The sequence below is a fragment of the Streptomyces sp. Sge12 genome, from assembly GCF_002080455.1.
Taxonomy (GTDB): domain Bacteria; phylum Actinomycetota; class Actinomycetes; order Streptomycetales; family Streptomycetaceae; genus Streptomyces.
In genome coordinates this window covers 6,731,895-6,788,961 of sequence record NZ_CP020555.1, presented here as the reverse complement: position 1 = coordinate 6,788,961, position 57,067 = coordinate 6,731,895, and the positions used below count along the sequence as shown (strand labels likewise).

The window sequence follows — 57,067 nt, the reverse complement described above, 5'->3', positions numbered from 1 at the left end:
CGGCGGCCGGATCGTCCAGGGGAGCCCGGCCGGTGGCACGCTCGACGTTGATGACGGGCGGGAGCTCCGGTACGGGGAAGACCCGTCGGGTCTGCCGCCACTCGGCGGGGAAGGTCGCGGCCTCGGGGGTGATCCGGTCGTCCCAGCGGGTCACTCCCTGCGCACCGACCTGGAGCAGCTGGAACCGGGCGGGGGCCGCGGAGCCGAACAGCGGGAGCTCACCGGCGGGTCCGGCGAGCTGGGTGCGGCTGGGGGTCGCGGTGGCGGTGCGCGGACCGCCGGTCGGCCCGTGCAGCAGCAGGTGCAGCCGGGGGGCGGCCAGCCGGGCGAAGGTGTCGGTGTCCCGCAGCCCGCCGGGGCCGCCGATCGCGTCGCCGGGGCGGCGCCCGTCGGTGAGCGGGTGGCGGAGCGCGCCGATGCGCAGCCAGCCCTCCTCCTCGTACCGGCGCATGGCTTCGGCGAACCAGGCGGCCTGGTCGCGGCCGATGAAGCCGTACTGCTCCTCGGGGCGGTGGCTGTAGGCGATGGAGGAGTTGAATCCGGCGACGACCGTGCTCAGTTCGGGCACCGGGAAGAGGGTCCAGGGCTGGTCGCTGTCGAAGACGGTGTCCAGGCCCTGGTAGAGGCCGCGGAACAGCCGCGTGTAGTGGCGCCACTTGGGCCAGTACGGGGGCTGCGGCGCCACCTCGTCGGCCTCGCAGGTGTGGAAGTAGGCCTGGGAGGCGGCCTGGTTCACGTCCTGGGCGCCCGGTACCACCATGACCCGCTGGGGCGACAGGTCGAGCTGGGACCGCAGGGCGGTGAGGAAGCTGAGGGCCTGGTCGCACTCGCGCGGGCTGCCGGACGCGGTGAGGTCCCCGGTCACCACCATCAGGTCGGGGGCGGGTGCCCCCGCGTCCCGGAGCATGATGAGGTCGCCGCGGATCTGCCGGCTGAGGGCATCGGGTTCGCGACCGCGCCCGAAGTCGGGCCCGGCCAGGTGCAGCACGGTCACGGTGTCCTGGGCGCCGGCTCCGCCGGCCGCGGCGGCCTGCGGGTAGAGCGGCGCCCGGGCCGGCCGCCGGCGCCCGGACCAGCCGGGGCCGGCCAGTGCGCTCGGCCGCGGCCGGCCCGGGTTGGGCTGCTCCCGGTGGCGGGTGGCGCCCGCTGCGCCGCCCGGGAAGCCGGGGCGGCGTCCGGGGCGGGCGTGGCCGTCGACGGCCTGGCCGACCCGGTTCAGCAGCAGGGTGCGGGCGGCGTCGATGTCGGCCACGCCCACGAGGTCGACGTAGGTGATCGTGGCGAGGAGTCCCTCGATCGGGATCTCGTCCACCCGGACGGTCAGCAGCCTCCGTTCGGGGGACTCGGGCGAGGCCCGGAGCGCGGCCTGCCATTCCATCCGGCCGTAGGTGGATCGCTCGTAGTGGCGTGACAGGACGGCGATGACCGCCACGGACTCGCTGACCCCGCGGTCCATGAAGTCGATGAAGTTGGTTCCCGGCACGAAGTCCCATGCCTGCACCACCGTGCGGTACCCGGCTTCCTCGAGGGTCCAGGCGATCCAGGCGGCCCACGGTTCGTCTGCCGGGGAGTAGCTGATGAAGAAGTCGAACTCTCTTGCAGGAGCGCCGAATTGCCCGTCCGTCATCATGCGTCCATCGTAGGACGGCGTCCTCGACCGCGGGTTGTCCCGGCAAGGACGGGCGGCCGTTCCCGGGGGGGGGCCTTCGCGGGCGCGGCCGTTCTCGGGGCGGGCCTCACCCCGCCCGGGCGGGGTGTCCGGTTCCGTCGGGCCCCTCTGACGTCGGGACGTGTGGATGTGCGAACCTGTTCGCCGTGTCCCTCCTTCGGCGTCTGCACCCACTGGATTGGCTGGCCGGCGGCCTGCTCGTACTCGGTGCGCTGTGCGTCGCCACGGGCCTGCTGCCCACCGGGCCGGCCGCGGACGTGATGCAGCGCATCGGTCCGCTGGTGGTGTTCCTGGCCACCGTCATCGTCCTCGCCGAGCTGACCGGCAAGGCGGAGGTCTTCGACGTCGTCGCGACCTGGGTGGCGCGGGCGGGCCGCGGAAGATATCCCCTCCTGTTCTGCCTCTGCGTGCTGTTCGCGTCGGTCACCACCATCACGCTCAACCTGGACACGACGGCGGTCCTACTGACCCCGGTGATGCTGGCGCTGGCGGCCCGGGTCGGGATCGCCCCCGTACCGCTGGCGATGACCACGGTCTGGCTCGCGAACACGGCGAGCCTGCTGCTTCCCGTGTCGAACCTGACGAACCTGCTGGCCGCGGACCGGATCGCGCTGACCCCGTCGGAGATGGCCGCCACCATGTGGGCACCGCAGCTCGCCGCCATCGCCGTCACGATGGCCTGCCTGTGGGGCTTCTACTGGCGCCCGGGGCGCCGCGGCGAGACCCGCTACACGCCCCCGCCCCTGCCCCGCCCCGCGGACCGGGTCCTGTTCCGGGTGTGCGCGGTGGCGTGCGCCGGGTTCCTGCTGGCGATCCTGCTCGCCGACGTACCGCTGTGGTCGGCGTCGATGGCGGCCGCGCTGATCGTGGTGGTGGCCTTCTGGGTGCGCCGCCGGGACGCGCTGCGCCTGTCGCTGATCCCCTGGCGGCTCCTCGTCCTCGTTCCGGGGATGTTCCTGGTCGTGGAGACGGTCAATGCCCACGGGCTGCACGACGTCCTCGCCTCCGCGATGGGGTCCGACAACGGCCTCGCCGGCATGCTGAGGTCCGCGGCGGTCGGGGCGGGCGTCTCCAACGTGCTGAACAACCTCCCGGCCTATCTGGCGGGCGAGGCGGCGATCCCGGTGGCCAACCACGAGCAGCTGCTCGCGCTGCTCGTCGGCGTCAACGTGGGCCCGGTGATCACGCCGTGGGCCTCGCTGGCCACCCTGCTGTGGTTCGAGCGGTGCCGCTGGCACGGCACCCGGATCGACCTGGGCCGCTTCTTCGGTACCGGGTTCGTGCTGGCGGTGGCGGGCACGCTGGCGGCGACGCTGGCACTGGCGGCCACCTCCTAGGCCAGCCCCGGGGTGCCGGCCGCCACCCGCTCCAGCAGGTACGCGAGGGTCTCGCCGCGTGCCGCCACGAAGCTGCGGCCGGTGTCGGCGCCGGTGAAGCCGGGTCTGAACGGCGCCCCGGACAGCGTGCGCAGCTCCACCCCGGCCTCCGCGGCGAGCAGCGCCCCGGTCGGCAGGTCCACCCCCTCGGCGCGGTAGCCGACGAAGGCGTCGATGGTGCCGCGCGCCAGCAGGCTCCAGCCGAGCAGCGGCGCCCACAGTTGCAGGACGCGCCGGCAGTGCAGCTCGAGCGTGCCGCGCAGGGCCACCGCCGTCACGTCCCCGCGCGCCACGGCGTACCCCTGCGTCCAGGCGACGACGGGCCCGGGGCGGGGCAGCGTCCGGTCGGGGCCGGGCAGCGCGCCGGACGGCCCGTACGCTCCGTGTCCCCGGACCGCGTGCCAGGTCTCCCCCGTGACCGGTTCGTGCACCACTCCCATCACGGGGGCGCCCGCGAGGCACAGCCCGATGCCCACCACGTAGGTGGGCAGCCCGATCGCGACGTTGTTGCTGCCGTCCAACGGGTCCACCAGCCAGGTGCGCTCGCCCGCCGCTTCGAGCAGCCCGGCCTCCTCGGACAGGATCCGGTCGTGCGGGAAGTGGCGCTGGATCCGGCTGAGGAGGAGCTTCTCGGCGGCGAGGTCGAGGTCCATCTGCACGTCCCCGGACCCGCCCTTGGTGCGCAGGCACCGCGCCGTCCCGAAACGGCTGCGCAGCAGGCCGCCCGCCTCCTCCGCCGCGGCCACCGCGACCTGCCGCTCGTGGTCGAAGTCAGGCCCGCTGTTGGGCATCGATCCTCCTGAGGACGGTGTGGACGCTGCGCACGGTCTGCGCGGTGTCGCACAGCCGGCGGGTCGTGCGGCGCGGGCGGCCGTCGAGCGGGCCGAGCGAGAGGTCGAGCTGTCCGGGGATCGACATGCCGTGGACCAGCGTGGCCGCGGGTTCGGCCCCGTCGAGGGCGGTGGCGTGGAACCGGCCCGCGGGCAGGGTGTAGGTCTGCCCGCCGGAGCTGATGTGGGCGGGGCCGGGCTCGCTGCGCACGAGGAGGGAGGTGGGCCGGATCTCGTCCACGCCGTCGCTGCCGCTGAGCACCTCGAAGACGCGGTGGGTCGCGCCCTCCTCGCCGTCCCGAACCACGGTGGTGCGTACCGGCAGGTTGGCGATCCGCCCGTACAGCACGCGGCTGCGCAGTTCCCAGCTGTGGGCGTGCATCGGGGACGCGTCCGGCTCGGCGTGGTCGCCGGCGTCGAAGAGATGGACGCAGATTCCTCGCGGGCCCTCTCTCAGCAGCGGCAGGCAGAGGAATCCGAGCGGATGCCTGACAGCGTGTAACTCCCGTGTCCCGGAGGCGATTTCCTCCAGGGTGATCAGGGTCCTTTCGAGCTCGGGGTCCATGGCACGCGCCGGAGCGCATCACCTCCTGTAGGGGTCCTCCGCGTGCAGGGCCTTCTCTATGATCTTGCCGATGTCGCTGTCGGTGAAGACGCGCGGCAGGGGCAGCCGCAGGTCGTCGAAGAGGGTCCGCACCTCGTCGACGGTGGGCTCCTGGCCGAGTGGCGAGGCGACGCGCAGATCGAGCACGGTGGCCTGCTCGCGGCTCTGGTGCAGCTCGGTCACGTAGTAGTCGTAGAGCGGCTGTCCGCGCTCGACCAGCAGGTTCACCCGGGACTGGTCGTCCTGGGTGATGATGAGGCAGGTCTCGGACAGGTCGAAGCGCAGGGTCGGGACGGCGGCGGACAGGTGCACGCTGATCTCCAGCGTCGTCAGCTGCCGCTGGTACCAGCAGGCGGCGAGGACGGTCGCGTAGGACTCCCGGCGGACCCGGTCGGTGGTCCACAGTTCGTCGCCGCGGCGCTGCACGCCGAACATCTGCCGGAACCGGGCGTACGCGGCGCAGGCGCGCTCGTCGGCCGGATTGACGATGTCGATCTTCACGTTGAGCTGCGAGCGCTGTTCCTTCGCGGCGCTCACGCACAGGGGGAGGGTCACGGCCCGCAGGTAGGTGCCCGTACCGCCCTTGAAATACCAGAGGTTGGTGTGCTGGCGGGCCTTGCGCAGCGCCTCGCCGACCTCGTTGCCCGACAGCGAACGCACCATCGCGAGGTCTTCCAGGGCCTGCCGGGTCCCGCTCATCGCCTCCTGGATGGTCGCGGGGCGGCGCACGCGCTCCACGAGCGACCCGGTCGCGAGGAGGCCGAGGACGACGAGGGTGGCGCCGGAGGAGACGTCGTCACTGATGACGTCGCCGAAGATGTCCAGGAGCCCGACCGCCATCGCGATGCCGAGGGCGACCACGACGTCGGCGTTGCGCAGCACCCAGGCGACGAAGCGTTCCAGGCGCCCTACTTGCGCTGCCATGAGCGCACCCCCTCCCCCCGCCCGTGTTCCGATGGTAGGAGATGCGCCGGTCGCCCCACCAGAGCGACTTCACGTCGCGCGGGCGCCCTCGCCGGTCAGCAGGCGGGCGCGCAGCCGCTCCGCGGTCGACCCGTGGAGCCCGACCCGGTCCTTGAGGTAGCCCTCCACCGATCCGTACCGGGCCTCCAGGTCCGCGAACACCAGCTCCATGACGACGGCGGGGGCGCGGCCGTAGCTGGGCCACTTCATGGTGCGGTCCGGGTTGGCGGCCCGCCAGTCCGCGGCGAGCCGCTCGGTGGCCAGTTCGGTGAGCGCGAAGTCGGCGAGCACGTCGGCGCGTTCCACCCCGAGCAGGGTCAGCACGAACGCCCCGATCAGTCCGGTCCGGTCCTTGCCCGACGTGCAGTGGAAGACGATGGGGCCGGGTGCCTGCGCGATCACTTCCAGCGCCTGCCGGATCTCCTCGGCCCCGTCCTCGGTCACTTCGGCGAACCGGTCCGCGAGGTAGCGCCAGGGGTCGAGGTCCGGGTCGATCTCGGCCTGGTCGTAGGGGCGGTGCTCGATGCTCAGGTTGACGTAGTGGAACCGCTCCGCCTCGGGCACCCGCCCCTTGGCCTCTATCTCCCACGGGTACCGCAGGTCGATGACCGTCCCGATGCCCAGGCCCAGGAACCGCTCCCAGTCGGCGCCGCTCAACTTGCCGAGCGAGTCGGCCCGGTAGACCGTCCCCCATCGAACGGTCCGCCCGTCGGCGGACCGGTAGCCGCCCAGGTCACGGAAGTTGTGCAGACGCTCGAACTCGACGTGCCGCTTCATCGGCGCTCCCCCTCGTCATCGGACTCCACCGACGACCATGCCCCAATCCGTACCCCGAACTCCAGTCCGACCCGCCGGAGCCCGCGAGTCCTGCCTGATCGGCAGGAAGCCTCTCAGCCGCGGGACGCTCCCGCCGGGATCGGGGGTTGCGGGTGGGGCGCGGGGAGGGCGAAGGCCTCGGCGAGGAGTTCGTAGGAGCGTTGGCGGTCGGACGGGTCGCAGGTCAGCGTGTTGATGATCAGCTCGTCCACGCCGTGGCTCGCGGCGAGGGCCGTCAGTTCCGCGGAAACCTGCTCCGGCGCCCCGGAGACGAGGGCCGTGCGGTGCACCTGGGCCCGTTCCAGCTCCGCGCCCGTCCAGCGGTGGCGGCGCGTGGTCCCGTACGACGGCAGCGGGCCGTCCTGGCCGAGGTCCTTGCGGGCGCGCCACAGCAGCATGCTCTGTGCCAGTTCCTCGGCGCGGCCGGCGCTGTCCGCCGTGACCACGCGGACCGCGAGCGCGCCGCCGGCCCGTCCGCCGGTGGAGGTGCGGAACCGGGCGCGGTAGTCCTCGAACGCCTCCCGCCCGCCGACCGGGGAGAAGAAGTGCCCGAACGCGAACTCCGTGCCCAGCATTCCGGCCAGCCGCGCCGATTCGCGGCCGGCGCCCAGGAGCCACATCTGCGGCGGAACGGGTGCCTGCGGGACGACCCCGCCCTCGCCGAGCAGGGCGCGCAGTTCCGCCAGCCGCTGCGGGAAGTCCCGGGCGGGACCGCCGGCGCGGCCGATGCCGAGGTCGACGCGTCCCGGGTGGAGGGAGGCCAGGACGCCGAACACCTCGGCCACCTTCGCCGGGTCGTAGCGCGGCAGCAGCACCCCGCCGGTCCCGATCCGCATCCGCGAGGTGCGGGCGAGCAGCGCGCCCGCGAGGATCTCCGGGGCGCTGCTCGCGAAGCCCGGCGAGTCGTGGTGTTCGGCGACCCAGTAGCGGGTGTAGCCGAGCTCCTCCGCGGCGCGGGCGAGGTCCACGGAGGCGCGCAGGGCCCCGTCCGGGGTGTGGTCCTCGCCGACCGGGGTCTGGTCGAGTACGGACAGTCGCAGCTTCGTCATGACGGGCCGCCCCTTCAGTGCTGGTGGGCGGGAAGGCCGGTGGCGCCCGCCATGGTCGCGGGCACGATCCTGAAGTCCCGTTCGAAAACCAGGTTGTGGAGGTCCGCGGCGGCGATCGCGCGCAGGGTGGGCAGTTCGGCGGCGGCCTGCGCGTCGTCGAAGACGTTCAGGGGCCATTCGGAGACCGTCGCCCCGCGCAGGTGCGGGTGGTGGAACGAGGCTCCGTAGTGGGCGTAGAGCGTCACGGGCGGGATGTCGGCGGCCGACTGCTCGTCCCACCAGAGGGTCCAGGCGTGGAAGAGGCTGCCGTCGTCGGCGCGTTGCACCTCGCTGGCGTCGATCACGCCCTGTCCGAGGAGGAGTTCGTCGTTGAGCTCGCCGAGCGCCTGGCGGGCGTACGGGTCCAGCAGGCGTGCGGCGGTACGGAAGTGCTCCTCCTTGTCGGGCCGGGAGACGGCGCCGCCGTGGATGCCGTCGCGCAGATCGGCGAAGTGGCGCAGCAGGGCGTCGAGGTTGGGGACGTCGGCGGTGGTGGTCATGTCAGAGCTCCTTGAGGGGTGAACGAGGGAGGAAGGGGTGCAGGGCCCGGCCGAGCCAGCCGCGCATCGACGCGGCCGGCTGCCGGCCCGGGCCGCCACGGCCGGGTTGCAGGAACGCCCCGTGGCCCGTCTGCCGGAACTCGCGCAGGGTGACCTCCACTCCGGCGGCCCGCAGCAGCTGCCCGTAGTGGTGCACGTCGTCGCTGACGGGGTCGAGGTCGCCGGTGGCGAGGACGGCCGGTGCCAGTCCGCTGAGGTCGGCGGCCTCGAAGGGGGTGCTGTGGAGCCGGGTGCCGTCCGGGGCGACCGGCCGGCCCGGAAGCCGGTAGTCCTGCCAGGCCGCCACCAGGTAGGAGGCGGTCGGGAACAGGTCGGGGAAGCGGTGGTACGAGGCTGCCGCGCACGCGGGGTCCAGCGGCGGGTACGCCAGGACCTGCGCGGCCAGCGGCAGCCCGCGGTCGCGGCGGACGAGGGCGGCGCAGGCGGCGAGGGTGCCTCCGGCGCTGTCCCCGCCGACGGCGAGGACGGGCCCGGCGGGCTGCGCGGACCGGTCGTGGTCCTGCTCCCCGGCCCAGGTCAGGGCGGACAGGACGTCCTCGACCATGGCCGGGTGGCGTACGTCGGGGGCGAGGCGGTAGTCCACGCTCAGCACGCCGAAACCGGAGTGCTGGGCGAGTTCCGCGGTGGCGCCGTGCCAGTCCTGGGCGGATCCCGCGCGCCAGCTGCCCCCGTGGGCCCACACCAGCCAGCCCTGCGGCGACCCGGTACCCGGCCGGTACGCGCGGGCGGGAAGGGGCCCGGACGCGGTGGGCACGGACACCTGCTCCCAGCTGACGACGGTGGGTGTGGCCATCGGGGTTCCTTTCCATCGGTAGCCGGCGCTCGCGCCGGGCCCGGGGCCAACGTTCGCGGCCGGGGCAGGGCTGTCACAAGGCGGAGTTGCCTTAGTGGGGGCGCGCACTTCGTCAGCGGGACTGCTTGGTGCGGAGGAAGAGGGCGGTGGTGAGGGTGCCGAGGACGACGATCGCGGTGTTGACGATGACCGCGGTCGTGATCCCGGCATGGATATCGGTGTTCGCCGCGGCGATCGCCGACATGATCGGCGTGCCCATCGTGATACCGATCTGCTGCGTCATCGTCGCCAGACCCGTCGCCATACCCTGCTCGTGATCCGGCAGCCCCGTCGTCGCCGTCACCATGAACCCGACGATCACCAACATGTTCCCCACACCACCGGCAAACGTGGCGACCAGCAGCAGCCACATGCTCGACGAGGTCTCACCCAACGCGACCAGGCTCAACGTCGCGACGGCCTGGAGCACACCCCCCACGATCAGCGTGGTCCGCGTGCTCGTCGCCCCGATGACGCGCGGAGCGATCGAACCACCGATCACCGTCCCGATGCCCAGCACACCGAACGACAGACCCGCCGTCAGCGGCGAGAAGTCCAGGACCTCCTGGAGGTAGAGCGTCATCAGGAAGACCAGACTCGTCTCCGTCAGGAACGCGATCAGACCCGCGATATTGCCCCAGGCCACCGTCTTCTTCTTCAACACCGACACCGGGACCAGCGGAGCCGAACTCCTCGACTCGACCGCATAGAACACCACCAGCAGCACCACTCCCGCCGCCAGCCAGCCCAGCGCACTGCCCGAACCCCAACCGTGCTCACCGGCCTGCGTCAGTCCGTAGATCAGCGCGAGGAGACCCAGGGTGACCGCCGTCGCACCGGGCAGATCCAGCTTCGGACGCACCGCCGGACGCGACTCCTTGATCACCACAGGAGCGATGAACAACACCGCCAGCGCCACCGGCACGTTGATGAAGAACGCCCACCGCCACGACAGCAGATCCGTCAACACACCACCCAAAATGGCGCCCGTCGTGAACCCCGCCGACATCAACGCACCATTCAAACCGAGCGCCTTCTGACGCAGCGGCCCCTCCGGGAACGACGTCGTCAACAACGACAGACCGGCAGGGGTGACCGCCGCCGTCGCAAGACCCTGGAACACCCGAGCCACCAGCAGCATCTCCGGCGAGGTAGCCAGACCACCCGCCAACGACGACAGACCCAGCACCCCCAGCCCCACCAGGAACAACCGACGCCGACCGAACAGATCCGCCACCCGACCGAACAGCAGGGTGAAACCAGCAGCACACAACGCGAACGACGTCGCGATCCACTGCAGATTCGACAACGAGAAACCCAGCCCGTCACCGATCACCGGCAACGCCACATTCAGAATCGAGAAATCCACCGCCAGCATGAACTGCGCCACCAGCAGCACCACCAGGACAAGCTTCAAACGCCCATCCAGACGAACGGGCCCCCCGGTACCCGTATCGACCCGCGCACCCTCGACGACCGACATCGCGAACACATCCTCTCGATCACGCAACGACCTGTTGCGTCATCGACTCTGGACCGGTCGGAGGGGGTTACCCAGCCCCCTGGTTGTGCTGGCGCCGGGCAAGCTAGCACTCCCAGGGCCACCTTCACGGGCAGCGTTCGGCGCCCTCCCCCGGCACACTGGAACGCATGGACACACCGACTGCCCTGGGCGAGTTCCTCCGCACGCGTCGCGCCCAGCTCCAGCCCGAGGACGTCGGGCTCCCCTCCCACGGCACCCGCCGGCGCGTACCGGGGCTGCGGCGTGAGGAGCTCGCCCTCCTGGCGGGCGTGAGCATCACGTACTACACGCACCTGGAGCAGGGGCAGAGCACGAACGCCTCGGACAGCGTCCTCGACGCCCTGGCCCGCGCCCTGCGCCTGACCCCGGACGAGCACGCCCACCTGCTGAACCTCGCGCGGCCGCCCCGCGCCAAGCGGGTCCAGTCGCCGCGTCCCGAGTACGCCCGCGACACCACGCGCCGGCTGATCGCCGCGATGCCGCAGGTCCCGGCGGTCGTGCTGGACGGCCGCAACAACGTGCTGGCCTGGAATCCGCTGGGCCACGCCCTGCTCGCGGGCCATGTGGACCTCGCGAGCCCCGACGATCCGGCGGTGCGTCCGAACCTCACGCGGATGCTGTTCCTCGACCCGCACACCCGGGAGCTGTACACGGACTGGAAGAGCGAGGCCCGGGTCGCCCTGGCGGCCCTGCGCCTGGTGGCAGGGCGCAATCCGGAGGACCGCGCCCTCGCCGAGCTCATCGGGTCCCTGATGCTCCAGAGCCCGGACTTCGCCTCGCTGTGGTCCAAGCACCCGGTACGGGACTGCACGGTCGGCACCAAGAATCTGCACCACCCGGTGGTGGGCCCGCTCACCCTCGATTTCGAGAACCTGCACCTGACCGACGGCACCAACCACCGGATGCTGCTCTACAGCGCCCCCGAGTCCTCTCCCTCCGATGCGGCGCTGCACATGCTGTCGAGCCTGACCGCCGGTCCGGCGGCGGCGCCGGGGCGCAACGCCCCGAAGCCCGCGTCGGCGGATGCCGACGCGGGCGGGGAGCAGTAGGGCGGCGGGTCAGTCGCGGGCGGCCGCGGTGACCGGGGTGCGGTCACCGGACGGCTCGTGGGTGGCAGCCGGGGCCGGTGCAGGGACGGACGGCGTACGGGGCCGGGCGCGGCCGAAGCGGCGCATGGCGGGCATCTCCACGAAGCGGAAGAGGAGCCAGCCGCCGAGCAGTGAGGCCGCGAAGAAGCCGGCGATCACCAGCAGGGCCACCGGGACGCTGTAGGTGTGCTCGCCGAGCAGCGAGCGCAGGTAGAAGATCGTGACGCCCTGGACGAGGTAGAAGCCGAAGGACACCTCGCCGAGCCACACCATGGTCCGGCTGCGCAGGAACGTGGCCCGGCCGTCGACGTCGGCCTGTGCGGTGGCGCCGATGAGCGCGGCGACGGGGACGATCGTGGCGACGACGAACCCGTACTGGAACGGGGCGACGAGGGCCGCGGCGTAGCCGAGGACGGTGAGCACGGCACAGACGCCGAAGCCGACGCGGCGCGGCCACAGTCCCGCAAGGACGATCCGGGCGAGCAGGATGCCGAGGACGAACTCGAAGAGGCGGCCGGCCGGCAGCAGGTAGCCGAACCAGAACTGCATGCCGGAGATGGGCGTGATGGTGGACTTCGGGGTGTCGGGGACGAAGTAGGTGGCGATGAGCTGCATGGCGACCATCCCGGCGACCATCGCGGCGCTCCAGCCCCACAGGGCGGTCCGGCCGCGGAGTCTGCGGATCGGGACGATGAGGGCCGGGAAGAGCATGTAGAAGAGCAGTTCGCTGCCGAGGGACCAACTGGGCGGGTTGACGCTGAGGTTGACGGTGGGCTGCGGCCACCAGGTGTGGATGAGGAAGAGGTTCGGGAGCCAGTCGGCGACGCCGGTGACCGCGGAGCCGGCGAAGAGGAGCATCGCGGCGGCGAAGACGACGACGTGGTTGGGGAAGATCTTCAGCAGTCGGCGGCGGAGGAAGGCGGTGACGCGCTCGCCGGGCTTGGCGGCCCAGGCGAGGACGAAGCCGGAGAGGACGAAGAAGAAGGAGACTCCCAGGTAGCCCGCCTTGCCGAAGGCGGTGGAGAACCCGTCGGCGATCGAGGCGTCCGCGAAGGGGTTGATGGGCGCGTTCGGCGGGATCGGGGAGTCGGTCAGGGACGAGTGGAAGAAGAAGACGGAGAGTGCGGCGAAGAACCGCAGGCCGGTCAGTGAGGGCAGCTTCGCCCGCTTCGCGGCGTCGGGGGACGTCGTGGAGGCCACAGGAATCGCTCTTTCGGGAGTGGGGTTCGTCGGGGGCGGCGGCCGGGACCGTGCTCCGCGGTGCGGTGCGCGGTCCCGGCGGCGCGAAGGGGCGTACGGGACTGCCCGGCCGGTACCGGTGCGCGAGGGGGGCGGGGGCGCCGCGGGCCTACTGCTCGATCTCGTTGCGGTAGACCATGAGCTTGGCGTCCTTGGCCACGTAGTAGTTCTGGACGGAGTACGCGATGGTGGCGAAGTCGAGGCGGCCGTCCCCGTTGAAGTCGGCCGTGGCGATGCGGGCGACGGACTCCTCGGAGACCCGCCACTTGGCCCAGACTCCGTTGGCCGCGTCGATGGCCTTGTAGTACATGACGCCCTGCCAGGGCCACGGTCCGCGCAGTGCCACGAGGAACTCCTCGTCCCCGTCGCCGTCGAAGTCGGCGCATACGATCTGGTGGCCGGGGCCCTCGCCGTTCTCGTTGGGGTCGCCGTACACGTCGAGCAGGACGCGGTTCCAGCCCTCGCCGTCCTCGGCCTTCGTGTAGACGGCCACGGTGTTGCCGTGGAAGGGCTCGATGGCGGCGACGTACGCCATCGGGTCGTCGCCGAGCCGGCCCGCGTTGAGGTCACCGCTGCCGCGGAAGCCGGTCTGCTCGAACTGGGTGAGCTCGCCCGTACCGATCGGCTCGCGCACCCATTCCTGGCGGGCCTCGTCGAACCAGAGCCAGGTGACGCCCTCGTCGGAGGCCAGCAGCAGGGATTCGAGATCGGAGCCGGGGACGAGGCCCCGCTTCTTCTCGGCGCCGTGGATCATCCGGAAGTGGCTGTCGTCGATGACGGTCATCGGCCATTCCTCCGCCGTGTGCACGTCGTCGGGCTGGGTGAACAGCACGACGGGCAGTACGGCGTGGACGTCCTCCTTGGCGACGATCGGCAGGCCGATGATCTGGAGGCGGTCGGTGCGGGTGAAGTGGCCGGCGCGCAGGCGGTGCATGCCGGTGGCGCGGCCGACGTAGTGGCGCTTCCAGCGGGACTCGTCCTTGTCGGGGGTGCCGGGGTTCTCCAGCCAGTCGATCTTGCCGCCTTCGGTGTTGGCGTCGTGGATCGTGCCGATCGGGCCGTACAGGTCGTAGCAGACGATGACGTCGGGGTGGCCGTTGCCGCTGACGTCGGCGAAGTCGGCCCCGACGGGCATCTTGATCCGGTCGGCTATCAGCCGGCGGGTCCAGTCGCCGTCGTTGGCGTACCAGTAGATCTCGCCGAGCCGCAGCCCGTAGCCGAACAGGTCGGGCCTGCCGTCCCCGTCGATGTCGGGGGCCTCCAGCCAGTAGCCGTCGCGGAGCTGGTCGGCGACGACCTCGGCGGTGAACTTCGGGGCGCGCAGGACGGTCTCGGGGTTCTTGCCGGTGGCGGTCATGAGTGGTTCTCCAGGGAGGTGAGGGCGGGCGCGGGGTGGAGGGTGCGCAGCGCGCGGGGTACGGGGTGGTACTCGATGGCGAGCCAGATGCAGTCGGTGTCGGCCCGGTACTGGTGCCAGGGGTAGTGGTAGGTGCACTGGGGGCCGGTGGCGCAGAACGGGTCCGGGGTGGTGTAGCCGGGGCTCATCAGGACGTCCTGGTAGAGCGAGGCGTGGTCGCGGTCCCGGAAGCGCTGCATCCGGCCCAGGCCGTGGACCTGGGTGTGGACCTCGATGAAGTCGTGCTGGTTGTGGACGGCGCAGTCGGTGCCGGCGGGCGAGAACCAGAGGTTGGCGCGGACGTTGAACTCGCGCAGGTCCATGGCGGTCCCGCGCTCGCCGAGTACGTGGGCCGGGTCGAACAGCACGGTGTTGATGTCGTCCTGGGGGCTGCGGTACAGGGCGGTCTCGCGGGGGAACTCGCCGGGGCCGAGGAGGTCGGCGAGGTGGGACCAGCCGGGTTCCGCGGTGATGCCGGTGATGTCGGTGCCGTCGGGGGCGGTGCGCAGCAGGAGCAGCGCGTCGGCCTTCTCGATGCGGGTGTCGGCGAGGACGGTCGAGGAGAGCGGGGGGATGGTCTTGCGCGGTTCCTCGGCGATCGTCACGGGGGTCACACCGGGGTTGACGACGATGGTGCGGCCTTCGACGGTGTAGTCCACTGCGTCGCGGACGAGCGCGGCCCTCAGGTACGGGGTGCTGAAGTTCAGCGGGCGTTCGACGGCGGACGGGGTGGCGCTCATGCGGTGGCTTCCTCTCCGGGTTCAGGTGCGGGCGAAGTCGGCCGTACGGGCGAGCTCGACGCTGAGCTCGTCGACGGCGCTGTCGGGGACGAAGGGCTCGGGTGCGGGTCCCAGGCCGAAGAAGTGGGCGAGGGCGGCGACCGTGCGGGCGGTTGCCCGTCCGTCGCCGTACGGGTTGGCGGCGGTGGCCATCCGCTCGTACGCGGCCCGGTCGCGCAGCAGCTCGAGGGTGCGGGTGACGATGCCCTCGGTGGCCGTGCCGACGAGGCAGGCGGTGCCGGCGACGATGGCCTCGGACCGCTCGGTGACGTCGCCGAGGACCAGGGTGGGCTTGCCGAGCGCGGGCCCTTCCTCCTGGCTGCCGCTGCTGTCCGAGACGATGACGTCGGCGCGGCCCATGAGCTTGCAGAAGCTGAGGTACGGCAGCGGGTCGACGACGGTGATGCTCGGGTGGCTGCCGATGTGCGGGAGCAGCGCCTCGCGGACCACGGGGTTGCGGTGCAGCGGGACGACGACGCGCACGCCGGGCTCGTCGGCGATGCGGGCCAGCGCCCGGCCGATCTGCGGCAGGTGCGGCCATGCCTCGCGGCGGTGCGCGGAGGCCAGGACGACCCGGCGCGGGTCGCGGTCGAGGTCGGCCAGGGCCGGGTCGCCGTAGCTCTCGGCGCGGCCGCTGGCCCAGCGCAGGGCGTCGATGACGGTGTTGCCGGTGACGGTGATCGTGTCGGCGGCGATGCCCTCGCGCAGCAGGTTCGCCAGGTTACCGGGGGTGGGGGCCAGGTGGAGGGCGGCGACCTGGGCGACGAGCCGTCTGTTGCCCTCCTCGGGGAAGGGCGATCCGAGCCGGCCGCTGCGCAGTCCGGCCTCGACGTGGACGACGGGGATCCGCTGGTGGAATCCGGCCAGTGCTCCGGTGAGGGTGGTGGCGGTGTCACCGTGGACCAGGACGGCGTCGGCGGGTGCGGAGGCGAAGTAGTCCTCCAGGCCGCGCAGGGAGCGGTAGGTGACCTGGGAGAGGGTCTGCTTGGGGGCCATGACCTTCAGGTCGACGTCGGCGGTGAGGCCGAAGGCGTCGAGGGTCTCGTCGAGCATCTGGCGGTGCTGCCCGGTGGAGATCACGACGGGCTCGAAGCGGGGGTCGTCCTGGAGGGCCTGGATGACCGGCGCGAACTTGATGGCCTCCGGCCGGGTACCGAGGACTACGGCGACGGAACGCATGGGCTGCCTCTGCTTTCTGACGTGTCGTGAGATGCGGTGGCGTGCGGGGGACGTACGGGATGTAGGGGATGTACGGGGATGCGCGTGGCGGGGCGTGCGGGGGCGCGGCACGGCGGTGGGCCGCGGGCGTTTCGAAGGGGGTGGCCAGGGGATCGGATCTCGCTGCGAGGGGCTTTTCGGCTGCCCTCTTCCGGCCAGGACCCAGCTTTCCCGGAGCCGGCCGGGGAGTCAACGAACACCCGCGGACACTCGAACGGTTGAGCGGGAACGACAGAAGCCCCGCACTCCGGAGACCGGAGTACGGGGCTTCTGACCAGGGGTACGGGGGACGGACGGGGGCGGCAGGGGGCAGGTGGGCAGGGGGCGGGGTCAGCCTCGGGCGGGTTTGATCGACATGGAGTGCCGGAAGAAGTCCGACGGGTCGTACTTCTTCTTCACCTGCTGGAGGCGCGGGTAGTTGTCCTTGTAGTAGAGCGTCTGCCAGGGCACGCCGGACCGGTTGCGACGGGGGTCGGTGATGTCGCGGTCGGGGTAGTTGATGTAGCAGCCGTCGGTGCTGTCGTCGATCAGTGGCACGCCGCCGGTCGCCGAGAAGAAGTCCTCGTACAGGTCGCGCAGCCAGCCCAGGTAGTAGCCGTCCTCGCCCTCGTCCTGCCAGAACGTCTGGAAGCACATCTTGAAGATGGACGACCGCTGCGCGTTGGCCGTGGCGTCCGGTGCGGCGGCGTTGACCTGCCCGCCGAAGGAGAAGAGCACGAGCATGGTGTCCGGGTTCTTGAAGTCCGGCCGGCTCATGTACCGGTAGAGCGCGGAGATCTGGTGGTCGGTGAAGTTCTTCCGCATGTACGCCGACTTGTGCGCGCCGCGGGAGGTCGGATTGGTGATGACGGGGTTGTTGGTGCCGACCAGTCTGGTCGCCTGGAGCCAGGGCAGCGTCCTGGGCTCCGCCAGCTGGGGCATCGCCGGGAGCTCGCCGGTGGGTCGGGTCAGTGCCTTGGGGGTGACTCCCGTACCGGCGGTGATGGCCGCCAGATAGTCGTCCAGCAGCCTTCTCGCGTTCGGCACCGTGGCGTCGACCTGGGTGAACATGCCCAGGCTGCCGTGCGCCTTGGAACTGACGTTGAAGAGGCTGGAGAGGTTGCGGTACGGGGAGTCGGGCGCGCTGTGGGCGGCGTGCCAGGCGCCGAAGTTCTTCAGCAGCCGGGTGAACTTCGCCTCCGTCAGCTGCTCCCAGGGGAAGTCGACGGCGCTCACCAGGACCTTCGACGGCGGGGATATCAGCTGTTCGGAGGGCTCGGTGCCCTTCGCGCCCGGGGAGCGGAACCAATAGCGGGTCACCAGGCCGAAGTTGCCGCCGCCCCCTCCGGTGTGCGCCCACCACAGCTCCCGGTGCGGGTCGTTCTGCTCCCGGGTGGCCACGACCGTGCGTACGCCGCCCTTCCCGTCGGTCACCACCACCTCGACGGCGTAGAGGTGGTCGACGACCAGGCCGTGGGCCCGGGAGAGCAGTCCGTAGCCGCCGCCGGCTATGTGGCCGCCGGCTCCGACGCTGTAGCAGATGCCGCCGGGGATGGTGACGCCCCAGCCCTTGTACAGGGCCTCGTACACGTTGATCAGGCGGGCACCCGCCTCGACGACGAACGCCCGGAACTTCGGGTCGTAGCCGACGTGCGTCATCTCCGAGAAGTCGATGATGACCTGGGTGCCGGAGTGGGCGGCGAAGTCGGCGAAGCAGTGGCCGCCGCTGCGCACGGAGACCCGCTTGCCGGCTCGGACCGCGTCTCTCAGTGCGCGTTCGGCGTCCGCGGTCGAGCGGACCATCTTGATGTATTCCGGGCGGGCCACGAAACGCTGGTTGTTGCCGGTGGTCAGCATGTCGTAGCGCGGATCCCCGGGCCTGACGACGGACCCGGTCCCGGCGGCCGAGGGCGCCGCCGAGGCGGCTTCGCCGGAGGCGCTGGGGGCGGCCGCCGCCAGGGGACCGGACAGGGCGCCGGCCACCGCCGCGCCCGAGACGACGGCCGCGCTGCGCGTGAGCATGGTCCGGCGATCGACACCGTTCATGTGCGTCTACCTCGACTTCTGTTCGACGATGGAGTGGGTGCCGTACCCGGCACCCGGTGCGGTGGGGCGTTCTTCGTGCGGGTGTGGCTGCGCGTGCGGGTGCGGGTGCGGGTGCGGGTGCGGGTCACGGTTTCGGCGGCTCGCGCGGTCGAGCCGGCCGGAGAGCGCGGCGGTGCCCAGTCCGGCCGCGGCCAGTGCGGCACCGATCCAGGTCGGCGAGGTCCACCCCAGGCCGTGGGCGACGGCGAGACCGCCGAGCCAGGCCCCGAGGGCGTTGCCGAGGTTGAAGGCTGCGATGTTCGCCGCGGAGGCGAGGGCCGGGGCCCCGGCGGCCTGCTGCATCACACGTGCCTGCAGCGGGGGCACCGTGGCGAAACCGATCGCGCCGAAGGCGGCCAGGGTGATCGCGGCGGGCACGGCGGCCCGCGAGGTGAAGGTGAAGATCACCAGTACGAGGCAGAGGCCGCCCAGGATGAGGTACAGGCTGGGCATCAGGGCCCGGTCGGCGGCCCGGCCGCCGAGTACGTTGCCCACGCACAGCCCGACTCCGAAGAGGACGAGGAGCCAGGCGACGGCGCTGTCGGAGAAGCCGGCCCGTTCCGTCATCATCGGGGCGAGGTAGGTGAAGGAGGCGAAGACGCCTCCGAAGCCGAGGACCGTCGTGGTCAGCGCCAGCCATACCTGGGGCTTGCGGAAGACGGCGAGTTCGCCGCGCAGGGCTCCGCGTTCCGGTGCCGGCTGCGCCGGGACCAGGGCGATGAGGCCGAGCAGTCCGACGATCCCGATGCCGGTCACCGCCCAGAAGGTGGAGCGCCAGCCGAACTCCTGCCCCAGGAAGGTGCCCAGCGGTACGCCGAGCACATTGGCCAGGGTGAGACCGGTGAACATCAGGGCGATGGCGCTGGCCCGCCGGTCGGGGGCCACCAGGTCGGCGGCCACCACGGACCCGATCCCGAAGAACGCGCCGTGGGTGAGGGCGGCGATCAGACGGCCGCCCATGAGGGCGGTGTAGTCGCCGGCCAGGGCACAGAGCAGGTTGCCCGCGATGAAGATGGCCATGAGCACGACGAGCATGGTCTTGCGCGGCAGCCGGGCACCGGCCGCGGTCATCAGCGGCGCGCCGACGACCACGCCGAGGGCGTAGCCGGTGACCAGCATGCCGGCGGAGGGGATGGAAACGGACAGGTCGTCGGCCACTTCCGGGAGCAGACCGACGATGACGAATTCGGTGGTCCCGATGCCGAAGGCACCTATGGCGAGGGCGAGGAGGGAAGCGCGCATCGGCCCGGTCAGACCTGTCGCAGGGCGCCGCCGTCGACGCTCCACTCGGCGCCGGTGACCTGGCCCGCGAGGGGCGAGAGCAGGTAGGCGATCACACCGGCGACATCGTCGGCCGTACCGATGCGGCCGCTGGGCAGTCGGCGTACCTCGCGGATGAAGTGCTCGACGGCCTCGTCGGCCGGGAGGCCGAACCGCTCGCCGAGCTGCTCGGCGAATCCGCCGGGTGCGTCGAAGAGCGCGGTCCGGGTGGGCCCGGGCGAGACCACGTTGGAGCGGACGCCACGCACCCCGAACTCCGCGGCGAGGGACTTGGAGAGTGACAGCAGGGCCGTCTTGGCGGCCGCGTAGTCGACGATGCCCGGGTCGGGGAAGCGGGCGGCCTCGCTCGCGATGTGTACGAGGGCGCCCGCGCCGGTGTCCAGGAGCGCGGGGAGGGCCGCGCGGGTCATCCGGACCGCGGAGTGGAAGTTGACCTCGAAGGTGGTCTTCCACTGCTCGTCGGTCACGTCCAGGAAGCCGGTACGGGACTGCAGCGCGCCGAAGTTGTTGACGAGGCCGTCGAGCCGGCCGTGACGTTCGATGACGGTGTCGGCCACGTGGCGGGCGGCGGCGGGGTCGGTGAGGTCGGCGGCGACGGTGCTGACGCGGTCGCCGAGGGCCTCGGTGCTCCACGGCTTGCGGGCGACGCCGACGACGGTGGCGCCTTCTGCTGCCAGGAGGCGGACGGTTGCCTCGCCGATTCCGGACGACGCGCCGGTGACGAGGTACACGCGGTCTTCGATACGGAGGTCCATCACGTTCCTTGAGAAGAGGAGACCTTGGGGAGGGAGACCTTGGGGAGGGAGGCCTTGGCGACCTTCGGGGGCGGCGACCCGGCACGGTCCACGGGTCCGGGGGCGGGTGCGGACCGTGCCGGGTGCCTCCGGGGGGGGAGGGTCGGTCAGGTGGATCAGGCGGCGGCGAGGTCCTTCGTGGCCCTGTTCCGGAGGAAGAGGGCGGTGGTGAGGGTGCCGAGGACGACGATCGCGGTGTTGACGATGACCGCGGTCGTGATCCCGGCATGGATATCGGTGTTCGCCGCGGCGATCGCCGACATGATCGGCGTGCCCATCGTGATACCGATCTGCTGCGTCATCGTCGCCAGACCCGTCGCCATACCCTGCTCGTGATCCGGCAGCCCCGTCGTCGCCGTCACCATGAACCCGACGATCACCAACATGTTGCCCACACCACCGGCAAACGTGGCGACCAGCAGCAGCCACATGCTCGACGAGGTCTCACCCAACGCGATCAGACTCAACGTCGCGACGGCCTGGAGCACCCCACCCACGATCAGCGTGGTCCGCGTGCTCGTCGCCCCGATGACGCGCGGAGCGATCGAACCACCGATCACCGTCCCGATGCCCAGCACACCGAACGACAGGCCCGCCGTCAGCGGCGAGAAGTCCAGGACCTCCTGCAGATACAGCGTCATCAGGAAGACCAGACTCGTCTCCGTCAGGAACGCGATCAGACCCGCGATATTGCCCCAGGCCACCGTCTTCTTCTTCAACACCGACACCGGGACCAGCGGAGCCGAACTCCTCGACTCGACCGCATAGAACACCACCAGCAGCACCACTCCCGCCGCCAGCCAGCCCAGCGCACTACCCGAACCCCAACCGTGCTCACCGGCCTGCGTCAACCCGTAGATCAACGCGAGGAGACCCAGGGTGACCGCCGTCGCACCGGGCACATCCAGCTTCGGACGCACCGCCGGACGCGACTCCTTGATCACCACAGGAGCGATGAACAACACCGCAAGCGCCACCGGCACGTTGATGAAGAACGCCCACCGCCACGACAGCAGATCCGTCAACACACCACCCAAAATGGCGCCCGTCGTGAACCCCGCCGACATCAACGCACCATTCAAACCGAGCGCCTTCTGACGCAGCGGCCCCTCCGGGAACGACGTCGTCAACAACGACAGACCGGCAGGGGTGACCGCCGCCGTCGCAAGACCCTGGAACACCCGAGCCACCAGCAGCATCTCCGGCGAGGTAGCCAGACCACCCGCCAACGACGACAGACCCAGCACCCCCAGCCCCACCAGGAACAACCGACGCCGACCGAACAGATCCGCCACCCGACCGAACAACAGAGTGAAACCAGCAGCACACAACGCGAACGACGTCGCGATCCACTGCAGATTCGACAACGAGAAACCCAGCCCGTCACCGATCACCGGCAACGCCACATTCAGAATCGAGAAATCCACCGCCAGCATGAACTGCGCCACCAGCAGCACCACCAGGACAAGCTTCAAACGCCCATCCAGACGAACGGGGCCCTCGGCTCCTCCCCCCTCTCCTGAATCCGCGTCGACACGCGCTCCCTCGACAACCGACATCGCCATACGTCCTTTCGATCACAACTGGGGGGCCTTCCACGTCGAAGGCCGGTACTCGCCGGGGAAGCCGGCTCAGGCAGGGGTGTGCGCCGAGGCGCGGCGCCGGAGTTCGTCGGACAGTTCCTGCCAGTCCTGTGCGCACTGGGCGGCCGCGGCGGCGGCCGTCTCGACGCGGTACGGGGGTATTGCGGCGACGATCCGCTCCCACTGGCGCAGTCCGCTCACCTGGAGGTCGAGCATGCGCAGCAGGAGCCTGCCGGCGTCGCTCAGCCGGAGCAGGGGGTCCTTGCACAGGCTGGTGACCAGTGCGGGCAGTGGCTGCCCCCGGCCCCGCGGGGGCACCGGGGGCGGGGCGGGGGCCGGGGTGTCGGCGGAGCGGCGCTGGGCGGCCGGTACGGGATCGGCTCCTTCGCCGATCCGGCGGCGCACGTCCCGTACGGTCGAGGGCGCGATGCCCGCCTCCCGTGCGATCTGCCGCAGGGACGCGGTGGGGTGGCCGGCCAGCAGTCTGGCCGCGGCCTCCCGGCCCCGGACCGGATCGGCCGGCCGGATGCGACCGTCCTGGCCGACGCGGCCCGGGGGTTCGGGTCCCGGTGCTTCGCGGCGTCGTAGCGTCGCGACGGTCCTGGCTGCGAGCCCGGTCCGGCGTGCGATGCCGCGGTCGGACCAGTCCGGGTGGGACCGCAGGATCCGTAAGGCGGCGGCGCTCCGTTCCGCCTGGGTCAGGGGGAGTCCGTGACTGATGTTGGCCTCGACCGAGATCACGAACGCGTCCTCGGCGCTGCCGTCGAAGTACGTCACTCCCACCGTGTCCCGCCCGCGCAGTACGGCGGCCCGCAGCCGGTGCGTCCCGTCGATGATCCGCATGGTGGGGCGGTGCACGAGCAGCGGCGGCAGGGTCCGGTCGGAGTGTGCGAGGGCCTGTGCGTGGGCCTCGTCCACCTGCACGGTGCGGGGGGAATCCGCGGCGAGCAGGGTGCGGATCGGTACCTCGACGGCGGCGTCGGGGGTCTGCGCCGAGTCTCGTGGGGTCGGCTCGGTCGGCTCCGTCGGCTCGGTCGTCTCGTCCATGGAGTTCACCTCCTTCTCGGCACTCGGTGGTTCGGGCGCCGCTCCGTTCGGCGGCCCCGAGAAGAAATTACGTAATTACCGTTCGGTAACCAATCTGCAGGCCGAACTCCGTTGAGATTTGGGCAAGTTGACTCTGTAGTGCCTGGTGGGGTGGGCGACCGGGGAACATCCGCGGTCGCCCACCGCGCGGTGTTCAGACCGCCACGAGCTCCTCCGACCGCACGAACTCCCGCAGCCAGGAGAGAAATTCGGGCCCCAGGTCCGCACGCTCACAGGCGAGCCGGACCGTCGCGCGCAGGTACTCGGCCCGGTCCCCGGTGTCGTAGCGCCGGCCGGAGAACACGACGCCGTGCACGGGGCGGCCGGCTCGGACCAGGGTGCGCAGCGCGTCCGTGAGCTGGATCTCGCCACCGCGGCCGGGGGCGGTGTTCCGCAGCACCTCGAAGATCTCGGGATCCAGGAGGTACCGGCCGATGACGGCCAGGTTGCTGGGCGCGGTGCCGGGCTCGGGCTTCTCCACCAGATCGGTGATGCGCACCCCGTCACCGCCCGCCGACGACCGGTCCACCGCGGCGCATCCGTACAGGTGGATGGCGCGCGGATCCACCTCCATGAGGGCCACGACACTGCCGCCGAACCGCTCCTGCACCTCGGCCATACGGGCGAGCAGGGGGTCGCGCGGGTCGATCAGGTCGTCCGCCAGGAGGACGGCGAAGGGCTCCCGGCCGACGTGCGGCGCGGCGCACAGGACGGCGTGCCCCAGGCCCTTGGGGTCCCGCTGGCGCACGTAGTGGATGTCGGCGAGTTCGGTGGAGGCGCAGACGCTCCGGAGTTTGTCCTGATCACCCCGGCGCAGGAGGGCTTCCTCCAGCTCGTGGTTGCGGTCGAAGTGGTCCTCCAGCGGCCGCTTGTTGCGTCCGGTGACCATGAGGATGTCGGACATCCCCGCCGCGACGGCCTCCTCCACCACGTACTGGATGGCCGGCTTGTCGACCACCGGGAGCATTTCCTTCGGGGTGGCCTTGGTCAGCGGGAGGAATCGTGTGCCGAGTCCCGCGGCGGGGATCACTGCCTTGGTTATGCGGTGAGTCGTGGAATTCATGCCACTGACGCTAGGGCGCACCGCACCCGACGGGCTTGAATTGCCGTTCCTTTATTCCTACTTGGGCATTTCCGTTTCGGTCGGCGCCGCGATGCCGCGCCGGATGAGCCGCCACAGGTCCCTGAGCTCCCCGGTCAGCGCACCGGGGCGCTCGCCGCGGCCGCGGCGCGCCCTGGTGACGGCACCGCCCACCAGGTGCGCCGTCAGCAGGGTGGCGGGGCACGGGTCGACCTCGGGGTCCAACTGCCCCTCCTCGGCGGCCTGCACCATCAGCTCCTTGACCTCCGGGAGCCAGCATCCGCACCAGTCGGGACCGGCGCCGACGCGCTCCTGCGTCAGCCGCGCCGCGGCGCGCACGGCCGCGTCCGTCTCGATCAGCCCGCCCAGGGCGAGGACGAGCGCGGAAACGGTGTCCAGCGCCGGGCCACCGCGGGCCGTCACTCCCTCGACCACTCTGCGGGTGGCGGCCCGCCCCGAATCCTCGACGGCGGAGGCCAACTCGCCTTTCGCCGCGAAGTGAAAGGTGAGTGCCCCGATCGAAATTCCGGCAGAACGACTCAGCCGGGAGAGCGAGGTCCCGTCGTACCCATTGCGGTCGAATTCAGCGGCGGCCACCGAGATCAGATGATTACGGGTGCGTACGCCGCGCTCTTGCTTCACCACTGCACTATCACTGCCATCCAGGTCGTTCCTCACTCGCCATGGGCCCCGCGGGGAGATGGCGACCTCCAGCGTCACCCGCGGGCGGGCCCCCCACAACGCCGACTTGACGAAGAAGCGACCGTGCCCCGCGTTCCCCCGCAGCTCCGTGCCGGCCCCGTGACCGGTTCCGCCGCCCTCCCCGAACCAACGTGCCGAAGTCGCGGGGAGGACGCCATACGTTCGCTAGAAAAAAAACGAACGTTCTGTATTCTACGAGTACCGACGGCGCCTGCCGACATCCGCACTGGAGGGGGAGACAGATGACGACACGGACAAGGACCAGAACCCTGGCTGCCGGTGACACCGAACTGAAGGAGTTCACGGAGCGCCTCTTCGGGCACTTACCGAGAGCCGACCAGCGACGCTGGGCCCGGGTCTACCTGCAAGGACTGCTCACCACCCCGGGGAAGAAGTCCGTACGCAGGCTCGCCGCGTCCGTCACCGAGTCGCCCACCGCCTCCCAGTCCTTGCAGCAGTTCATCAACGCCAGCCCCTGGGACTGGAATCCGGCCCGCACCGAGCTGCTGCGCTGGGTCGAGGAACGACACCCGGTACGGGCATGGACGATCGGGCAGGTCTGCTTCCCCAAGCGCGGCGAGCACTCGGTCGGCGTGCACCGACGCTTCGACCCCGCCGCCGGACGCATCGTCAACTGCCAGTTGGGCTTCTGCCTCTTCCTCTCCCTGGACGGCATGAACGTGCCGGTCGACTGGCGGCTGGCCCTCCCCGAGGCGTGGGTAACGGATCCCGTCCTGCGCCGCCGGGCGCGCATCGCGCCCGAGGCCGTCCACCAGAGCCCGGAAGCCCTGGTGCTGGAGCTCGCCGACTCGATCGCGGCCCGCACCTCCTCCGCGCGTCCCCCGGTGGTCGCCGACCTCAGCCGCCTCGGCGGGGCCGCCGCGCTGATCGGCATGCTCGGCCGCCGCGGGCACGACTTCCTGGTGTCCGTACCGCCGACCCTCGCGGTGCGCGCGGCCGGCCTGACGCCCGGCGCCGACAGCACCCGGACGCCCGGGCGCGGGACCACCGCGGCCGACTTCTCCCGCCTGGGCAACACCAGCCACCCGTACGGCACACCGCTCGCGGGACCCGGCGCACGGCCGCAGGGGCAGCGCATCCACTCGGCGCTGGTCAGGGTGCCGGAGGGGGAGTCGGGGGCGGGGAGCCCCGCGGGCGGGCAGCAGATCTACCGGCTGTTCGGGGAACGGCGGCCGGGGGCGGGCGGGCGGGGCGCCGGTGGGGGTGGGGGTGGAGGTGGGCCGGTGTGGCTGACCAATATGAACCGGCACCGGATGGACGACCTGCTCGGCCTGGTGCGGGCGGCGGGGCGGTCCGCCGCCGTGCTCGGGGCGCTGGCGGACGACTTCGGGCTCCTCGACTTCGAGGGGCGGTCCTTTCCCGGCTGGCACCATCACATGACGCTGATGTCGGCCGCGTATGCGTTTGCCTTGCGGGGGCATGTGGGGCTTCCCCGGGCGCAGCCCGCCTGAGGGGGCGGGCCGCGGCCCGGGGGGAACCCGGCTCCGCCGGGCACCGGGCTCCGCCCGGACCCGCGCCTCAAACGCCGGCGAGGCTGGGATGGGCGGAGCCCTGCTCTTCGGTGCCGTACCGGCCCCGCCTCACATGCCGGCGGGGCTGGAGATGGGCGGCCCGGACCGGGGGTCAGGCGCGGATGAGGGACAGGGCCTCGTCGCGGACCTTGGCCAGGGTGGCCTCGTCACGGGCCTCCACGTTCAACCGCAGCAGCGGCTCCGTGTTCGAGGCGCGGACGTTGAACCACCAGTCCTCCGCCGTCACCGTCAGACCGTCCAGCTCGTCCAGCGTCACGCCCTCGGTGCTGCCGTAGGCGGCCTTCACCGCCGCCAGACGCGCCCCCTGATCGGCGACCGTCGAGTTGATCTCCCCCGACCCCGCGTAACGGTCGTAGGAAGCCACCAGCTCCGACAACGGCCCGTCCTGACCACCCAGCGCCGCCAGCACATGCAACGCCGCCAGCATCCCCGTGTCCGCGTTCCAGAAGTCCTTGAAGTAATAGTGCGCCGAGTGCTCACCACCGAAGATCGCACCCGTCCTCGCCATCTCCTCCTTGATGAAGGAATGACCCACCCGCGTCCGCACAGGCGTCCCGCCGTTCTCACGGACCACCTCCGGCACCGACCACGAAGTGATCAAATTGTGGATCACCGTGCCCGAACCACCATTACGGGCCAGCTCACGCGCCGCGACCAGCGCCGTGATCGCCGACGGCGACACCCCCACACCCCGCTCGTCCACGATGAAACACCGGTCCGCGTCACCGTCGAACGCGATACCGAGGTCGGCGCCCTCGGCAAGGACACGGGCCTGGAGGTCCACGATGTTCTTCGGATCCAGAGGATTCGCCTCATGGTTCGGGAACGTGCCGTCCAACTCGAAGTACATCGGCACCACATCCAACGGCAGACCCTCGAACACCGTCGGAACCGTGTGACCGCCCATCCCGTTGCCCGCATCCACCACCACCTTCAGCGGACGGATCGAGGACAGGTCCACCAGACCCAGCAGATGCGCCGCATACCCCGGCAGACTGTCCAGCTCCGTGACCGTCCCCGCCACCGTGCCCGACGCCACCGCCGGCGCGCCCCCGTCCGACCACTTCTCCACCAGCTCACGGATCTGCGACAGACCCGTGTCCTGACCCACCGGAGCCGCACCCGCACGACACATCTTGATCCCGTTGTACTGCGCAGGATTGTGCGACGCCGTGAACATCGCACCCGGCAGACCCAGCGCACCCGACGCGTAATACAACTGATCCGTCGAACACAGACCGATCAACGTCACATCCACACCACGCGCCGCCGCACCCCGCGCGAACGCCCCCGACAAACCCGGGGAGGACGGCCGCATGTCATGACCGATCACGATCGCATCAGCACCCGTGACCTCGACGAACGCCGCACCGAACAACTCGGCCAACGACTCGTCCCACTCGTCCGGCACGACACCACGCACGTCATACGCCTTGACGATGTTCGAAAGATCGGGCATTTCCACTCCTCCAGGGGTGACCGGTTGTGCTCCGGACGCTACCGCTCGCCCTGCCCGGCACAGCCCGCCCACGCCCCATCCCGCCGAGGCTTTGGCAGATAGCCGTCACCCCGGGGCCGCCCCGCCCCTCTCCCGGTACCACGCCGCCGCCGGACCGATCCGGCTCAGCGGGCCGGGCCCGGGCGTGATCCCGGCGAGTTCCCAGGCCGCGTCCGCGCGGTACCAGTGGTCCCGGGCCAGCAGCGCGAACTGACGTTCGCTCACCCAGCCCGGGGTGGCGGCCAGCGCCTCCAGGCACCTGTGCCAGGGCCAGTCCCCTTCGGGCCGCGCCGACAGCACCCGGTGCTCGGCGAGCGCGTCCATGAGGTCCCCGTTGCGTACTGGCTCCGGGTGGTGGGCGTGCAGGACACCCGTCGTCCGGGCCGCCGCGCCGCCGCCGAGGGCGAAGGCGACGATGAGTCGGGCCAGGTCGTCGACGTCGACGAAGGAGGCCAGCCCCTCCCCTCCGCCCCATCGGGCCGGTACCCGCCGGAAGGCGTCGACGAGGGCCGGTACGGCCCACCGGTCGCCCGTTCCGAGTACCAGTGCCGCACGCAGGACCAGTCCCCCGGCGTCGAGCACGGGCCCCTCCCCCGCCAGCCGGCCGGCGCTGGCCGGCGAGACCGGGGCGGGTGTCAGCTCGGCGACGTCCTGTCCCCGGTGCGGTCCCGGTCCGTACACGGCGCAGGTCGACAGGTGGACGATCCGCTCCACTCCGGCCCTTCGGGCCTCGGCCACCAGGGCCGCGGCGCCGGCGGAGTTGACCGCGGCGCACCGCTCGGCGTCCGGTCCGATGTAGGAGGCCAGCGACAGCAGGACGTCCGCGCCCTCGCACACCCCGCGCAGGGACTGCTCGTCGGCCAGGTCCGCGTCCACCCAGCGCACGCCGTGCGTTGCCGCGGGGGGCGGCGTACGCGACGTGGCGCGCACCACGGCCCGCGGGTCCTGCGCGGCCAGGCGGCGCAGCACCGCCGATCCCACGAAACCGGTCGCTCCCGTGACGACGATGCGGCGGGTGCTCAAGCCCGCTTCTCCGCGCCCGACCCGGTCTCGTTCGTCGGCGCGTTCTCCGGTGCGTTCTTCGGCGCGTTCTTCGGCTTCGGCCCGGTGGGCGGGAGTGTCAGGCGCAGCCCGCCGCGGATGTCGTCGGCGGCCACCGCGGGCAGCAGGTAGCGCCACAGCGAGGCGATCCGCTGCGGCAGGTCCGCCCGTCCCGTGGACGCCTGGGAGAAGAGCTGTGCCCCGGTGAAGGAGCTGACGAGCACCCAGGCCAGTTCGTGGTCGTCGACGTCCGGCTGGAGCTCCCCCTTGGCGCGGGCGAAGCGCAGCTGCTGACGGAATTCCAGGACCCAGGCCTGGTAGGCGACGTCGTCGCGCAGGCCGAACTCGCCCTGTTCCACGGCCAGTCGTACACCGGCCCGGAGCACCGGATTGTGCTGGAGCTGTTCGGCGAGGTAGAGCGTGATGTCCACCAGGTGCTGCAGGCCGTCCTCCCCGGCGGGGAACTCCAGGCCCTCGCCCTGGCCGACCATGACGGCGTAGGCGAGTTCCTCCTTCGAGCTGAAGTGGAAGTACATGCCGCCCTGCGTGACGTCCGCACGCTTCATGATCTTGCTGATGCTGGCCCCGCTGAAACCGAACTCGTCGAAGACCTCGGCCGCGGCGCGCAGGATGGCAGCTTTGGTCTGAACTGCCCTGAGTTGAGGGGCGCGTTGCTGCTTCCGTTCTGACATGGGCACCTAACTAATCTCGACAAAAAAAACGAACATCCTTTATTTTAGGACCCGCGCCGAACAAGCACCAGCTCATGTCCGACGTCCAGGGGGGCTCAACCATGACTCTGTCAACTGATCACTCCGCCTCACCCATCGCCACGCTCAGCAGCGCCTTACCGCGGGAGTACGTACACAAGAGCGCACACTCGGAAGTCCTTCTCACCGGGTGGCGCACCGTCGCGCCGGACGAGTACGTCGTCACCGCCCAATGGCCCCGCACCCACAGCTTCTACACGCCGGACGGCGGCCACCACGATCCCCTGCTCCTCGCCGAGTCCGTCCGCCAGACCATCCCGCTCCTGAGCCACGTCGCGTACGAAGTCCCCTTCGGTCACCGCCAGATCTGGGACACCTTCAGCTACTCGACCAACCCCGAGGCCCTCGCCGTCGGTTCGACCCCGGCCGACATCGCACTGCACATCCGCTGCTCCGGCATCTCGCGGCGCGGACGAAGACTCGCGGGTCTCACCATGCACGTGACCGCCACGCGCGACGGAGAGCTCCTCGGCACCGCCGAGGCCGGCTTCACCAACCAGTCCGAGGCCGTCTACCAGCGCCTGCGCGGCGGGAACGCGGACCTCGACGAGGTGGCCGCCCGCACCATCCCGCTGCCGCCTCCGCTGACACCCCGCCGCGTGGGCCGCGACCGCTTCCACGACGTGGTCCTCTCCCCCACCAGCTCCACGCGGCGCGCCCAGCTCCGGGCCGACGTCAACCACCCGATCCTCTTCGACCACCCCGTCGACCACGCCCCCGGCATGCTGCTCCTGGAAGCCGTGCGCCAGGCCGCGTACCGCTCCGCCTTCCCCCGACGGGGAGTCCTGACCGGTATGGAGATCCGCTTCTTCCGCTACGCGGAGCTGACCTCGGCCTGCTGGATCGAGACCGTCCCGATCGCCGGCGATTCGACCACCCCGGACCGCCATCCCGTACGCGTGGTCGCCAGCCAGAACGGCGAGGTCGTCTTCACCGCCACCGCGACGATCAACGCCACGGCGCCCGCCCCCCACCGCATCCACGCCACGCCCTGACCGTTCGGTGAGGCGCCCGGCTCATGAGCGCGCCGGCTCATGAGCCCCCGCCGAACCGACCCGTCCCTTCCCTCCGGCTCTGCGGCCCTCCGGCCCTCCGGCCCCCGGAAGAACGGCGAAGGCGCCTGATCGGGTCCGTACCCGGCAGGCGCCTTCGCCGTTCGTCCGTTCCCGGCGTCGCCGCGCCGGTCAGACCTTCCTGACCACGCTGGACTTCAGCTGCATGGGGCCGAAGCCCTCGATCCTGCAGTCGATGTCGTGCCCGTCGACACCCTCCACCAGGCGGATGTTGCGCACCTTGGTGCCCGCCTTGATGCCGCTCGGGCTGCCCTTGACCTTCAGGCCCTTGACGACCGTCACGGTGTCGCCGTCGGCCAGCACATTGCCCACCGCATCCTTGATCACCCGCTCCTCGGCGGCGCCGCCCGACCCGTCGGACTCGCCGGAGGCGTGCGGCCACTCGTGCCCGCACTCGGGGCAGACCAGGAGCGCCCCCATCTCGTAGGTGTACGCACCCGCACATTCGGGGCAGGGAGGCAAGGGGTTCTCAGTCACCCCGCGAGTATATTTCAGGCGCATCGCCGCAGGTCGGCGCCCGGTCCAGGGTCCCGAGCCCGCGCAGGAGCAGGGACAGCCCGAATTCGAAGTGCGCCGCGAAGTCCTCACTCGTGAGCGTGGGCAGCACGGCGGCGAGCCGCGGGTACCGCTCGGGATCGGCCGCCAGGCGCAGGCGTTCGGAATCCGCCGCCCCTTCGCTGCCCACCGGTCGAAGCACCGCCTGCTCCTCCAGCGTGTGGCCGATGGTCAGGTGGACCACCGCCATCAGCGTGCGCGCCGCCTCCTCCGCCCCGAATCCGGCCGTGCACAGTACCCCGATGACCGCCTCGGCGAAGCCGAGGGTGTGGGGGCCGGTCGCATGGGTGCCCGCGTAGACGCGTGCGCCGTCGCGGCGGGCGAGCAGCGCCGTACGCATGGCCCGGGCGAGGGCGGCCAGTTCCCCGCTCCAGTCGCCGGCGCCCTCGGTCTTCGCCGTCGCCGTTGTCGTCGCTGTCGCCGCGAGGTCGGCGAGCATCCGTTCCGCCATCGCGGTCAGCAGGTCGCCCTTGGTGGCGAAGTACCGGTACAGCGCGCCGGCCTGGACGTCCATCGCGTCGGCGAGGCGGCGCATCGTCAGTGCGTCGAGGCCGACCTCGTCGAGGAGGTCCAGGGCCGTGTCGACCGTCCGGGTGCGGTCGAGGCGGGCCGGGCGGCCGCGGGCGGGGGTTGACGGTGAGCTCATGGCCCTCACTATAGTGAACAGCGTTCACGTGAACGCTGTTCACTAATTGTGGGAGGCATCACCGATGGATACCGACGTGATCGTCGTGGGCTCGGGACCGACCGGGCTGCTGCTCGCCTGCGAGCTGGCCCTGGCCGGCGTACGGACCCTGGTCGTCGAGCGGCGCACCGAGCCCCAGCAGGACTCCCGGGCCCTGACCCTGCATCCGCGCAGCCTCGAACTGATGGACCTGCGCGGTCTCGCACCGCGCTTCCTCGGGCTCGGCCGGACGCTGCCCGGCTGGCACTTCGCCGCCCTGGAGACCCCGCTGGACTTCGCCGCACTGGACAGCCGTCTGGCGCACACGCTGTTCCTCGCCCAGGCCCGTACCGAGGAGCTGCTGGCACAGCGGGCGCAGGAGCTGGGCGTGGAGATACGCCGCGGCCACACGCTCACCGGGCTGCGGCAGGGCGAGGACGGGGTGGAGGCAGAGGTGCGCGGACCTCAGGACGGGCCGGGCGGCCGGCCGGGCCACGGGCCGGCCGGAACCCCGCGGACCCTTCGCGCCGCGTACCTGGTGGGATGCGACGGCGGGCGCAGCACCGTCCGGGAGGCGGCCGGGATCGACTTCCCCGGCACCGACGAGACCCTGACCGGCGTACTCGGGGATTTCGCCACCGTCACCGCCGGTCCCGAGGCCCTGGCCGCCGCCCGCGGCGCGGGCGTGCTCGCCGTCCCGCTGGAGGGCGGACTCACCCGCTTCGTGTACATCGACCCGGAGCGGATGCGGACACCGGCTCAGGTACCGGTGACCCTGGAGGAGTTCCGCAGCGCGCTGGTCCGGCTCTGCGGCTCGGACTTCGGGGTGGACCGGCCCAGCTGGCTCTCGCGCTTCGGCAATGCCACCCGGCTGGCGGCCGCCTACCGCTCCGGCCGTGTCCTACTGGCCGGCGACGCCGCCCACATCCACTTCCCCGCCGCGGGCCAGGGCCTCAACACCGGGCTCCAGGACGCCATGAACCTCGGCTGGAAACTGGCCGCGGAGGTGAGGGGCTGGGCCCCGCCCGGCCTCCTCGACACCTACCACGCCGAGCGCCACCCCGTCGGCCGGGCCGTCACCGACAACACCGAGGTGCAGACGCTGCTGGCGGAGCTGCCGCTCGTGGACCGCTACCGGCGGCCGGCCGCCGCCCTGCGCGGGCTCTTCGAGGAACTGCTGCGGATGCCCGAGGTCAACCGCCGGTTCGCCGAACAGGTCTCCGCGCTCGGCACCGCCTACCCGGCCACCGCCCCCGGCGCCGATCCCCTGGTCGGCCGCAGGATGCCCGACATCGCCCTGAGCGCGGCCGGTTCGGACGCGACACGGGTGTACGAGCTCCTGCACCGGGGCGGCTTCGTCCTGCTCCGCCTCGCCGGTGCGCGGGACCCGAACCCGGAGCCGTACGAGGCCCCCGCCCGGCACCCGCACATCAGTGCCGTCACCGCCCACGCGTACGAGGAGCACCCGGAGCTCGACGGGGTGCGCGAGGTCCTGGTCCGCCCCGACGGGCACATCGCCTGGGCCACCCGCAGCGCCGACGCCGGCCTGCGGCGCACCGGGCGCGACGCGGCGCTCACCGCATGGGCGGTGAGGTCGCCGGCGTGAGCCGGGCGAGGGCCCGGGCGCTCGGGCTGTCCGGTTCGGCGTGGTAGACCACCAGTTGCTGGCCCGGCGCCCCGCGCACGTCGAAGGACTGGAAGGTGAGCGAGAGCCGGCCGGCGTCGGGGTGGTCGAGTTCCTTGGCCTCGTAGGTCTTGCCCCGGACGGTGTGCGCGGACCACAGGGCGGCGAAGTCCGCGCTGGCCGAGCCGAGTTCACGGACCAGGTCGCGCAGCCGCGGGTAGTGCGGGTCGAGGCCGGTCGCGTGGCGCAGACCCGCCACCACCGCCTCGGCCGCACGGTCGGGGTGCACGAAGAACCGTCGGGCCGCGGGGTCGAGGAAGGTCATCCGGGCGAGGTTGTCCCGCTGCGCGAACGGGGAGAAGAGCGCGTCGGCCAGGGCATTGGCCGCCAAGAGGTCGGTGGCGGGGCTGAGGACGAACGCCGGGGTGCTCGTGTACCCGTCCAGCAGCTGCCGCAGGGAGGCCGCGACCGCCTCCCGTGGCTGCGGCCGGTCACCGCCGGGCGCGGTGCCCGCCAGCCTGAACAGGTGTTCCCGCGCGGCCTCGTCCATGCGCAGGGCGGCGCTGATCGCGTCGAGGACCTGCGGGGAGGGGCCGCGCTCGCGCCCCTGTTCCAGCCGGGCGTAGTAGTCGCTGTTCATTCCGGCCAGGACGGCGACCTCCTCGCGGCGCAGCCCTGCCACGCGGCGGCGTCCGTAGGAGGCGAGTCCCACGTCGCCGGGCCGCAGGTGCGCGCGCCGGGCGCGCAGGAAGTCTCCGAGATCGCTGCTGGTCACACCTTCAGGTTAGAAGGCGGCTCCGCGTGGCGGAACTGCCGTTGTTTATTGGCGCGTTCCCGCTGCTTCCGGCGCCCGCCCCACCTGATGATCTTGCGTAGGCTCGTGAGCGACCGACCTGACAGACCCGACCGGACCGACCCGACCGACACCGCCGCCCGACCCGAACGGTCGACACCGGCCGTTCGACGCCGGCGGACCGGATTCCGCCCCCACCGGAGGAGCATCGTGCCCCGACCCATGAACCGACGCCTGGCCCTCGGCGCAGCCCTGCTGGGGGTGATGGCCGCCGTGGCTCCGGCGACCACCGCCCACGCCGCCCCGACCACCCCGGACCTCGAAGCGCTGTCGCAGGCGCTGCGGAACACGACCGCCGCCGGAGCGCCGGGCGCCATGGCCCGTTTCAGCGGTCCCGACGGGGTCAGCGTCCGGACGGAGGGGGTGCGCGACAAGGCCACGGGGTCGGCGATGGACCCGCAGGCCCGCTTCCGGATCGGGAGCGTCTCCAAGACCTTCACCTCCGTCGTCCTGCTGCAGCTGGTGGACGAGGGCAAGGTCGATCTGGACACCGCCGTGAACCGGTACCTGCCCGGACTGCTGCCCGACGACCGGATCACGGTGCGCCACCTGCTGAGCCACCGCAGCGGCCTGTCGGACTACACCAATGCCATGTTCGAGCACACCGTGCCGGGCTTCGAGGCCGTGCGCAACCGGGTGTTCAGCTACCAGGAGCTGGTGAACCTCTCGCTCGCCGAACCGCGGACGAACGAGCCCGGCGCCGCGTACGCGTACTCGAACACCAACTTCGTCGTCCTCGGCATGCTCATCGAGAAGGCCACCGGCCACGGCGTGGCCAAGGAGTACGAGCGGCGCATCTTCAAGCCGCTGAAGCTGCGCAACACCTCCTACGTGCACCCCGGAACGCAGATCAGGGGGCTGCACGCGCACGGCTACCTCCACCCCGACGAGGCGGGCGCCCCGCTCGTCGACTCCACCGAGCAGACGGTGTCGTGGGCCCAGTCCGCGGGAGCGGTGATCTCCAACCCCGCCGACCTGAACACCTTCACCTCCGCGCTGCTCGGCGGCCGGCTGCTGCCCGCGCGCCTGCTGGACGCCATGCTCACCGCGACCCCGACCGATGCCACGAACACCCGCTTCTACGGGCTCGGCCTGCGCCGCTACGACCTCTCCTGCGGCACCTCGGTCTACGGGCACACGGGCACCGTGCAGGGTTTCTACACCTACGCCTTCTCCACCCGCGACGGACGCCGCAGCCTCGCCGCGATGGCGAACACCTCGAACCGGGGACAGGCCAACACGGCCCTCGGCGGCACCCTCGAAGCCGCGTTCTGCGGCAAGCCGGCCGCGAAGGCCACGGCGCGCGGCTTCGGCATCGCCCCGGCCGAGATGGACCTGCCGGAACGCAACGCGCGCTGACGTCACGGGGCGGGTGCCCGCAGGAGCACCTGTCTGACGAATCATCAGGTCATCTGTCCCGGACTATTGACTCCGTCGACGGCAGTCGGGATTCTCGTCCCACCGTTGTGGGGTCCATGACAAGCCACGCCTGTGGCCGTGGCTTGTCATGACCCCCGGTGGATCCGGCCCCCGGATCCGGCTCCCCGACCGCGCCATCCGGCTGACCTAAGACGTGAGTGATGACCATTTCTCGACACACGCACCACAGGCGTAGGCCCCTGGCGGTCCTGTCATTGCTCCTCGCCGTGGTGGCCATGGTGCTCGGCCCCGTACCCAGTTCCGCCGCCGATCCCGGCTGGTGGAACCCGGTCGCGCGGCCCGCACCCGACTCCGACATCAACGTCACGGGCGAGCCCTTCAAAGGGACCGACGCCCAGGGACGGGTCCGGGGCTTCGTCGACGCGCACGACCACCTGATGTCCAACGAGGGCTTCGGCGGCCGCCTCATCTGCGGCAAGCCGTTCTCCGAGGCGGGGGTGGCCGACGCGCTCAAGGACTGCCCCGAGCACTACCCCGACGGCACGCTCGCCATCTTCGACTTCATCACCAAGGGCGGCGACGGCAAGCACGACCCGAACGGCTGGCCCACCTTCAAGGACTGGCCCGCCCACGACTCGCTGACCCACCAGCAGAACTACTACGCCTGGGTCGAGCGGGCCTGGCGCGGCGGCCAGCGGGTGCTCGTGAACGACCTCGTCACCAACGGGGTCATCTGCTCGGTCTACTTCTTCAAGGACCGCGGCTGCGACGAGATGACCGCCATCCGGCTCGAAGCGCAGAAGACGTACGACATGCAGGCCTACATCGACAAGATGTACGGCGGCCCGGGCAAGGGCTGGTTCCGGATCGTCACCGACTCCGCGCAGGCCCGCGACGTCATCCAGCAGGGCAAGCTGGCCGTGGTCCTCGGGGTCGAGACCTCCGAGCCCTTCGGCTGCAAGCAGATCCTCGACATCTCGCAGTGCAGCAAGCAGGACATCGACCGCGGCCTCGACGAGCTGTACCGCCTCGGCGTGCGCAGCATGTTCCTGTGCCACAAGTTCGACAACGCCCTGTGCGGGGTGCGCTTCGACGAGGGCGCCCTCGGTACGGCCATCAACGTGGGCCAGTTCCTGTCGACCGGGACCTTCTGGAAGACGGAGAAGTGCACCGGCCCGCAGCACGACAACCCCATCGGGCTGGCCGCGGCCGCGCCCGCGGTGCAGAGCAAGCTCCCCGCGGGGGTGGCGGTCCCGTCCTACGCCGCCGACGCCCAGTGCAACACGCGCGGGCTCACGGAACTCGGTGAGTACGCGGTGCGCGGCATGATGAAACGCAAGATGATGCTCGAGGTCGACCACATGAGCGTGAAGGCCGCGGGCCGGGCCTTCGACATCCTGGAGTCCGAGTCCTACCCGGGGGTCATCTCCTCGCACAGCTGGATGGACATGGACTGGACCGAGCGGGTCTACAAGCTCGGCGGTTTCATCGCCTCGTACATGAGCGGGGCCGAGGGCTTCAGCGCCGAGGCGAAGCGGACGGACGCGCTGCGCGACAAGTACAACGTCGGCTACGGGTACGGCACCGACATGAACGGCGTCGGCGGCTGGCCCGGACCGCGCGGGGCCGACACCCCCAACCCGGTGCGCTACCCGTTCCGCAGCACCGACGGCGGCTCGGTCATCGACCGGCAGACCACCGGCTCGCGCACCTGGGACCTCAACACCGACGGTGCCTCGCACTACGGTCTGGTGCCCGACTGGATCGAGGACATCCGCCTCGTCGGCGGCCAGGGCGTGGTGGACGACCTCTTCAAGGGCGCCGAGTCCTACCTGACCACCTGGGGGAACTCCGAGAAGCACAAGTCCGGCGTGAACCTCGCCGCGGGCACCCCGGCCTCGGCGTCGAGCGCGGAGTGGTGGAACCCCTTCGTGAACTTCTCCCCGGGCCGGGCCGTGGACGGGGACTCGGGGACCCGCTGGGCGAGCGAGTGGAACGACAACCAGTGGCTGCGCATCGACCTCGGGTCCGCGAACCGGGTGGGGCGCATCACGCTCGACTGGGAGGCCGCGTACGGCAAGGCGTACCGCATCGAGGTCTCCACGGACGACACCAACTGGCAGACCGTCTGGTCCACCACCGCCAGTGACGGCGGCCTGGACACGGCCCGCTTCGCCGGGGTGCCGGCGCGCTACGTCCGCGTCCAGGGACTCCAGCGGGCCACCCAGTGGGGGTACTCACTCCACGAGGTCGGCGTCTACAGCGGCTGACGCCGCCGGGGCGAGCACACGGGCCGGGGCCGGCCGGATCAGCTGATCCGGCCGGCCCCGGCCGCCTTCCCCGTTCCCGGCAGCACCGGGCACCGGGGCACACCGCACACCGCACACCGCACAGCACGACCGAAAGGAACGCCCATGGCACGGATGCCCTCGGCCGAGCGGCGCAGACAGCTGACCGAGGCCGCGATCCGCGCCATGACCCGCGACGGCGTCGCCGCGACGACGACCAGGTCGATCTGCGCCGAGGCCGGGGTGTCCCTGAGCGTCTTCCACTACTGCTTCGACTCCAAGCAGGCCCTGCTCGAATCCGTCATCGCGGCGATCACCGATCACAGCGTCACGCTGGTGCGCGAGGCGATCCGGCCGAGGGCCACCCTCCGGGAGACCGTCCGGGCGGGCTTCCAGGCGTACTGGGACCACGTGTCCGACCGCCCCGGCGAGCACATGCTCACGTACGAACTCACCCAGTACGCCCTGCGGCGGCCGGGCTTCGAGCACCTGGCGCAACGGCAGTACGAGCGGTACTGCGACACCTACACCGAGCTGATCGAAGACCTCCGCCGGCACATGGCCCTCGAACTCCGCGTACCCGTGATCGTGCTGGCCCGCTATCTGGCCGCCATGACCGACGGACTGACGCTGAACCACCTCGTCCTCGGCGACGACAGGATCTCGGCGGACATCCTCGACATGATCACCGACCACGTCACGGGCCTCATCGACGAGGGACCAGATCCAGCCATGGCGTGAATTACCTCACTACCCGTCGAGTTGTGTCCCGGTTGTCCGTTTACCGGATCGAACTGCCTGATCAGGGCGCTACGTTGCAGCTCTCTGTATCGAGATCACTCGATGATCCACCGAAAGACCGAGGAAGTATGGCTACTCGTTTCTCCGCGGCGCCACGCCGTGGGAGAGGGCCCTGGGGTACCTCGCACTGGATAGCGGGCGGGGCGGCCCTCATCGTGACCGCCACCCTGCTCCAGGGCTCGAACACGGCGGGCGCGGCTCCGGCCGGGTCCGCGACCAAGACCGGTAAGGTGACCGAAGAGGTCAACCTCGCGCGTGCCCGGGTGGCCGCGCGGACCGCCGGCCACCGCGTGGAGGCCGTCTCGGAGCGCTCCGAGACCTCCACCACGTGGGTGAACCCGAACGGCACCCTGACGACCGAAGTGGCCGCGGGGCCGATCCGTTTCTACGACCAGCAGGCGCGCGGATGGCGCAGCGTCGATGTGACCCTGGCCCGCGGCTCGGACGGTTCCGTGGCGTCCAAGGCCCACCCGCAGGGCCTGAAGCTGGCCGCGGGCAGCCTCCCGCGGATGGCCAAGGCCGCCCCCTCGGCCGCGCCGTCGGCGAGCTTCATCAGCACCGACCTGGTCACCCTGGGCGAGGGCGACCAGCAGATCACCCTCCAGTGGAAGGGCGCCCTGCCGGCCCCGAAGCTCGACGGTGCCCGCGCCGAGTACACGGGCGCCGTCGCCGGCGGTGACGTCGTGATCGAAGCGACGCGCGCCGGATTCGAGCAGTTCGTCGAGCTGAAGCAGCGCCCGGCCGGCGAGAACTACGCGTACACCCTGCCGCTGGTGGCCAAGGGCCTGAAGGTGGAGCAGCAGGCCGACGGCAGCGTGCAGTTCACCGACCGCAAGAGCAAGAAGACCGCGGTCATGCCGGCGCCGGTGATGTGGGACTCCACGGTCGATCCGGTCTCCGGTGAGCACACCCGCAAGGTGCCTGTGGCGATGAAGGTGGTCCAGGGCAGGGGCACGGTCGACCTGGTCGTCACCCCGGACGCGAAGTTCCTCGCGGACCCGGCCACCAAGTACCCCGTGACCGTGGACCCCTCCACCTCCTCGCTGGGCAACGTCTTCGACACCTACGTCCAGCAGGGCGAGACCGTCGACTGGTCCAACGACACCGAGCTCGACCTCGGCAACCCCGGCACCAAGAACGCGAACGGCACCTTCCGCACCGCCCGTTCCTTCATCACCTGGAACACGGCGCCGATCGCCGACGCGCTGGTCTCCGACGCCAAGCTGTCCCTGTGGAACTTCCACTCCGGGAACACCGACTGCGTCGCGCAGCCGTGGGAGGTCTGGGACTCCGCCGCCCCGAGCACCGCGTCGCGCTGGACGAACCAGCCCGCGATGGGTACCAAGTACGCCACCTCCACCGAGACCCGGGGCAACCCCGGCTGCGGCTCGGCGCCGGACGGCTGGATCAACGCCGACGTGACCACCCTCGTGCAGACGTGGGCGTCCGCGAAGGCTCCGCTGTCCAGCATGGGCCTGCGCGCCACCTCGGAGTCGGTCGTCGGGCAGTGGAAGCGGGTCAACTCCGCGAACGCCACGTCCAACCCGCCCAAGCTGACGGTGACCTACAACTACCGCCCGCAGACCGGCACGAAGCAGGAAGCCGGTCCTCCGTTCATCCAGGACAAGACCCCCGCCTGGCGTGTCGAGACGACGACGCCGACCCTGCGCGACACGTTCGCGGACAAGGACGGCGACACGGTCAACGGCACCTTCCAGATCTTCGACGCGGCCACCAACACCCAGGTGGGCAACACACTGGTCTCGCCGTACGTCCCGGCCGGCACCCCGGCGTCGGTCGTCGTACCCGCGGGCGTGCTCCAGCACGGGCGCATGTACCGCTTCCGCACCTCGCCGTACGACGGCACGCACTACAGCAACAGCTGGTCCCCCTGGTCCAACTGGACCACCTTCACGGTCAGCCCGCTGCCCGACGTCCCGCAGGAGCTCCAGGCCGGCGCCCAGCAGACGCTGACGCCCATCCTGTCCGCGGTCGCCACGTCCCCCGCGCAGACCCGGGTCAAGGCCGAGTTCTCGCTGAAGGACGCGGCCGGGAACCCGGTCCCCGGCCTTGTGATGCCCCCCGTGAGTGTGGAGAGCGGGAGTCGCGCCGCCCTGGAGATCCCGGAGGGCAAGCTCACGGACGGCGCGACGTACCGTTGGTCCGTACGCGCCTGTGACAACGTCGGATGCTCGCCCTGGTCGGCCGAACAGAGCCTGACGGTCCGCCAGCAGCCGCTGCCGCAGATGCCCGCCACGCAGTCCCTGACCCTCACCGGCGCCACTCTCGCGGGCACGTCCGCCCCGACCGACTGCGACACGCCCGGCTGCGCCACGCCGCCGGCCGACCAGCTGCGGATCGGCACCGCGGACGGACACCTGTGGGCAACGCACGTGAAGGCGGACCTCTCCGCGCTGCCGGCGGGGGCCCGGGTCACCTCGGCCAAGCTGTCATTGACCAGGTCCGACTGCACCACGCAGTGCGTGGCGCAGAAGCCGGGCGTGTACGAGCTCTCCACCGCCTGGACCGCGGCGCAGAGCGGCAAGGACCTCCTCGCCGCGGCCGGCGACGAGAGCTACGTCACGGACACCGTCCTGGCGGAGGTCGACTTCGGCATGCTGGTGCAGTCCTGGATCGACCGGGGCACCAACCAGGGCATAGCCCTTACGGTTCCCGGTACCGCGGCGGCGGCCTCGTACCACTCGGGAACGGTCACGGACGCCACCAAGCGGCCCAGGCTGACCATCGAGTACCTGCCGCCGGTCACCCCCGGCGCGGTCAACGACGTCCTCGCCACCGCCGGTGACGCGGGCCTGCTCGCCACGTGGAACCCGCCCACCGACACCGGCGCGAACGGCGAGACCACGTACGTGGCCAAGGCCGAGAAGACCGACGGCACCGTGGTCGCCACCTCGGAGGGCACCGTACCGCGTGCCGTCTTCACCGGACTGGACAACGCCCTCTCCTACCGTGTCGCCGTGACGGCGAAGAACGCCGTGGGCAGCAGCCCGGTGTCCCGCAGTGCGCCGGTTCAGGGCTCCTCCGTGCCCGGGGGAACCACGCGCTACAAGGACTACGTCCAGGCGTACCTGAGCGCCCGCAACAAGGTCGTGACGGGGGTGAGCCTCACCGCGGAGGAAGCCGCTGCCGAATCCCCGCACGCGGCGGTCTTCAGGGATCTGCTCGGCGTGCAGGAGGACCCCGTGGTCGGGACGCGCGAGGGCCTGGAAACGCAGAACCAGGCCTACATCGGTGCGTCCTCGGCCCTCGCGGACACCACGGTCCTGAACGGCGCGGCCGGTCGGGTACTCGTACGGAGCACCGTCGTCCAGACGGTGACCCTGCGGGTCAACGGGGTCGACGAGGTCTCGGAGAACCGGGTCTACCGGCGGTTCGTCTTCAACGTCGTCGCGGGCGCGGCGAAGCTGGAGAGCGAGTCCGACGACATCGAGGCGGGGCAGACCCTGTCCACCACGGCCGCGGCGGGATCACAGGTCACCGCCACTCCGGCCGAAACACCGGAGGTGCCGACCGGCATCGACCCCATCGCGCTCGGCACCGACGGCTTCCCGCTGGCGGGCGAGTCCGAGGCCGGCGTCCGTACGGCCGCGTACGTCAACGGTTCGGGAACCGCGAGCTGGGCCCTGACCCACGCCTATGACAAGCCGGAGTACCGGGGCATCGACTGCGCCAACTTCGTGTCGAAGTCGCTCTACTACGGCGGCGGCATGAAGATGCGCACCGGCTGGTACAAGAACAGCAACGTCTGGTGGCGGAACCCGACCTTCAGCTGGATGCCGAGGGAGAGCCGCACCTGGGCCGGAGCCCAGGGGCTCTTCACCCACCTGTTCAACTACCGCCAGCCGGGCTACGTCAACCGCTCGTACAATCTTCGCCCCGGAGACGTTCTGTTCTTCCTGTACAGGGGTGAGAACATCTACAACCACACGGCCGTGGTGCGGGGTATCCAGGGCGGCACCGTCAAGATCGCCCAGCACGGGTACGCGCCGCTCAGTACCCTGCCCGAGATCATCGCCAGGAACAACGGAGACATCGTGGAGATCGCCGCCCTGAGGCCGAGGTCCCGGTGAGGCGGGCTCCGGCTCTGCGGGCCGCGCTCGTGTCCGCCGTGGCGCTCGGCATGCTGACCGCCTGCTCCGGGGACGTCGCCTCCGAAGAGGCGAACTACACCGGGGACTACAGCAGCCATCCGCCGCTCAAGGTCGTCGGGTATCCGTCCACGGGTTCGCTGGGGATCACCCAGCAGGTGGTGTGGCGGATCGCCGACGGGAAGGCCGACGAGCTGGCATCGCTCACGTCCGACGACCGGGGCGAGGGCGTCGCCGAGAAGACCGCCAAGAACTGGATCGACGCGTTCCGTAAGGGAGCCGGCGGGCAGGTGACCGCAGAGTTCTACGACGAGGGCTCCTACCGGCAGACCGTCGTGCTCTACCTGCACGGCACCGGGCAGATCAAGGAGATCCACGTCCGTCCCGTGCGCCTGGAGGGCGAGGACAAGGAGGTCTGGGGGGTGAACATGGCCGAGCCGGACCCCGGTGAAGCCACCGCCGTTCAGCCCTGGGTGCCGAAGACGCCGGGCGAACGCGGCTCGAAGATGGTGCCGTGACCTGATCCGGTCTCGAAGGCCGAAGGGCGCCGTCCCGTGGAGCGATCCACGGGGCGGCGCCCTTCGGCGTGGTGCGTCAGGCCCGGTCCAGCAGGGTGGTCAGGACCTCATGGAGGACCGCTTCCGGGTCCGCCACCGCCTGGGCCGAGCGCCAGGCCACGAAGCCGTCGGGGCGGACGAGGACCGCGCCCTGCGGGGTCGTGCCGTGCACCTCGGCCCAGTCGCCGCCGTTGGCGGGGATCAGGTCGGCCTCCGGTCCGGTGCCGATCGCGTACGCGTCCAGGGGCAGGCCCAGTTGTTCCGCGACGGACCGGGCCGCGGCGCGCCACGGCGTGTCCTCGGAGCTGAGCAGGACGAAGGAGCGCTCGTAGAGGTCCACGGTGGACTTCGGCTCCGGCTCCCCCGGCCCGCAGAGCCACATGTGCGGAGCGCGGCTGCCCGGCTCGCCGGTCAGCCGCATCCGGTCGGGCACGACGGGCTGCTCCGGGTCGGCTCCCAGCACCGCGCCCCGGTTGTAGCGGTAGCCCATGGCCACCGAGAGGACGCCGCCCTGGCGGCCGCCGGCGCGCGGCGCGGCGTCCGGCCCCGGCCCCGGCCCCGGCTCCGGTTCGGGTTCGATCGCGGGCAGGATCTCGGGGTCGGGCTCGTACCCCGGGTGGCTGTGCTCCGCGGAGCGGGCCGAGGCGCGCTCGCTCGTCGCCCGGGCCACCGGCAGCCGCTCGGCCTCGTAGGTGTGCAGGAGCCCCGGCCCGGCCGTACCGTTGAGCACCGCCGCGAGCTTCCAGGCGAGGTTGTGGGCGTCCTGGATGCCGGTGTTGGAGCCGAAGGCCCCGGTGGGGGACATCTCGTGGGCGGCGTCACCGGCCAGGAAGACCCGGCCGGCCCCGTACCGCTCGGCGACCCGCTCGGCCGCGTGCCACGGGGCCTTCCCGGTGACCTCGACGTCCAGGTCGGGTGCGCCGACGGCCCGCCGGATGTGCTCGACGCACCGCTCGTCGGTGAAGTCCTCCAGCGTTTCGCCCCGGTCCGGGTGCCAGGGCGCGTGGAAGACCCACCGCTCGGCGTTGTCGACCGGCAGCAGGGCCCCGTCGGCGTCGGGCTTGGTCAGGTAGCAGACGATGAAGCGCCGGTCGCCGACCACGTGGGCGAGCATCCGGGACCGGAAGGTGATGCTCACGTTGTGGAAGAGGTCCCCGGAGCCGCTCTGGCCGATGCGCAGCTGCTCGCGCACCGGACTGCGCGGCCCGTCGGCGGCGACGAGGTACTCCGCGCGGACCGTGCTGTGCTCCCCGGTGTCCCGGTTCTTCACGATCGCGGTGACCCCGCCGGGGTCCTGGTCGAAGGAGAGGAGTTCGGTGGAGAACCGCAGGTCGGCCCCGAGGGAGGGCGTCACGGACATCAGGACCGGCTCGATGTCGTTCTGGCTGCACAGGCACCAGGACGACGGGCTGAAGCGAGCGAGCGCACCACCCGGGTCGATCTGCTCGAAGAGCCACTCCTGATCGTCCCCGGTCAGCGAGCCGCCCTGGAGGATGCCGTGGTTGTCCGCCAGGACCGAGGCGGCCTCCCGGATCCGGCCCTCGACGTCGGCGACCCGGAACAGCTCCATCGTCCGAACGTTGATACCGCGTCCGCGTGGGTGCATCGAGGTACCCGCGTGCTTCTCGACCACCATGTGCCTGATGCCATGCCGGCCGAGGAAGAGCGAGGTGCACAGACCCACCAGCGAGCCGCCCACGATGAGGACCGGGACGTGGTGGTCGACGTTTTCCTTCATGGCTCTTCCATGCCCTGTACGAGGCCCCTTCCCTCGCTCGTTCACCCGCTTGGTTCTCTCATCTCGCGCCGCAGGGATTACGGGACAACGATCGGGTTCGGGTGGCGCCGCCCCGTGGCGACCGTGTGGTCTCGAAGGAGTGTGAACGATGACAACCTTGTCGGAACGGATATCCCAGTCCGCCTTCGACGGCTCGAGGCTTCGGGTCGTGCTGCTGCTGGATCTGTACGACGGAGCGCAGAACCAGTTTCTGGAGGTGTACGAACATCTGCGCAAGCAGGTGTCCTCCGTCCCCGGGCACATCCGCGACGAGTTGTGCCAGTCGATCGAGAATCCGTCGCAGTGGCTGATCACCAGTGAGTGGGAGAGCGCACCGCGGTTCTTGGCCTGGGTCAACAGCGAGGAACACGTCGCGTCGGTGCAGCCGCTCCACGGCTGTGTACGGGACACCCGCTCGCTGCGTTTCAGCGTGCTGCGGGCGACCGGCAAGGGCCCGGACCCCGGCCTCCCCTCCCTCGACGTCCCGCTCTCCGCCTTCCCCTCCGCATCCGCCTCCGCGGGCGCCGCGGACGGGGCCCGCGGGCATCTCCAGGTGGCTCCCCGACGCGGGGACGGCGTGGTCCGCCACGCGCTCACCTTCACCGTCAAGCCGGGCAGCGAGCCCGTGGTGGCCGAGCTGCTGGCCGGGTACACCTCCCCGCAGGCCCAGGTCGACGAGACGACCCGGCTGCGCCGCACCTCGCTGTTCATGCACGGCAACCGGGTCGTGCGGGCGGTCGAGGTGGAGGGCGACCTCCTCGCGGCACTGCGCCACGTGGCCCTCCAGCCCGAGGTGCAGGCGCTCGAGGAGGCCATCAACCCGTACCTGGAGCAGGACCGGGATCTCAGCGACCCCGGATCGGCCCGCATGTTCTTCACCCGGGCGGCGCTCCCGGCGGTGCACCACGTGGCCGCAGGTGGCCGCGAGACCGCGGACGTCGGGCGGCACGCGCTCTTCTACCCGGCCAAGGACGGGTGCGGCATGGCCCTCGCCCGCCTGCTGGCCGGGCAGGACGAGGCGGCCGTGGACGACCCGGCGTGCCCCGTCGAAGCCAGCACCGTCTTCCAGCGCGACGACATCGTCGTGCGGCTCCTCGATCTGCGCGGCCCGCTCGATGCGCGGCCCGCGTTGGCCCTCGGCGTCGAGGGCAGCCACAAGGCCGCCGTGCTCGCCCGGCTGCTCGACAGCGCCAAGGACGGCGTCCCCACCACCGACCAGGAGATCTCACGCTTCCTCGCGCGCTCTGAAATGCGCCTGATCACCGACCGGCGCACGCCGGTCCAAGCCTGAGGAGTTGTCCGTCATGACCGCTCGACTGACCATGGAAGAACTGGCCGCTCTGATGAAGAAGGGGGCCGGCGTCACCGTCGACCCCGCGGCGATGGCGAGCCGCCCCGACTCGGGCTTCGACGAGTGGGGGCTCGACTCCCTGGGACTCCTCGGCATCGTCGGTGAGCTGGAGAACCGCCACAGCCGGCCGCTGCCCGCCGACGCGGACCGCTGCAAGTCGCCGCGCGAGTTCCTCGACCTCGTCAACAACGCCCTGGCGGCCTGAAGCCGCGACGCCCGGGCGCCCCGGGCGCTGCGGACACGTCCCCGAGACCGGCTCCGTGCCGGTCTCGAGGCGTGTCCGGGCCGACGGCCCTCCCGGGCTCAGCCGGCTGCCGTGCTATGCCGGCCGGCATCAGCCGGGCACGGTGCACTCGAAGGCGTGCAGGTAGGCGTTGACCGGCCGGATCTCGCCGATCACCAGTCCGGCGTCCGCCATCCGGGCGCAGAGGCTGGCCTTGGTGTGCTTCGCGCCGCCGACGTTCAGCAGCAGCAACAGGTCCATGGCCGTGGTGAACTTCATCGACGGGCTGTCGTCGACCAGGTTCTCGATGATGACGACCCTGGATCCGGGACGGGCCGCACCGACGACGTTGCTCAGCGTCCTGCGGGTGCTGTCGTCGTCCCATTCGAGGATGTTCTTGATGATGTACATGTCGGCGTCGACCGGGATGGCCTCACGGCAGTCCCCGGGAACGATCTCCGCCCGGGCGGCGAGTTCGCCGCCCTCCCGCAGCCGGGGGTCCGCCTTGGCCGCCACGCCCGGCAGGTCGAGCAGGACGCCCCGTACCGTCGGGTGCTTCTCCAGCAGGCTCGCGAGGACGTGCCCCTGGCCGCCGCCGATGTCCGCGACCACCTCGATCCCGGTGAGGTCGAGGAGCTCCGCGACGTCCAGCGCCGACTGCATGCTGGAGGTGGTCATGGCCCGGTTGAAGACGTGGGCCGACTCGTGCGCGTCCTGGTGCAGGTAGTCGAAGAACCCCTTGCCGTACAGCTCCTGGAAGACGCTGCCGCCGGAGCGGACGGCGTCGTCGAGCCGCGGCCAGGCCTGCCAGGTCCAGGGTTCGGTGCACCACAGGGCGATGTAGCGCAGGCTGTGCGGGTCGTCCTCGCGCAGCAGTCGCGACATCTCGGTGTGGACGAACTGCCCGTCCTCCGTCTCCGCGAAGATCCCGTAGCAGGCCAGGGCGCGGAGCAGCCGTTGCAGGGGCAGCGGCTCGGCCTCGACCGCGGTCGCGAGCTCGGCCGCGGTGGCGGGCGACTCCCCGAGGGCGTCGGCCACTCCCAGGCGGGCGGCGGCCCGTACGGCGGCGGCGCAGGCCGCGCCGAAGACGAGCTCCCGCATCCGCATGGCGGGCTGGGGGGTGTGCTGGGGGGCGGGGATCGGGGTGGAGGTGGGACTTACCGTGGTCATGGGGCCTCGCTTCTGCTGATCAGGGGGTTCACGCGTCAGCACATCCCGGCCGGTACGGAGGATTCGCACCGGTTGTTGAGGAACTGGTTGCCCGATCCGGTGCCCTGGTTGGCCAGGTCCGCCGGCTTGTTGTCCCGCACGTCGTTGTCCCGGATGACGTTGTCGGTGTTCGTCGCGCCCACGAAGCTCTTGAACAGCAGGATTCCGCCCGACAGCGGGGAGGCTCCGACGTTGCCGCGGATGGAGTTCGACCGCACGACCGTCTCCTCCGCCCCGGTGAGGACGATGCCGACGCCCTGGATGTCGGGGAGGCGGCTGTTGCCCTTGCAGAACTTGTTGTTCTCGTGGATCCGGTTGTTGCGGATGGTCATGTCTCCGGCGCCGGGCTCGCCCTCGTCGCCGACGACGAAGACGCCGCCGCAGTTGCCGGTGACGGTGTTGCCGTAGACCGACAGGTTCCGCACCCGCCTGACCGTGACGCCGATGCGGTTGCCGGTCAGCGTGTTCCTGCGGACCACGGCCCCGAGGGTGTCGGTGGCGCCGCCCTCGCGGTCGACGGTGTTGGCGATGAACAGGCCCGACTCGGCGTTGTCGCGCGCGGTGTTGTCACGGAAGAGCCCACGGGTGGACCGCTCCTGGGCGATGCCCCAGGTGCCGTTCTTCTCGGCGATCACCCGCTGGACGCTGAGCCGGTCCGTGTGGGAGGCCCAGATGCCGTTGCGCTTGAACCCCGAGACGGTCAGCGAGCGGATGTCCACGCCGACGACGGGCTGCTCGGCCGTTCCCATGACGCAGATGCCGGTGTCGGCCTGCGAGCAGGTGAGGGCCCGTCCGTTCGCCGCCGACCCGGGTGCGACGGGGGCCTTCGCCGCCCCGGGCGGGACCGGCGCCCCCGACGCGCCGGGTTCCGGCGGCGCCACGGGCGTGCCCGGGGTGACCGGCGTGCCCGGGGCGACCGGCGTGCCCGGGGCGACCGGCGTGCCCGGGGTGGTGGCCGTGACCGGCGGCTTGATCACCGTACGGGCGCCGTAACCCCGCAGGGTCACGCTCTTGGTGATCAGCACGTTCTCGTAGTAGGTGCCGGGCATCACGGTGATGATGTCGCCCGGCCTGGCGAAGTTCACCGCTTCCTGGATCGAGTCGCCCGGGAGCACCCGGCGTCCGGCAGCGGCGGCGGAGGGCGTGAGCACGCCGAGACCTGCGGCCATGACGACTGCGATGCACGTGAGGGACTTGATTTGTCGGTTCGTCACGATCCCGAAGTTATGGGCCATGACGACCTCCCGCCACACCGTGTGAGCGGATGGATACATCCCGTGGGCAAACGGCCGCATTTTGACGTCCGGAGGAGTGGATAGTCGTACTCCGGACGACGGCCGAACGGGGTGACGCCCGATCAGCTCCGGGCCCACGGCGTGTCGCCCGGCCCGGACGGCCCCCGCGGGGGCGTCACACCCGGGCGAGCGTCGCGGCGCCGAAGGAGACGTCGAAGCGGTCGCACCAGATGGTGACGCTGGTGAAATCGGCCACCTTCACGTCGGCCGGGACCGGGTAGTTCTGGTCGCCCTTGTTGCCCTTGAGCTTGCCGAGGCTGGTGTACCTGCCGTCGTCGAAGACGCGCCAGCCCGCCACGCCCTCCTTCACCGGGGCGTCGGTCAGCCAGACCCGCAGATCCGGGCCGTTGCTGGTGTCGAGGTTCGTCAGCCGCAGCGTGTGGGACCCGTCGGGGAGCCGGATGAGCGCCACCTCGCCGGTGGTGCTGTGCTCGTGGCTGATGAGCGTCCCGCGGGCGACGGTCACCGGGGCGGCGGGGGCGCCACCCGGTACGGCGCCCGGTACGGCCGCGGTCGCCCCGGGGTCCGACGGCGCGACGGCGGCCGGGAGCGCCTCACGGACGGTCTCGTCCTGCCACAGCTTCCACGGTTGCAGCCAGTACAGCCCCGCCGCCAGCACCACCGCCACCGCGATCGACACTCCGGCCCACAGCCGTCGACGTCGCCCTGCCACTACCCCTGTGCCTGTGCCTGTCACTGCCGTTCCCTCTTCCCCACTCGTTCTCTCCTCGGCGATTCAACGCGGTCGCGCCGCCGTGCGCCATGTCCGCACCGATGACGAAAGTCTTACGTCCACCGGCCGGGCCGTTGCCCACTGCCCGGCGTCCGCGCTGGTGGCAGGGGGTTTCCCGGGCGGGCACGGGTTGGGCAACGGGCAACCCGTCGACCCCGGTGCACGGCCGGGGCAGGCTGAAGCCGTCAGCACGAGGCAAGCACCACAAGGGGAAATCATGCGCAAGTTGTTCCGCGGCGCCGCCGCGCTCGCCACCTCCGTCGTCGCCGTGATCGCGCTCAGCGGGACCGTCGAGGCGAAGCCGGCCGACGCATGGGCCGGCTGCCCGGACGGGGCGGTCTGTATCTACCCTCAGAACCAGAACCCGGCCGTCAAGCCGACGCACATCTTCTACGCCTACGGGGCGCACAACCTGAGCAACCAGTTCGGGAACCACTGGGTGCTCAACAACCAGTACGGCGGTGCGACCGCAAATCTGTGCAGGGGGTTGGGAGGCCAGGACTGCGGCGGCAACATCGCCGCCAAGACCGGTGTCTACGCCGACCTCACCCCCATCAACTCGGTCCGGCTCAACCCCTAGCGGCAACCCCGTCACGGCAGTGTGCGGAGCCCCCGGCAGGGCCGCTCCGCACGCTCGTGTGCTGGTCATACCGGCCCGAAGAGGCGGCCGTCCACCCCACCCCCGCGCTACCCTGGGCGCTGCCCGACCGCTGCCTGGGCTCGCACGTCCATGGGGGATGTCTTGGGGGACCCGGACCACCGGCGCACGACCGGTCACCAGCACGACTCCGACGATGCCGCGATGCCTTTCCGCGCTCAGTTGCGACGTCTGCGGGTGCAACGCGGCCTGTCCCTCGCGGACCTCGCACGGCAGACGCACTACAGCAAGGGCTATCTCAGCAAGATCGAGACCGGCTCGAAGCGCGTCACCGTCGATGTCGCGCGGCGCTGCGACGACGTACTGCGGGCGGGCGGTGAACTTCTGCGGATGGTCCGGGAAACGGGTCCGCGCGGCAACGACGACGAGGACGGGCCGGGTGGCACCGGTCCGCCCGCCGGGCCGCAGGCGGACGGCGAGTGCCCCTACCGCGGCCTGCCCGCCTTCACGGCGCGGGAGGCCCGGTGGTTCTTCGGGCGGGAGCGGGCGACGGCCGAGCTGACCGAGCGGGTCTTCGAGCGGGTCGGCAGCGGGCCGCTGATGCTCGTCGCCCCGTCGGGCGCCGGCAAGTCCTCGCTGCTGAACGCCGGTCTCGTACCGGCGCTGCGGCGCGGCGGCTTTCCGATGCCGGGCTCCGACACCTGGCCGGTGCTGCGCTTCACACCCACCGCGCATCCGCTGGAGGAGCTGCTCGGCTGCGCCGCGAAAGTCCTGGGCGGCGATCCGGGGCTCACCGCGGGCGAGCTGCGCGAGCGGCCGGACGCGCTGCTCGAGGCCGTCCGGCGGCTCGCGGGCCCTCCCCCGGCGGACGGACCGGACCGCAGGCCGCCGCCGCCCCGTCCGGTGCTGCTCGTCGACCAGTTCGAGGAGCTGTTCACGCTCTGCTGCGACGAGGACGAGCGGCGCGCCTTCGTCCGGGTGCTCTGCGCGCTGGCGGCCGCACGCCCCGGGCCGGACGGTCCCGGGCCGGACGGTCCCGGGCCGGACGGTCCCGGGCCGGATGTTCTCGACCCGGCCGTCGTGGTGCTCGGCGTACGGGCCGACTTCTCCGGGAACTGTCTGGACCTGCCCGAACTGGCCCCGGTCTTCACGGAAGGGCTGTTCGTCCTGGCCCCGATGTCCCCGGCGGAGCTGCGGGAGTCGATCACCCGCCCGGCGGAGCTCGCCGGTCTCACCCTCGAACCGGGCCTGTTCCCGCTGCTGCTGCGCGATGCCGGCCTGCGCGACGATCCGCCCGACCGGACGCCCTCCGGGGTGCTGCCGCTGGTCTCCCACGCCCTGCTGGCCACCTGGCGCCAGCGCGAGGGCGCCACCTTGACCGTCGCCGGGTACGAGCGCACCGGCGGTATCCAGGGCGCGATCGCCCGGACCGCCGAGGAGGTGTTCACCCGCCTGTACCCGGCCGAACAGAACACGCTCCGCCGCGTCCTGGTGCGGCTGGTGCACGTGGCCGACGGCACGGGGGCCACCCGGCGCCGGATGAGCCGGACCGCACTGATGGAACAGCTGGCCGACGCGGGCCCCGCCGCGGCCGCGCTCGACACCTTCGTCCGGGCCCGCCTGATCACCATGGACAGCGACAGCGTCGAGATCACCCACGAGGCGCTGCTGCACGCCTGGCCGCGGCTGCGCGGCTGGATCCGCGCCGACCGGGCCGGGCTCCTGATCCACCAGCAACTGGCCCACGCCGCCGCGGAATGGGAGCGCGAGGGCCGCGATCCGTCGGCGCTGCACCGCGGGACCCGGCTGGACACCGCCCGGGCCTGGGCCGACGAGCACGACGGCAGGAGCCGGCTCGGCCCGCTGGAGGCCGCGTTCCTGCGGGCGAGCCAGGAGGCGCACGAGGGCCGGGAGCGGCAGGCCGGGCGCCAGGTGCGGTTGCGGCAGTGGACGCTGGCCACGCTGGTCGTCCTGCTGGTCCTCGCCGTGGGCGCCGGGGGCCTCGCCTACGAGCAGCGCGCGGGCGCCCTCGGCCAGGAGCGCGTCGCGCGGTCGCGGGCGCTCGCCCTGCAGTCCGCGGCGCTGGCCGCGGGCCGGCCCGAGGCCTCGATGCTGCTCGCCGGGGAGGCGTACCGGACCTCCGCGACGAGCGAGGCGCGCGGCGCCCTGCTGAGCACCCAGTCCCAGCCGTTCATCGCCCGCCTGGGCGGGCACGGCGGCCCGGTCAACGCGGTGGCCTTCGCGCCGGGCAACGAGACGCTGGCGACGGCCGGTTCCGACGGGACGGTGATGCTGCGGCGGGTGTCCGACGGGCGGACGACGGCGACCTTCACGCTGCCCGGCCGGGTGCGGGCGGTGGCCTTCAGCCCCGACGGCAGGACGCTCGCGGCCACGTCGACGGACGGGCCGGCCCGGCTCTGGGACACCGCCGGCGGTGGCGGTGGCGGCACGCCGCTCCCGGCCGGTACGGCGGGCGCCCGGGCCGTGGCCTTCGCGCCCGACGGGCGGACCCTGGCCGTCGCCGGCGCGGACGGGACGATCGGGTTGTGGGACGCCGCCGGGGACCACGGCGCCGTGGCCTCCCTGGCGGGTCACACCGGGCGGGTCAACGCCCTGGCGTACGCGGCCGACGGGCGGACCCTGGTGTCGGCCGGCGCCGACCGGACGGTACGGCTGTGGGACGCGGTGGAGGCCCGTCCGCTGGCGGTCCTCACCGGGCACACCGACGAGGTGCTGGGCGCGGCCTTCGCACCGGACGGCCGTACGGTCGCCACCGGGGGCGTCGACCGCACCGTACGGCTGTGGGACGTGGCGGGGCGGCGCACGACCGCGACGCTCACCGGGCACAGCGACGACGTCAACGGTGTCGCCTACACACCGGACGGGACGACGGTCGTCAGCGCGGGCGGCGACGGCACGACCCGGCTGTGGGACGTGGCCGGGGGCCGGGCGGCGGCCACGCTCGCCGGGCACACCGACTACGTCCTCGGGGTGGCCGTGGACGGCCGCGGCGCGGTGCTGGCCACCGCCGGCTTCGACCAGTCGGTGGTGCTGTGGGACCTGCGGGGCGCGGCGCTGACCTCACGACCGTTCACGGAGATCTGGCACGCCGCGTACAGCCCGGACGGGAAGCGGCTGGCGACCGCGGAGGCCGATCACGCGGTACGGCTGTGGGACGTCGCGGGGCGCCGGGTCCTGGCCACGTTCTCGGGGCACAGCGAGACGGTGTTCTCGGTGGCGTTCGCCCCCGACGGGCGGACGCTGGCCTCGGCCGGTTCCGACGGCACCGTCCGGCTGTGGGACACGGTGGCCCGTGGCCCGTCGGCGGTGCTCACCGGCCGGAGCGGCACCGTGTTCGCGGTGGCCTTCTCGCCGGACGGGCGGACCCTGGCCTCGGCCGGGTCGGACGGCACAGTACGGCTGTGGGACGTGGCGGGGCGCCGGCAGCTCGCCGTCCTGGCCGGTCACACGGACTTCGCGAACGACGTGGTGTTCAGCCCCGACGGGCGCACCCTGGCGAGCGCCGGGGACGATCTGACGGTCCGTCTGTGGGACGTGGTGGCGCGCCGGCCGCTGGCCGTGCTCACCGGCCACCGGGGTGCGGTGCGCGGTGTGGCCTTCAGCCCGGACGGGAGGACGCTGGCGAGCAGCGGCAACGACGGGACGGTACGGCTGTGGGACGCGCGGCGGCACCGCTTCGAGGCGGCGCTGTCCGGGCACACCGGTTCGGCGCGCGGGATCGCCTTCTCCCCCGACGGCCGGACGCTGGCGAGCAGCGGCAACGACCGTACGGTCCGGTTGTGGGACGTGGCGGGGCGCCGGACGGTGGCCGCGCTGTCCGGTCATGCGAATGCGGTGTGGGGCGTCGTGTTCGCTCCGGACGGGCGGACGGTGGCGAGCAGCAGTACGGACGGCACCGTGCGGCTGTGGGACCTGGACGTCGGGGCGCGGCTGGCGGCGATCGGCCGGCTGCGGGAGACGGCCGGCTCCGAGGGGCGGAACGGGGGTTGGTCCCTCGGGGTCAGGCGTTCGCGATGACGAGGAGGGTGCGTGCGGCGGCCGGGCCCGACAGGCGGCAGCGGTGCGGGACTTCGCCCCGGTGGTGGGCGCTCTGGCCGGCGCGCAGGGTCAGCGGTTCCTCGCCCTCGACCTCCAGCACGATCTCGCCCTCCAGGACGTAGAGGAAGTCCTCGCCGGGGTGCTCGAACCAGCCGCGCTCGCCCCTGCCGGGCTCGAAGTGGTGCTCGTAGGCCTCCATCAGGGTGCTGCGCCCGCCGGGGATGAGGACCCGGGCGATCTGCCCCGCGGTCTCGTCGACCCGGATCACCTGGGGGTCGCTCTCGTGGGTGACGGCGCCGGGCCGGCCGGGCGGCCGCAGGAAGGTGCCCGGGGTGACGTCCAGGGCCTCGGCGATCCGGTAGATCGAGCTGAGGCTGGGCGTGGCGAGTCCGCGTTCCAGCTGGCTGAGGAAGGGCTGGGAGAGGCCCGATCGGGTGGCGAGCACGGCCATGGAGACGCCGCGCTGTTTGCGGCAGCCGCGGATCACCCGTCCGACCTCGATCGCTTCGGGCGTGGGTTCGGGGCGAGACACGCAGGTGAACGTACCTCATCGCGCATGCGGCGCCGGAGGGCCGCGGCAGGTTTCGCACTGCCGCAACACTCCCTTCATAAGCGTGGCAATTATTGACCTCACTTATCAACGGGTCCGGAGCAGACATCCGGAACGAACGAGGAGCCGCCCCGTGCACGCCACCCCCTCACCCCCCGGCCGAGGCCTCGCCGGGCTCGGCCCGGCCCTGGGCACGGCCGGCGTCGTCCTCGCCCTCTGGTACCTGCTGGCCCGCTCCGGCAGCGTGGCACCGGGACTGCTGCCCACACCCGGCCGGACCGCGGCCGCCCTGGCGGACAGCGCCCGCAGCGGCGCCCTGGCCGCCGACCTCGGCGCCAGCCTGACCCGGGCCGGACAGGGCTTCGCGCTGGGCGCCGTCATCGGCAGCGCGCTCGGCTTCACCACCGGCTACCTGCCGGCGGTGTCCGCCGCCGTGACCCCGCTGGTCTCCTTCCTGCGGCCGATCCCGGCCATCGCGCTGGTCCCGCTCGCCACCGCCTGGTTCGGTATCGGCGAGAGTGCCAAGCGGCTGCTCATCGCCTACGCCGTGCTGCTCGCCGTCTGGCTGTACGTCCACGACGGGGTGTCCCGGGTGCCGGTCTCCCATCTGCGGGCGGCCCGGTCACTGGGGGCCCCGCTGCACCGGCGGTTCACCGAGGTGCTGCTGCCCGCCGCCGCTCCCGCCCTGCTCGCGGCGCTGCGCTACGGGGCCTCGGTGGCCCTGCTCGCGCTGGTGGCGGCCGAACTGGGCGGCGCGGACAGCGGGTTGGCGTACCGGCTCCAGGTGGACGGCCAGTTCCTGCGGGTGGACCGGATGTTCGCGGGGCTGCTCGTGCTCGGACTGCTCGGAGTGGCCGTCGACCTGGTACTGGCCGCCGTGGGCCGCCGGTTCGTGCACTGGAGCGCGTCATGAGCCTCGAAGTACGGCTGGAGGGGCTGTCCGCGGGGTACGGGAGCGCCGCCCCGGTCCTGGAGCGCACCGACCTGGAGTTCCCGGCGGGCTCCTTCACGGCGCTGCTCGGGCCCAGCGGGTGCGGCAAGTCCACGGTCCTCAACCTGGTGGCGGGATTCGTCCGGCCCACCGCGGGGCGGGTGACGGCGGGGTCCGAGCCGGTGCGCGGGCCGGGCCCCGAGCGGGGCGTGGTCTTCCAGCACTACGCGCTGTTCCCGTGGCGCACGGCCCGCGGCAACGTCGAGTTCGCCCTCAAGCGGCTCGGTCTGCCGCGTGCGGAGCGCCGCAGGCGCGCCCTCGCGGCGCTGGCCGAGGTGGGGCTCGCGGACGGCGCGCAGAAGTATCCGGCCCAGCTGTCGGGCGGGATGCAGCAGCGGGTGGCGCTGGCCCGGGCGCTGGCCGCCGAACCCGAAGTGCTGTTGATGGACGAGCCGTTCGGGGCACTGGACGCGCTGACCCGGACCCGGATGCAGAGCCTGCTGCGGGAGCTGTGGCAGCGCCGCGGCACCACCGTCCTGTTCGTCACGCACGACATCGACGAGGCACTGGCGCTGGCCGGGCGCGTGATCGTCCTCGGCGGGAGTCCCGGGCGGGTGCTCGCCGACCACGCGGTGCCCGCCGGAGCACCCGATCCCGACCTGCGGTCCCTGATCGCCCGCCACCTCGGCTCCGAATGAACCGCTGCCCACCACCGCGCCCACCACCGCGCCCAGCACCACGCCCCACCGTCCCGTCCCACGACCGCACCCACGACCACACCCCTGTCCAGGAAAGGACCGTTCACCATGCCCGGACCCCGCGCGGTGGCCGCCGTACTGCTCGCCGCCCTGCTCTCCCCGCTCGCCACGGCCTGCGCCGGCTCCCCGTCCGGTACGGCCGCCGGCGACCGCCCGGCCGTCACGCTCGCCGCGAGCGACTACCTCGGCGGCGCCCCCGTCCACGTGGCCGAGGACGGCGATCTCTGGGCCGCCGAGGGCGTACGC

General features: G+C 71.8%; 48 protein-coding genes and 1 pseudogene (2 of these 49 only partly in view). 18 read left to right on the top strand and 31 right to left on the bottom strand.

Annotation, left to right across the window (positions count from 1 at the left end; genetic code table 11):
• Positions 1–1,630 carry the 5' end (the start) of a TIR domain-containing protein gene (locus B6R96_RS30505; RefSeq protein ID WP_107475609.1) on the bottom strand. The gene continues 4,241 nt to the left of window position 1, outside the view, so only the first 1,630 of its 5,871 coding nucleotides appear in the window; it begins with the start codon at positions 1,628–1,630; its stop codon lies beyond the left edge, outside the window.
• A gap of 185 nt (positions 1,631–1,815) precedes the next feature.
• Between B6R96_RS30505 and B6R96_RS30500 the strand changes: the two genes are divergently transcribed.
• Positions 1,816–3,006, top strand: a complete 1,191-nt coding sequence (locus B6R96_RS30500) for an SLC13 family permease (protein WP_237291556.1) — start codon at positions 1,816–1,818, stop codon at positions 3,004–3,006.
• On the opposite strand, the gene B6R96_RS30495 is transcribed toward B6R96_RS30500, so the two are convergent.
• The 8 genes from B6R96_RS30495 to B6R96_RS30460 all read right to left on the bottom strand — a co-directional run bounded on the left by B6R96_RS30495 (position 3,003) and on the right by B6R96_RS30460 (position 10,221).
• A complete protein-coding gene (locus B6R96_RS30495) occupies positions 3,003–3,836 on the bottom strand; it encodes an inositol monophosphatase family protein (RefSeq protein WP_081524208.1) in 834 nt (277 codons plus the stop codon). The two genes, B6R96_RS30500 and B6R96_RS30495, sit on opposite strands and share 4 nt — an antisense overlap.
• A complete protein-coding gene (locus B6R96_RS30490; RefSeq protein WP_107475608.1) occupies positions 3,817–4,440 on the bottom strand; it encodes a hypothetical protein in 624 nt (207 codons plus the stop codon). Before B6R96_RS30490 ends, B6R96_RS30495 begins: the two co-directional genes overlap by 20 nt.
• Before the next feature lie 18 nt (positions 4,441–4,458).
• A complete protein-coding gene (locus B6R96_RS30485) occupies positions 4,459–5,403 on the bottom strand; it encodes a hypothetical protein (protein WP_053704616.1) in 945 nt (314 codons plus the stop codon).
• A gap of 69 nt (positions 5,404–5,472) precedes the next feature.
• Positions 5,473–6,219, bottom strand: coding sequence for a tyrosine-protein phosphatase (locus B6R96_RS30480; protein WP_081524207.1), 747 nt, complete (start codon positions 6,217–6,219; stop codon positions 5,473–5,475).
• 113 nt (positions 6,220–6,332) lie between these two features.
• Positions 6,333–7,307 carry an LLM class flavin-dependent oxidoreductase gene (locus tag B6R96_RS30475; protein ID WP_081524206.1) on the bottom strand — a complete coding sequence of 325 codons (975 nt, stop codon included), beginning with the start codon at positions 7,305–7,307 and terminating at the stop codon, positions 6,333–6,335.
• Between the two features lie 14 nt (positions 7,308–7,321).
• Positions 7,322–7,846, bottom strand: coding sequence for a hypothetical protein (locus B6R96_RS30470; RefSeq protein WP_030384054.1), 525 nt, complete (start codon positions 7,844–7,846; stop codon positions 7,322–7,324).
• Position 7,847: 1 nt separating this feature from the next.
• Positions 7,848–8,699 carry an alpha/beta hydrolase gene (locus tag B6R96_RS30465; RefSeq protein ID WP_081524205.1) on the bottom strand — a complete coding sequence of 284 codons (852 nt, stop codon included), beginning with the start codon at positions 8,697–8,699 and terminating at the stop codon, positions 7,848–7,850.
• A gap of 112 nt (positions 8,700–8,811) precedes the next feature.
• A complete protein-coding gene (locus B6R96_RS30460; protein WP_081524204.1) occupies positions 8,812–10,221 on the bottom strand; it encodes an MFS transporter in 1,410 nt (469 codons plus the stop codon).
• 167 nt (positions 10,222–10,388) lie between these two features.
• Here B6R96_RS30460 and B6R96_RS30455 point away from each other — a divergent pair, with 167 nt between their 5' ends.
• Positions 10,389–11,309 carry a helix-turn-helix domain-containing protein gene (locus B6R96_RS30455; protein ID WP_081524203.1) on the top strand — a complete coding sequence of 307 codons (921 nt, stop codon included), beginning with the start codon at positions 10,389–10,391 and terminating at the stop codon, positions 11,307–11,309.
• 9 nt (positions 11,310–11,318) lie between these two features.
• Here the strand turns inward: B6R96_RS30455 and B6R96_RS30450 are convergent, their stop codons facing one another.
• The 11 genes from B6R96_RS30450 to B6R96_RS30400 all read right to left on the bottom strand — a co-directional run bounded on the left by B6R96_RS30450 (position 11,319) and on the right by B6R96_RS30400 (position 24,511).
• Positions 11,319–12,548, bottom strand: a complete 1,230-nt coding sequence (locus B6R96_RS30450) for an acyltransferase family protein (protein WP_237291555.1) — start codon at positions 12,546–12,548, stop codon at positions 11,319–11,321.
• Between the two features lie 148 nt (positions 12,549–12,696).
• The gene (locus B6R96_RS30445; protein ID WP_081524202.1) at positions 12,697–13,944 is read right to left on the bottom strand and encodes an FG-GAP repeat domain-containing protein; all 1,248 of its coding nucleotides are present in this window, start codon (positions 13,942–13,944) and stop codon (positions 12,697–12,699) included.
• A complete protein-coding gene (locus B6R96_RS30440) occupies positions 13,941–14,723 on the bottom strand; it encodes a hypothetical protein (RefSeq protein WP_051779964.1) in 783 nt (260 codons plus the stop codon). Before B6R96_RS30440 ends, B6R96_RS30445 begins: the two co-directional genes overlap by 4 nt.
• A gap of 21 nt (positions 14,724–14,744) precedes the next feature.
• Complete coding sequence (wecB, locus tag B6R96_RS30435; RefSeq protein WP_053168991.1) at positions 14,745–15,941, bottom strand: non-hydrolyzing UDP-N-acetylglucosamine 2-epimerase; 1,197 nt, start codon at positions 15,939–15,941, stop codon at positions 14,745–14,747.
• A 369-nt stretch (positions 15,942–16,310) separates the two neighbouring features.
• On the bottom strand, positions 16,311–18,005 hold the full coding sequence (locus B6R96_RS30430) for an FAD-dependent oxidoreductase (RefSeq protein WP_081524201.1): 1,695 nt from the start codon (positions 18,003–18,005) through the stop codon (positions 16,311–16,313).
• Between the two features lie 6 nt (positions 18,006–18,011).
• On the bottom strand, positions 18,012–19,286 hold the full coding sequence (locus tag B6R96_RS30425; protein WP_081524200.1) for an MFS transporter: 1,275 nt from the start codon (positions 19,284–19,286) through the stop codon (positions 18,012–18,014).
• A gap of 8 nt (positions 19,287–19,294) precedes the next feature.
• Positions 19,295–20,080, bottom strand: a complete 786-nt coding sequence (locus B6R96_RS30420; protein WP_081524199.1) for an SDR family NAD(P)-dependent oxidoreductase — start codon at positions 20,078–20,080, stop codon at positions 19,295–19,297.
• Positions 20,081–20,235: 155 nt separating this feature from the next.
• Entirely contained in the window at positions 20,236–21,678 is a 1,443-nt protein-coding gene (locus tag B6R96_RS30415) for an MFS transporter (RefSeq protein WP_081525326.1), read from the bottom strand.
• A 72-nt stretch (positions 21,679–21,750) separates the two neighbouring features.
• Entirely contained in the window at positions 21,751–22,749 is a 999-nt protein-coding gene (locus tag B6R96_RS30410; RefSeq protein ID WP_081524198.1) for a ParB/RepB/Spo0J family partition protein, read from the bottom strand.
• A 193-nt stretch (positions 22,750–22,942) separates the two neighbouring features.
• Positions 22,943–23,851, bottom strand: a complete 909-nt coding sequence (gene galU, locus B6R96_RS30405) for a UTP--glucose-1-phosphate uridylyltransferase GalU (RefSeq protein WP_081524197.1) — start codon at positions 23,849–23,851, stop codon at positions 22,943–22,945.
• A gap of 57 nt (positions 23,852–23,908) precedes the next feature.
• The gene (locus B6R96_RS30400) at positions 23,909–24,511 is read right to left on the bottom strand and encodes a TetR/AcrR family transcriptional regulator (RefSeq protein WP_237291554.1); all 603 of its coding nucleotides are present in this window, start codon (positions 24,509–24,511) and stop codon (positions 23,909–23,911) included.
• 302 nt (positions 24,512–24,813) lie between these two features.
• On the opposite strand from B6R96_RS30400, the gene B6R96_RS30395 reads away from it, so the two are divergent.
• Entirely contained in the window at positions 24,814–26,043 is a 1,230-nt protein-coding gene (locus tag B6R96_RS30395; protein WP_081524196.1) for an IS701 family transposase, read from the top strand.
• Positions 26,044–26,215: 172 nt separating this feature from the next.
• Here the strand turns inward: B6R96_RS30395 and B6R96_RS30390 are convergent, their stop codons facing one another.
• From B6R96_RS30390 to B6R96_RS30380, 3 genes are all read right to left on the bottom strand, one after another.
• Positions 26,216–27,583: a phosphomannomutase/phosphoglucomutase gene (locus B6R96_RS30390; RefSeq protein WP_081524195.1), complete on the bottom strand. Its 1,368-nt coding sequence runs from the start codon at positions 27,581–27,583 to the stop codon at positions 26,216–26,218.
• A gap of 105 nt (positions 27,584–27,688) precedes the next feature.
• Positions 27,689–28,645: an NAD-dependent epimerase/dehydratase family protein gene (locus tag B6R96_RS30385; protein WP_081524194.1), complete on the bottom strand. Its 957-nt coding sequence runs from the start codon at positions 28,643–28,645 to the stop codon at positions 27,689–27,691.
• On the bottom strand, positions 28,642–29,355 hold the full coding sequence (locus tag B6R96_RS30380) for a ScbR family autoregulator-binding transcription factor (RefSeq protein ID WP_081524193.1): 714 nt from the start codon (positions 29,353–29,355) through the stop codon (positions 28,642–28,644). The genes B6R96_RS30385 and B6R96_RS30380 overlap by 4 nt, the downstream gene beginning before the upstream one ends.
• A 101-nt stretch (positions 29,356–29,456) precedes the next feature.
• On the opposite strand from B6R96_RS30380, the gene B6R96_RS30375 reads away from it, so the two are divergent.
• On the top strand, positions 29,457–30,428 hold the full coding sequence (locus B6R96_RS30375) for a ScbA/BarX family gamma-butyrolactone biosynthesis protein (RefSeq protein WP_081524192.1): 972 nt from the start codon (positions 29,457–29,459) through the stop codon (positions 30,426–30,428).
• A gap of 189 nt (positions 30,429–30,617) precedes the next feature.
• Here B6R96_RS30375 and B6R96_RS30370 read toward each other — a convergent pair whose 3' ends face one another.
• Entirely contained in the window at positions 30,618–30,983 is a 366-nt protein-coding gene (locus B6R96_RS30370) for a zinc ribbon domain-containing protein YjdM (protein WP_053704965.1), read from the bottom strand.
• Positions 30,976–31,707 (bottom strand): TetR/AcrR family transcriptional regulator C-terminal domain-containing protein, encoded by a 732-nt coding sequence (locus B6R96_RS30365; protein WP_107475606.1) that lies wholly within the window; start codon positions 31,705–31,707, stop codon positions 30,976–30,978. The genes B6R96_RS30370 and B6R96_RS30365 overlap by 8 nt, the downstream gene beginning before the upstream one ends.
• Positions 31,708–31,771: 64 nt before the next feature.
• On the opposite strand from B6R96_RS30365, the gene B6R96_RS30360 reads away from it, so the two are divergent.
• Positions 31,772–33,331: a monooxygenase gene (locus B6R96_RS30360; protein WP_081524190.1), complete on the top strand. Its 1,560-nt coding sequence runs from the start codon at positions 31,772–31,774 to the stop codon at positions 33,329–33,331.
• On the opposite strand, the gene B6R96_RS30355 is transcribed toward B6R96_RS30360, so the two are convergent.
• Complete coding sequence (locus B6R96_RS30355; protein ID WP_081524189.1) at positions 33,300–34,124, bottom strand: helix-turn-helix transcriptional regulator; 825 nt, start codon at positions 34,122–34,124, stop codon at positions 33,300–33,302. The genes B6R96_RS30360 and B6R96_RS30355 overlap by 32 nt on opposite strands.
• 240 nt (positions 34,125–34,364) lie before the next feature.
• Here B6R96_RS30355 and B6R96_RS30350 point away from each other — a divergent pair, with 240 nt between their 5' ends.
• The 6 genes and pseudogenes from B6R96_RS30350 to B6R96_RS30330 all read left to right on the top strand — a co-directional run bounded on the left by B6R96_RS30350 (position 34,365) and on the right by B6R96_RS30330 (position 43,298).
• Complete coding sequence (locus tag B6R96_RS30350) at positions 34,365–35,561, top strand: serine hydrolase domain-containing protein (protein WP_081524188.1); 1,197 nt, start codon at positions 34,365–34,367, stop codon at positions 35,559–35,561.
• Positions 35,562–35,782: 221 nt separating this feature from the next.
• Positions 35,783–37,852: a galactose-binding domain-containing protein gene (locus B6R96_RS30345; protein WP_081524187.1), complete on the top strand. Its 2,070-nt coding sequence runs from the start codon at positions 35,783–35,785 to the stop codon at positions 37,850–37,852.
• Between the two features lie 144 nt (positions 37,853–37,996).
• Entirely contained in the window at positions 37,997–38,611 is a 615-nt protein-coding gene (locus B6R96_RS30340; RefSeq protein ID WP_053704960.1) for a TetR/AcrR family transcriptional regulator, read from the top strand.
• A gap of 215 nt (positions 38,612–38,826) precedes the next feature.
• Positions 38,827–40,596: pseudogene (locus tag B6R96_RS38300) on the top strand (DNRLRE domain-containing protein); the annotation flags it as partial.
• Between the two features lie 150 nt (positions 40,597–40,746).
• The gene (locus B6R96_RS38295) at positions 40,747–42,762 is read left to right on the top strand and encodes an amidase domain-containing protein (RefSeq protein WP_335755574.1); all 2,016 of its coding nucleotides are present in this window, start codon (positions 40,747–40,749) and stop codon (positions 42,760–42,762) included.
• Complete coding sequence (locus tag B6R96_RS30330; protein ID WP_081524185.1) at positions 42,759–43,298, top strand: hypothetical protein; 540 nt, start codon at positions 42,759–42,761, stop codon at positions 43,296–43,298. The genes B6R96_RS38295 and B6R96_RS30330 overlap by 4 nt, the downstream gene beginning before the upstream one ends.
• A 76-nt stretch (positions 43,299–43,374) precedes the next feature.
• Here B6R96_RS30330 and B6R96_RS30325 read toward each other — a convergent pair whose 3' ends face one another.
• Positions 43,375–45,120, bottom strand: coding sequence for an FAD-dependent oxidoreductase (locus tag B6R96_RS30325; protein WP_384506665.1), 1,746 nt, complete (start codon positions 45,118–45,120; stop codon positions 43,375–43,377).
• Between the two features lie 103 nt (positions 45,121–45,223).
• On the opposite strand from B6R96_RS30325, the gene B6R96_RS30320 reads away from it, so the two are divergent.
• Positions 45,224–46,405 carry a SchA/CurD-like domain-containing protein gene (locus B6R96_RS30320; RefSeq protein ID WP_079404222.1) on the top strand — a complete coding sequence of 394 codons (1,182 nt, stop codon included), beginning with the start codon at positions 45,224–45,226 and terminating at the stop codon, positions 46,403–46,405.
• 13 nt (positions 46,406–46,418) lie between these two features.
• Entirely contained in the window at positions 46,419–46,670 is a 252-nt protein-coding gene (locus B6R96_RS30315) for an acyl carrier protein (RefSeq protein WP_030388264.1), read from the top strand.
• Positions 46,671–46,799: 129 nt separating this feature from the next.
• Here the strand turns inward: B6R96_RS30315 and B6R96_RS30310 are convergent, their stop codons facing one another.
• From B6R96_RS30310 to B6R96_RS30300, 3 genes are all read right to left on the bottom strand, one after another.
• Positions 46,800–47,858, bottom strand: coding sequence for a methyltransferase (locus B6R96_RS30310; protein WP_030388263.1), 1,059 nt, complete (start codon positions 47,856–47,858; stop codon positions 46,800–46,802).
• 35 nt (positions 47,859–47,893) lie between these two features.
• On the bottom strand, positions 47,894–49,066 hold the full coding sequence (locus tag B6R96_RS30305) for a right-handed parallel beta-helix repeat-containing protein (protein WP_443070021.1): 1,173 nt from the start codon (positions 49,064–49,066) through the stop codon (positions 47,894–47,896).
• A 241-nt stretch (positions 49,067–49,307) separates the two neighbouring features.
• On the bottom strand, positions 49,308–49,865 hold the full coding sequence (locus B6R96_RS30300; protein WP_078972352.1) for a DM13 domain-containing protein: 558 nt from the start codon (positions 49,863–49,865) through the stop codon (positions 49,308–49,310).
• Positions 49,866–50,142: 277 nt separating this feature from the next.
• On the opposite strand from B6R96_RS30300, the gene B6R96_RS30295 reads away from it, so the two are divergent.
• Positions 50,143–50,505: a hypothetical protein gene (locus tag B6R96_RS30295; protein WP_081524183.1), complete on the top strand. Its 363-nt coding sequence runs from the start codon at positions 50,143–50,145 to the stop codon at positions 50,503–50,505.
• 222 nt (positions 50,506–50,727) lie between these two features.
• Entirely contained in the window at positions 50,728–54,561 is a 3,834-nt protein-coding gene (locus tag B6R96_RS30290; protein WP_237291552.1) for an nSTAND1 domain-containing NTPase, read from the top strand.
• On the opposite strand, the gene B6R96_RS30285 is transcribed toward B6R96_RS30290, so the two are convergent.
• Positions 54,545–55,114 (bottom strand): helix-turn-helix domain-containing protein, encoded by a 570-nt coding sequence (locus B6R96_RS30285; protein ID WP_030388258.1) that lies wholly within the window; start codon positions 55,112–55,114, stop codon positions 54,545–54,547. The genes B6R96_RS30290 and B6R96_RS30285 overlap by 17 nt on opposite strands.
• A 151-nt stretch (positions 55,115–55,265) precedes the next feature.
• On the opposite strand from B6R96_RS30285, the gene B6R96_RS30280 reads away from it, so the two are divergent.
• From B6R96_RS30280 to B6R96_RS30270, 3 genes are all read left to right on the top strand, one after another.
• Positions 55,266–56,045: an ABC transporter permease gene (locus B6R96_RS30280; protein WP_030388257.1), complete on the top strand. Its 780-nt coding sequence runs from the start codon at positions 55,266–55,268 to the stop codon at positions 56,043–56,045.
• Positions 56,042–56,761, top strand: a complete 720-nt coding sequence (locus B6R96_RS30275) for an ABC transporter ATP-binding protein (RefSeq protein WP_053704953.1) — start codon at positions 56,042–56,044, stop codon at positions 56,759–56,761. Before B6R96_RS30280 ends, B6R96_RS30275 begins: the two co-directional genes overlap by 4 nt.
• 108 nt (positions 56,762–56,869) lie before the next feature.
• A protein-coding gene (locus tag B6R96_RS30270) for an ABC transporter substrate-binding protein (protein WP_053704952.1) crosses the window boundary here: on the top strand, positions 56,870–57,067 show its 5' end (the start). 801 nt of this gene lie beyond the right edge of the window; only the first 198 of its 999 coding nucleotides appear in the window; it begins with the start codon at positions 56,870–56,872; its stop codon lies beyond the right edge, outside the window.

What these genes read in the sequence shown, in the direction of transcription:
- B6R96_RS30495 (WP_081524208.1), bottom strand. Translation starts at nt 3,836, where the DNA reads ATGCCCAACAGCGGGCCTGACTTCGACCACGAGCGGCAGGTCGCGGTG.
- B6R96_RS30490 (WP_107475608.1), bottom strand. Translation starts at nt 4,440, where the DNA reads ATGGACCCCGAGCTCGAAAGGACCCTGATCACCCTGGAGGAAATCGCC.
- B6R96_RS30485 (WP_053704616.1), bottom strand. Translation starts at nt 5,403, where the DNA reads ATGGCAGCGCAAGTAGGGCGCCTGGAACGCTTCGTCGCCTGGGTGCTG.
- B6R96_RS30480 (WP_081524207.1), bottom strand. Translation starts at nt 6,219, where the DNA reads ATGAAGCGGCACGTCGAGTTCGAGCGTCTGCACAACTTCCGTGACCTG.
- B6R96_RS30475 (WP_081524206.1), bottom strand. Translation starts at nt 7,307, where the DNA reads ATGACGAAGCTGCGACTGTCCGTACTCGACCAGACCCCGGTCGGCGAG.
- B6R96_RS30470 (WP_030384054.1), bottom strand. Translation starts at nt 7,846, where the DNA reads ATGACCACCACCGCCGACGTCCCCAACCTCGACGCCCTGCTGCGCCAC.
- B6R96_RS30465 (WP_081524205.1), bottom strand. Translation starts at nt 8,699, where the DNA reads ATGGCCACACCCACCGTCGTCAGCTGGGAGCAGGTGTCCGTGCCCACC.
- B6R96_RS30460 (WP_081524204.1), bottom strand. Translation starts at nt 10,221, where the DNA reads ATGTCGGTCGTCGAGGGTGCGCGGGTCGATACGGGTACCGGGGGGCCC.
- B6R96_RS30455 (WP_081524203.1), top strand. Translation starts at nt 10,389, where the DNA reads ATGGACACACCGACTGCCCTGGGCGAGTTCCTCCGCACGCGTCGCGCC.
- B6R96_RS30445 (WP_081524202.1), bottom strand. Translation starts at nt 13,944, where the DNA reads ATGACCGCCACCGGCAAGAACCCCGAGACCGTCCTGCGCGCCCCGAAG.
- B6R96_RS30440 (WP_051779964.1), bottom strand. Translation starts at nt 14,723, where the DNA reads ATGAGCGCCACCCCGTCCGCCGTCGAACGCCCGCTGAACTTCAGCACC.
- wecB (WP_053168991.1), bottom strand. Translation starts at nt 15,941, where the DNA reads ATGCGTTCCGTCGCCGTAGTCCTCGGTACCCGGCCGGAGGCCATCAAG.
- B6R96_RS30430 (WP_081524201.1), bottom strand. Translation starts at nt 18,005, where the DNA reads ATGAACGGTGTCGATCGCCGGACCATGCTCACGCGCAGCGCGGCCGTC.
- B6R96_RS30425 (WP_081524200.1), bottom strand. Translation starts at nt 19,286, where the DNA reads ATGCGCGCTTCCCTCCTCGCCCTCGCCATAGGTGCCTTCGGCATCGGG.
- B6R96_RS30420 (WP_081524199.1), bottom strand. Translation starts at nt 20,080, where the DNA reads ATGGACCTCCGTATCGAAGACCGCGTGTACCTCGTCACCGGCGCGTCG.
- B6R96_RS30415 (WP_081525326.1), bottom strand. Translation starts at nt 21,678, where the DNA reads ATGTCGGTTGTCGAGGGAGCGCGTGTCGACGCGGATTCAGGAGAGGGG.
- B6R96_RS30410 (WP_081524198.1), bottom strand. Translation starts at nt 22,749, where the DNA reads ATGGACGAGACGACCGAGCCGACGGAGCCGACCGAGCCGACCCCACGA.
- galU (WP_081524197.1), bottom strand. Translation starts at nt 23,851, where the DNA reads ATGAATTCCACGACTCACCGCATAACCAAGGCAGTGATCCCCGCCGCG.
- B6R96_RS30395 (WP_081524196.1), top strand. Translation starts at nt 24,814, where the DNA reads ATGACGACACGGACAAGGACCAGAACCCTGGCTGCCGGTGACACCGAA.
- B6R96_RS30390 (WP_081524195.1), bottom strand. Translation starts at nt 27,583, where the DNA reads ATGCCCGATCTTTCGAACATCGTCAAGGCGTATGACGTGCGTGGTGTC.
- B6R96_RS30380 (WP_081524193.1), bottom strand. Translation starts at nt 29,355, where the DNA reads ATGTCAGAACGGAAGCAGCAACGCGCCCCTCAACTCAGGGCAGTTCAG.
- B6R96_RS30375 (WP_081524192.1), top strand. Translation starts at nt 29,457, where the DNA reads ATGACTCTGTCAACTGATCACTCCGCCTCACCCATCGCCACGCTCAGC.
- B6R96_RS30365 (WP_107475606.1), bottom strand. Translation starts at nt 31,707, where the DNA reads ATGAGCTCACCGTCAACCCCCGCCCGCGGCCGCCCGGCCCGCCTCGAC.
- B6R96_RS30360 (WP_081524190.1), top strand. Translation starts at nt 31,772, where the DNA reads ATGGATACCGACGTGATCGTCGTGGGCTCGGGACCGACCGGGCTGCTG.
- B6R96_RS30350 (WP_081524188.1), top strand. Translation starts at nt 34,365, where the DNA reads ATGAACCGACGCCTGGCCCTCGGCGCAGCCCTGCTGGGGGTGATGGCC.
- B6R96_RS30345 (WP_081524187.1), top strand. Translation starts at nt 35,783, where the DNA reads ATGACCATTTCTCGACACACGCACCACAGGCGTAGGCCCCTGGCGGTC.
- B6R96_RS30340 (WP_053704960.1), top strand. Translation starts at nt 37,997, where the DNA reads ATGGCACGGATGCCCTCGGCCGAGCGGCGCAGACAGCTGACCGAGGCC.
- B6R96_RS38295 (WP_335755574.1), top strand. Translation starts at nt 40,747, where the DNA reads ATGCCCCCCGTGAGTGTGGAGAGCGGGAGTCGCGCCGCCCTGGAGATC.
- B6R96_RS30320 (WP_079404222.1), top strand. Translation starts at nt 45,224, where the DNA reads ATGACAACCTTGTCGGAACGGATATCCCAGTCCGCCTTCGACGGCTCG.
- B6R96_RS30315 (WP_030388264.1), top strand. Translation starts at nt 46,419, where the DNA reads ATGACCGCTCGACTGACCATGGAAGAACTGGCCGCTCTGATGAAGAAG.
- B6R96_RS30310 (WP_030388263.1), bottom strand. Translation starts at nt 47,858, where the DNA reads ATGACCACGGTAAGTCCCACCTCCACCCCGATCCCCGCCCCCCAGCAC.
- B6R96_RS30305 (WP_443070021.1), bottom strand. Translation starts at nt 49,066, where the DNA reads ATGGCCGCAGGTCTCGGCGTGCTCACGCCCTCCGCCGCCGCTGCCGGA.
- B6R96_RS30295 (WP_081524183.1), top strand. Translation starts at nt 50,143, where the DNA reads ATGCGCAAGTTGTTCCGCGGCGCCGCCGCGCTCGCCACCTCCGTCGTC.
- B6R96_RS30290 (WP_237291552.1), top strand. Translation starts at nt 50,728, where the DNA reads ATGCCTTTCCGCGCTCAGTTGCGACGTCTGCGGGTGCAACGCGGCCTG.
- B6R96_RS30275 (WP_053704953.1), top strand. Translation starts at nt 56,042, where the DNA reads ATGAGCCTCGAAGTACGGCTGGAGGGGCTGTCCGCGGGGTACGGGAGC.